Source organism: Shewanella sp. 10N.286.52.B9 (assembly GCF_002873635.1).
Classification (GTDB): Bacteria; Pseudomonadota; Gammaproteobacteria; order Enterobacterales; family Shewanellaceae; genus Shewanella.
The window spans coordinates 1-57,671 of record NZ_MCTY01000217.1 but is presented as its reverse complement, the minus strand read 5'-3'; the positions used below and the strand labels follow the sequence as shown (position 1 = coordinate 57,671).

Below are 57,671 nucleotides of genomic sequence, written 5' to 3'. Positions count from 1 at the left end.
GCAGGTGTCAGCACTTGTTGTTTATCTTCTTCTGAGATTTTTTTAGAAAACAAAAAATAACAGCCAATGGCGAGGATAAGAAATGGTAATACCAGTTCTAATACGGTGACATCAATCATTTGTACAATAATGGTGCCCACTGCAGCGCCAATAAACGCGCACACAATGGATAAGCGTGCTTGTTTTAAGTCAACCATGCCTTTGCGAATAAAGTACAAACTAGCAAAAAAGCTGCCGCCACAAGCTTGCAGCTTATTAGTACCTAAAGCCGCAGCTGGCGGTAAACCCGCCCACATCAATGCAGGAATAGTGAGTAAACCGCCACCACCGGCAATGGCATCAATAAAACCCGCCAATATGGCGACGAAAAATAATATAACAGCAATTTGTAGGGTTAACTCGAACATTAGATAGGTCTATAAATCAAAATAATACGCTATTAGACCTGCTTTAATGGCAAAATTCAAAAGCTATCTGCATTAGATTGTGCCTTAGTTTATCCAAACGTTTACGTCGCTATTTTTAATAACACTGAGCCTGTGAACATTTAATAATTGTTGACAGATATCGGCTAAAAAACGCAAAAAGGTAACCTAAGTTACCTTTTTATTAGTGAGTAAAGTGATTGCGCTTTTTAACTGTGATTAACAGTGCAATTAAAAGCCCCAGAACAAGTTGGTGATTAAAAACAGCACCAACATACTTATGAAGTTAATAATCATACCTGCACGCATCATTTCAGATTGCTTGATATAACCTGAGCCAAAGACAATGGCATTAGGCGGGGTGGCGACAGGCAACATAAAGGCGCAAGAAGCTGCAATACCAATCACTACTGAAATCATCACTGGCGATAAACCTAAGGGCTCAGCAATTGCAGCAAAAACTGGCACCAGCAATGCTGCACTAGCCGTGTTACTGGCAAACTCAGTTAATAACACCACAAAGGTAATCACTGCAATCATAAATAGCGCCATGTGGGCATCGCCAAAAATATCTGTCACAAAGTGGGCTAGAAACACACTGGTGCCTGTGGCTTTTAACACTGCACTTAACGTGAGGCCACCGCCGAACAGGATAAGTACTCCCCAGTCCGTAGTCGATTCGATTTTTTTCCAGTCCACTAATTTAAGGCTGGCAAGCACAACTACCGCACCTAAAGCAACAATGGTATCAAACTTACTGATCCCACCAAGTGCTTGGGCTAATGGTTTACTGAATATCCAACCACAAACTGTAGCTAAAAATATAATCAGGGTTAATTTTGCACTAACGGTCATTTTTACATTTTCTGTTTTTATCTCACACACAGTCGATAAATCAGGTTTTAAAAATAGATAAAGCGCGATTAACATGCTTGGTAACATAATAGCCACAGTGATTAAACCAAACTCGAGCCAATCACTAAAGCTTAAGCCCACTTGTGCCGCAGCAATGGCATTAGGCGGACTACCCACTAGGGTACCAATTCCACCAATGTTGGCAGAATACGCGATTCCCAGTAGCACGAACAAATAGGTTTTACGGTACTGTTTAAAATCCAGTTGATGCAAAATACCCAAGGCTAGTGGCAGCATCATTGCGGCTGTTGCCGTATTACTGATCCACATCGACAGCACTGCGGTCACTAAAAACAGTAACATACAAGCAATACTCAACTTACCTTGAGACAGCAGCAACACCTTTTGCGCAATTAAGCGGTCAATGCCCTGATGATTTAGCGCCGCCGCCAACACAAAACCACCAAAGAATAAGAAGATAATCGGGTTAGCAAAATTACTCATGGCGGTGGAAGTATCAAACACCCCCAAAAACACCGCTAATATCGGAATTAAAATGGCGGTAATACTGATATGAATCGCTTCGGTTAACCATAGAATAGCTGCAAAAATAAGTAGCGATAGACCGGTATTGACCCCTTGTTCAAAGGGTAATAAATGATATAGCAAGGCAAACAAGGCAATGTTGCCAAACAAGATGATGAAGTCAGTTTTATTGTTTTTGGTTGTCGTCGACTTTGTTGGGCAGTTTTCCATTAAAGCGTTCTCCCTTATTTTTTAATGACAACAATGTAAACAGAGTAATAGGTAAGATAAAGCATTGTTTTTGGTTGCTTGATTACATAGTCAAGCCTGCGCGGCGTGAGATGAATCCCATTACCAGCCACTGTTGTGACGCGCAACAATAGTAACACTAGATGTATTGTGGTTATTAAGTTTCAAATTGACGGAATTCGCCATTTAGTACTCTCAAACTGAATGTTTATTAGCGTTTAAATAATGTGACATAGATCTAACTGGCCCAGGATAAACTTGTAATAAGACAAAGTTAATTAGCGTTTCGTGATCTGTAATAAGCATAAGTGGTTTTAAATGCCGTTTAGAGAAATGATAAAATAGTGATGGGTGATGGGTGATGGGTGACGGGCTATTAATAGTAAAACTAGCTTAGCAAAAAAGATCCTTTAGCAGCAGGAATGCTCAATAGGGGCGTTAAAAAAGTAAAATAAAAACTCAGTAAGGCACATCCGCCTTACTGAGTATTAGTCGTTATGCGATTATACGATGCAATAACGCGAGCTTAGATTTCACCCGTCACAATGCAGTAACCAGTAACGGCCTCTTCACCGTGCACTTGAACCTTGGCATATAACTTATGATCAGCTAGCGGGTAATGATTGTATAAAAGGTAAGTGGGTGTTTCGCTGATGTCCTGGCCATCAACTGCATCGATGCGATAAATATTACTTAAGATCGGCGATTTATAGCCATCAATGTTAACCACAGGTTCATTTGAACGTAAAATATCAATATTAGCCATGGTGATATCATCACCACCAGCAACAGTGCATGATAGATCACTTGCATGCGCCATACCTGTCAGCGCGGCGATGCTCAAAGTTGAAACGAGTAGTGTTTTTTTAAAAGAGCTCATCAGGTGTTACCTCAATATCGTAAGTTATAGCTATTTTAATCAACTTACAGCAATTGAATAAATCCCATATGAAGGATATGACCCTACCACAAGCTAATTTGCATGACTCAAGTGTAGTATAAGAATACTGGCGATGATTCACCCTTCAAATAGGCCGCTTAAATGGGCTTTATATTGGCCAACATCGCTATCGATATTCGTTTTTTAATCACATCATTACTCATAAAGGCCTTTAGTGGTGTCATGCCTAAAAACTGATGGGCTTTATAGGGGCGCTGTATTTTTCGAGTTTATCAGCCAAGAAGTGCCGTTCTAGTTAAAGTAACCAACAAGAAAATTATAAAGTCACGCTAAGCTACACATCACTTGTGCCTATTCATTTAGCAAAGGATGATCTTTAACCGACAAGCTATACGAAAAAAAGCGGCTATCTTTTACAAAGCCAATTTTCTCATAGACAGATTGAGCAGGAAAATTCACTTTCGCGGTGCTTAAATCAACCCTTACGGCTTGAATACCGCGAGCCAATTCAATAGAGCATCGGATAAGTAAATTAGCGGCGCCTTGATTTCGATAGTCTGGCTCAACAAATAGATCATTTAACACTAATACTTTACCTAGCTCTGTGGATGAAAAACTTTGATAATTAAGCACGAAACCAATCGCTTTATCCGCTTCAGTGTAAGCCCCAAAAATAAACGCTTCTTGATTATTTAACCGTTCCAGCAAATAGGTAGCATACTCAGTCACGGCTTGCTCAACCCCGTAAAAATGCATATATTGGCTAAACAGAGGCAAAACATCATCAAGTCGTTCAGCAGTAATGCGTTTAATAATCATGGGATCCCTCTTACATTATCCTCGAATCATATAAGCCAATACGGCTTGTACCGGCTTTTGGGGCAGACATCCTTAACATAAGCCTGAAGGGCTATAAATCAAGATAACTACAAGCCAGAGTTTTGATACTCAACTTCATCGAGCCCTAACTGCTCGGCATAACTGCGGTTAGGAACGATACGAAATTCAAATTTCAAAATACTTAAGCAAGCCTCAAAAAAGCCTTCGCCAAGCCACTGCTTATCAAAGCTCATTAAGGCGTTAATCATGGCATCTGCGCCACTGCCTTGTTTAATCGACTCTGGAGAAATCGCATCGACAACACTTGCGACCAAGCCATATAAATCTTTTTCAGCATCGCCTTCTACAGACCACATAGTCGGATCGGCATATTGCGCAGCGTAATGGCTGGCAGCTATATCAGAACCTATACCAAAGTTTACTAAGGTAGCCTTACCGTCTCGGCAAATGATATTTTTAGGACAAATGGCCCCATGGTGAATATCTAAACTGTGCAAGTATTGTAGTGCTGTTAATAGTTGAATAAACCACAACCTGGGTTGACCCACTTGTATTGTGGCCACTTCATCAAGCGCGACCCCTTGTACCCAATCTCTGGCAATGAATAAATCATCCGACTGTGGCAATTGCCCAAATGCCAGCACACGCTCAACATGTGGATGATAAATTTTAGCCAGGCTGCGATACATGTTACTCAGGGTGTGCCATTGGTTATCCACATCTTGATAAACACTGACGCAGCATGGGAAGTTCCCTTGTAAATGCAATGCCCGCCATAGCTGGCTGCGAGGCGTTGCTGAAATAAAGTGATCGAGGCGGTAATGATGATCAACCACCGCGCCCTGCTCGATAACGATTTTGTGCGGTAAAGTGTCACACACACCTAAATCGATAACTGCAGATAAATCACAACGAATCGCGTCAAGGTCAATGGTGCTGCCTTTGGCTGCAGCGCGATACCATTGGTAAATACGTGGTTGTACGGTTTTTTCAGCTAATTCTAAAAAGGCCGTGGCATAAGCTTGTATATCTTCACTGGTATTAAGTGAATCTTTAATATCAATAAATTCAACGTCAGCGTCATCTGAGATAAATATACAATTATCTTCCCAGCCACCTATGGTGTAACCGCGGCGATGGATTTGCTGTAAGCCGGTGACACTGCGGCGCAGAATTTCTAACAGCTGATAAGTGGTTTGCTGTCCAATATCAAAAATATTCAGTGGCACACCACGGGGCATTCTGATGGGCAAGACCACCTGTTCACCATCTTGAATAAGTGGCGCGCAAAAAGGCACGCAGCTACAACCTGAAAGTGACTGAATCCGTTTAAATTCATCACGCAATTTTTGCTCGTGATAATTGGCATCAATACTGTCGTCAAACTCACTGGTCACCAGTATTTTCAACAGCCATGGCGCGGTCCAGCCACCCGGATTATATTCTGATTGCCAAACTTCCAAGCCTTGCTGCAGGAATAAACATTTGAGCTTAATGAAATCTTGAATTTTGTTGTTACGTTGCTCAACCAGTGCCACCTGGCCTATGGTGTCTAATACCATTTCTTTTTGAGTGTCGGTCACAGGATGAATATGCGGCGCCGTTAAGCCCCACTCTTTGGTTAACGCGGCGATGATTTTTGCAGGGGTATAAATACTCAGTTTACCGGTATCTTTTTCAACCAGAATTTCTTCGCCTTTACGCCCTGTAACAAACACCATGCCCTGACACCAAGGAGCATAAACGCCCACAGGAATTTTGTTCTTTAATTTACCCGCTAATACTCGGGCGACATAATTGGCTTTTGATAAACTATTGTCCACATGACGACCATCCAGTGACCAAGCATGTAAACCAGCGTTTAAGCGACCAATGTAGCCTTTTACGTCAACCACATACACACCAAACTCACCGACAACTAAGGCGTCAACCTCCATTGCTTGGCCTGTTTGAGTAGGAATTTCTACATTGGTTAAAAGGAGATAATCTTCAGGAAGTTCGTCAGATAAAAGAGAAAATGCCCAACGTTCGGCATCATTGACTGGGGTACCAAAGCTAATGTGTCTTGCCATTTAAAATGCGACTCCATAAATACTGCGGGATATTAACTTCCCTTAACTGCATATGGCTCCATCCTATAATATAAAGACACAAAAAAACCACCTAATTGGTGGTTTTTGTTTTCAATATTTTAACAGGCTAACTAGTGGGTGTGTGAGCAGTTGTCGTCACATTGATGCTCATCATCAGCAAACTCGTCATCACCTTCTTGATGTTGCATTACGCCCCATCCATCTGTCATGCCGTCAAACTCTTGGGCAAAGGTGTTTAACTCAAGTTCTTTAGCCACCAAGTCATCATAAGTTGGCACCATGTTTAAACAAACAATCAGCTCCCACTTTTCGATTTCTTCGCTAAAGTTAAGCTCTAACTCACCATTTGAGCCCATTGCTGCGAGTGCTTCTAATGCTGATTCTGCATCGCGTTGATCATCAAAAATCAAAAAGAAATCAACATCAAGTGCTACAGTTAAGTCAATACCAGACTCAGCCATTGCGGCTAACATTTTACCATTGTCATCATCAGGGAATTGCATGCTTGTATCCTTATGCTGTGGCAACAATTTGAATTTTATCGCCATTAAATTCAATGACATCACCAACGACACACTTTTTACGCTTACGTGTGTCAACTTCGTTGTTTACTGTGACTAAGCCTTCAGAGATGACATGCTTAGCTGCACCGCCACCATCGACTAAACCTTGTACTTTTAATACTTTATATAACTCAACAAACTCATCGCCACTCAAAAGTGCGAATTGTGCAACTTGGCTGCTCATTCAATTTTGGCCTTTAATCATAAATATGGGTTGCATTATACCTGATCACTGCTTAATACCAACCATCTCGCCGCTAACGAGTTATCAATTAACAAGCTGCTAGCATTTTTAGCGGATCGGGATGAATATAGTTGAAATTAAGCTGTTGGCAAATCAAATTACCATTTATTACTTTACTGGCTAATTGGGTTTGATTAAATTGCGGCGCTGCTAAGCCCAAGTCAGCAGTCGCTGCTTGGTAAAACTCAACGCGAGTAGGATGACTCGGCGCAGTTAAATTGTAATAGCTCGACACATTTTTCCCTGAGCTCGTCGCCGCCAATATGGCCTCTATTGCCTGAATGCAATCATCAAGATGAACCAAATTAACCGCGACATTTGCGCCGCTAACATCGGTTTTACCAGCAAAAAACTTACCCGGATGGCGCTTAGGGCCAATTAAGCCTGCAAAGCGCACGATACAAGCATTATCCATTGCAGCAATTAACGACTCCGCAGCCAATAATATTGCACTTTTATCATCATATGCCGCAGCATCCGCTTCGGTCATTATGCGATTTTTAGCAGGATAAACCCCTGTGGTACTGATAAAAATCACCCGCTGATATTGGCGCGGTGCAATCAAGTTGACCAAGGTTTGAATATGCTCAAGATAATGACTTTCACCTCGGCGCAGGCCCGGCGGAATATTAATGATTAACGCATCGGCTTCAAGTAAGCCTTCAAGCTGTGTTGCTTCAATATTTTGCTCACTTAAATCTAGCTTATAAGCATCAATACCCAGTGAGGATAACTGCTCACAACCAGCTTGGGTTCGCTTAGTGCCGCTAACCTGATAACCTTGTTTAACTAATCTTGTCGCTAATGGCAGGCCAAACCAACCACAGCCGATAATTGCAATACAGTTCATGAAAATCCTACGGGTTAAAAAACGCTAAAATTAATCATTAATATGGCAAACATAAAAACATACAGGGGCGTGAACTTCTAGCAAGTTAGCTAGTTTTTTTGATAAATCTTCTAGTTTTACCGTCTCAACAATCGTTACCCCTTCATCAATTAAGCATCTAAAACTGGCCTGAGTACCATGAGCTGAACAACTAACTACATGGGGCTGCTTAGATGCGGTTGATGTCATCATTACCTTGGCGATACTACCATCGGACAATTTAACAATGGAGCCCGGAGGAAAAACGCCTAACGTTTTCACTAGTATGCTAATCAAGGCTTTATCATGTTTATCAGCACGGCTTTTAAATAAGGTGCCTAATGCCAATTGTGCTGAGCCTGTGCTTTCTAACAATACCGTATAGTCATTCGCTAGAATCACGATTTGGGTCAATAAAGGAATGTGATTTTTGGTGAGTTTATTGGGGTAACCACTACCATCGATATACTCATGATGATGTAGCACAATATCCAACATGGCTTTAGGGAATAAACCACTTCTATCTAGCATTTCATAGCCGATATTGGGATGGGTCTTTATATAGTTTCGCTCGTGACTAGTTAAATCAATGCGTTTGCGACGTATGGCATCAGGTATTTTTAATTTGCCAATATCATGAAACACACAGCCTAACGCAAGATCTCGCATTTGCGCAGGGGCTAACTCAAGGCTGTGCCCCATTAAAATGGATAACACAGCAACCGAGATCCCATGCTGAGCCATGTTTATTTCTTTATCAGCACAGTTAACTAATCCAATTTGTGGCTGTTTGGTTTCATGTAAATGGGTTAATAGTAACTCCACGACTGTCACTGCTTCTCGATGTGATACCGGCGGATCACTAATGACTTTACTATATGCGGGGCGAAGATTACTGCAGGCTTTACTGAAGCGAACTCGACTTGTATTTACTGACTTTTTGATTATGGCGTTAATATCAAACGCGGGGGCCACTTCCGCAGCAACCACAGGTTGACTGATAACGGGCTCAACAAATAAATGCTGACCGTCAATCACAGTCACATAGTTAATGCCTAAGCTATTAATCAGTTCAATTTCTGCTTGGGAGCTAATCAGTACTTTATTACGAAAAAACGGATTATTAAACCACGATAACGGCAGTTTTACCGTCATACCGACCACCAGTTGTGATAACGGTATATTGATAGGCTCAGTTTTAGCCACTACTTTAGCCAAGATAAGATCCTTTTTAACCGCCATAGCAGCCGCTGGTATTGGTTTTTATTTCTGTCAGCTACTATGACTTAACATGTTTTACTTATTCACCTTTATCGAGTCGGTTATTTCTGTTGCAATAACTTTATTAGACACGCCTCGATTATGTTTGGCTGACTCGACAATCTTTTGAGTATGCTGCGCGGCTTGTGACTGTTCATCTGGCTCATAAAGTTGAGCATCTTGTTGTTCTTTCGCCATGGCAAGTTCAGCTTCTACTGCCATATAATCGGCTTCATTTTGCCAATCTTTAAAATAATGCTGCAATCGTTTTGATTTTAATAAATAAATAGCTGACCAAAAGATAAATAATGCATCAAGTGCAAAGCTGACTTTGAAAACAAAATGATCGTGAACCAGGCGTTGGCTAAGTAATAAAGCATCAACAATCAGTAGTAGCCATAGAATGTACTTAATCTGATTAAATAGCGGCCTTAATACCTGTGGGCTGCGTTTTCGCTCCGCAATCACTAATCCATAAATCAATACCGCACCAACCCCGCTCGCTAATGCCAGTAAAAAATCGCTTTTTTCAGGATAAAATAGTCTCACGAGCCCAGTGCGATCGTTAAATTGGGTTAACGATGCAATAAAGACACACCAACCACGGGCGAGAAAGATCAGCATTAAATACAAAAATATCGGCGGTTTTATATGGCCCTTGTCATCAAGCCAAGTGATATTGCTAAAATTCACAGGGTATCCAGTTTATTAGGTAAAGGCTTACTTGCTTAGTTCGAAGCTAGGTAAGCCTTAACTTATACTATTAATAAATTGCCAGTAGCTACTTTTTAAGATTATTTAAAGCGACTAATTGTTAGTGATTAGTGTTTATTAATTAATAATTAGTGACTTAGCAAATCTAATAAGCCTTGTTCATCAATCACTTTCACGCCTAAGTCTTGGGCTTTGGTTAACTTAGAACCTGCAGCCTCCCCCGCGACTAAACAGTCGGTGTTTTTAGAAACACTGCCGGCCACTTTTGCCCCCAGCGCTTGTAACTGCGCTTTAGCATCGTTGCGATTTAACTGAGTTAAGGTACCTGTTAATACCCAGGTTTGGCCTTTAAGGCTTAAGGCTGACTCATCAACGGCTTCAAGAGCAGGCCAATTTACACCCGCAGCGACTAACTTATCAATCACTTCAAGGTTATGGGGCTGAGCAAAAAAATGCGCTATATGTTTGGCAACAATCACGCCGACATCATCCACTTCAATTAACTCATCAATGCTGGCCGCTTTAATGGCATCAAGGGTTTTATAATGGCTGGCTAAATTGGCTGCGGTGGCTTCACCAACTTCACGAATACCTAAGCCATAAATAAATCTTGATAAGGTAGTGGTTTTGGCATCATCAATGGCGGCAACAAGCTTAGTCGCCGACTTCATTGCCATACGTTCTAGCATGGTGATCATCGATGCTGTAAGGGTAAACAGCTCAGCAGGGCTTTGTACTAATTCTTTATCAATCAGTTGCTCAACCACTTTGTCGCCCATGCCATCGATGTTTAATGCTTTGCGAGAGGCAAAATGTTTAATGGCTTCTTTACGCTGGGCTTCACAAAATAAGCCACCACTGCAACGTGCTACCGCTTCACCTTCAAGCCGCTCGACTAAACTGTCACACACTGGGCATGCTGTCGGGAAGGTAATCTCTTTAGCATCATCAGGGCGCTTTTCAGCCACAATGGCAACAATTTGCGGGATAACATCACCCGCGCGGCGAATAATCACCGTATCGCCGACTTTTACGCCTAAACGCGCAATTTCATCAGCATTGTGAAGCGTGGCATTTGATACGGTAACACCGCCAACAAACACCGGTTTTAAACGCGCAACCGGCGTCACCGCACCGGTGCGGCCAACTTGAAAATCAACCTCTTCAAGTAGCGTCATCTCTTCTTGCGCGGGAAACTTATAGGCTATTGCCCAGCGCGGCGCTCTAGCGACAAAGCCTAACGTTGTTTGTTTGGCAATATCATTTACTTTAATTACCACTCCGTCTATTTCATAAGATAAACTGCTGCGGCGCGTCATAATATCGCTATAGTAAGCAAACACTTCAGGTAAGCTGTCACAGACTTTAACTTCTTGACTAACAGGTAAGCCCCATTGTCTTAATTGGGTAAGCTGGCCAAAGTGACTCTGTGCCATTGGCGAGCTTTCACCTTCGACCACACCTAGAGCATAAGCGTAAAAGCCTAATGCGCGGGTGGCGGTGATTTTGCTGTCTAATTGACGAATACTGCCAGCGGCGGCATTACGTGGGTTAACAAAAGTCTTCTCGCCTTTGGCCTGTTGACGCTGATTAAGCGCATCAAATGCTGCTTTAGGCATGATCACTTCCCCACGCACCTCCATCAGTTCAGGGAAATCATCACCCCGAAGCTTTAACGGAATCGAGTTAATGGTGCGCACATTATCTGTGATGTCTTCACCTACGCTGCCATCGCCTCGCGTTGCTGCGCGCTCTAATACGCCATTACGATATAAAATACTCACCGCTAGACCATCAAGCTTTGGCTCACAGCAGTAACTGACCGTATCTACTTTATCACTAATACGTTTATTAAAGGCTTCAAAGTCTGCTTGCTCAAAGGCATTATCTAAACTGAGCATCGGCTTTAAATGGGTAATTTGATCAAACTTGGCCAGTGGCGCGCCGCCAACTCTTTGGGTGGGAGAATCAATGCTAATCAACTCAGGATGAGCCGTTTCAAGCGCGATAAGGCGCTGCATTAAACGGTCATACTCAGCATCAGGAATACTCGGCGCATCATCCACATAATAAAGAATATTATGACGGTGTAGTTCACTGCTAATTTGCTGTATTTCTGTTTTAATGTCTTGCATAAAATCACTCATCTAAAAAGCAAACAAGGCCGCAAGTGCGGCCTCATTGTAAAATATAATAAAATTTAAGAAACGGCTCGAATTCGGCTTAAGTATGCTTGTTTATTAGTATCAGTCCAGGCGTTACGCTTGTCGTCTAACACTTCAGCGCCTAAGTCATCAGCCAGTTGCTGGGCTGAATTAAGCATAATTGAGAAATTTCTTAACGCATCGCCATGGCAAGGCAATGTCATAAATAACACCACACCTTGAGTGGCAAACTGTTCCATATTGTCAGGGTCAAATACCCCAGGCTTTAACATGTTAGCCATGGAGAATAGCACTTTTCCATTACCGGCATTATCTTGATGACGATGGAAAATATCCATATCGCCGAATTTAAAGTTAAGCGATAACAAACAAGGTAATAGCTCGGCGCCTTGTAATTGTTCACCGTCACGGGCAACCACATGCAGTACTAATACATCTTGCGGCTCGCCAAGTGGCTCTTCTACTGGCTCAGCCTTTGGCACAGTTTCGACAACAGGAGTGAGCGGCTCTTGTGCTAAGGTTTGATGTTCTGGCGAATGAACACTTGCAGAGCTCACATTAGATTCAGCTTTGGTTACTGAGGCTTTTTCAATAGGGTCGTCAATCAAAGGTTCATTAGAGTCATCATTAAACTCTTCACCAAACAGCGCTTGCTGGGTTGGTATATGCTCTGGTTCTTTGGCAGCGGTAGTCATTACGGGATCTTTTCTACCCGGATGGTAACTTGGCGCTTGCACATTCACTGCTGATTGGTTTTGTAGGCCAATGCCCTTTTTTGAACCCGCTGCAGTAATTTCTAGCTCTGCACTATCAAGTTGACTGCTGCTTACATTAGGCTTTAAATGTGGGCTAACCTTCGACTGTCTCATAACAGGCTCAACTGAGACCTCGTCAGCTTTAACCCGTCTCACTTCACCAATACCATCAGCGTCAAACCCCTGTGAGTCACGCTGCTCTGCTTGGCCTTTATAAAACCCCGTCATTGGGTTGTCTTTTAACGTTTTAGGTTGTTGTTTACGAATAGACCAAAACCCATGTACCAATACTGCGATAATCGCTATTGCGCCTAGTATTGACAAAACCAGTTGAAAATCTTCCATTGGTGACCCTGTAATCCTATTTATTCTATTTATTCAGCGTCGGCAAGTGCCACCGCTTCTTCGATATCGACTGCGACTATACGTGAAACGCCCGGTTCATGCATAGTGACACCTATTAATTGATCAGCCATTTCCATGGTGATTTTATTATGGCTAATATAAACAAACTGCACACTCTGTGACATCTCTTTTAATAAGCGGCAAAAACGCTCAACGTTGGCATCATCTAAGGGTGCATCAACTTCATCAAGCATACAAAATGGTGCTGGATTTAGTCTAAATATGGCAAATACTAATGATAAAGCGGTTAAGGCTTTTTCTCCACCACTAAGAAGGTGAATAGTACTATTCTTCTTGCCGGGTGGTTGCGCCATAATGGTCACACCCGTTTCAAGTAAATCATCATCCGTTAAGGCTAAATAGGCTTTACCACCGCCAAAAACCTTAGGGAATAACTTTGATAAGTCCGCATTGACCGCATCATAAGTGGTTTTAAATCGAGTGCGAGTTTCCTTATCGATTTTACGAATGGCCTCTTCAAGTGTGGCTAAGCCTTTATTTAAATCATTATCTTGATTATCTAAATAAGCCTTACGTTCACTTTGCTGCTCAAACTCTTCGATTGCCGCGAGGTTAATGGCCCCTAAATGACTGATTTGAGCTCTTACTTTATCAAGGTTTCGCTGCCATACAATGACTTTAGCTGTTTCAGGAATATGCGCTATCACATCTTGAATCTTTATCTGTTGTTCTTCAAGTAACTGAAATTGGCCATCGGCCTGACCTTTTAATCCTTCACGACGTAACTTTAACCCGCTGAGAGACTGAGTCAAGTTTTGCAGTGCACCAAGCTGTTGTTTTTGAATCAATACCGCACTATCGAGCCGAGTTTGTAACTCTGCCTGCTGTGTACGATTTGAATTCAGTAATTGTTGTTTAGCTTGCTGAATGTCGAGTTGCGCGTTTAATTGTGTTTGCAGCTGTTGTAATTGCTGCTCACCTAAACTGGCATTAGTTTGCTGCGAAGATTCCCGCAGCTGCTTGATTTGCGCTGTGGTGGACTCGCTCTGCTGGGTTTGCTGGCTAATATTGGCTTGTAATACTGCTACTTGAGTGTGCAATTGTTGCATTTTTTGCCGGCAACTATTGCTATCACGCTCTTGCTGACTGCGGTTAGCTTTATAATCTCGTAGCTGCTGACTGGCAGTTTGCCAATCTTGATTTACTTGCTGCTGGGTTGCCAACTGCTGTTGATGCGTTTGCTGGGATAACTCAAGCTCGGCAGTTAATCGCTCTATCGCTTGTTGACCTGCGCCAATTTGTCCTTGCAGCTGAGCCACTTGTTCATCAAGGCTTTTTTGTCGGCGTAATCTGTCTTGTTGCTGCAGCACCAAACTGTGGCTCTGAGCATCAAGCTTACTGCAATCTAATTGCAACTGGTGATGTTTAAGTTGAGATTGACTCAATTGCGCGTGAGCATCGCCAACTTGCTGAGTTTGTAAGCTCACTTGCTGCTGCAACTGCAACAATTGCTCATTTAATTGGCTAATTTGTATTTGTAATTGCTGGTACTCATTTTTAAGTGCCAGCTGTGATTGCTTAGAGTCGGCTTTTTTAAAGACAAAGCCATGACCCACTAAATAACCATCTTGGGTGGCAATAATGCCATCTGAGCTTAACTGCTTAAGCTGCGCTTTTGCCTCATCAACACTGGCGCACCAGCTTACATGGTGAAGCCAAGGGGATAAATTAACCGCAGCGCTAATTTGGTGATTCAGCGCGCTCACCTCACCTGTGGCAATAAAACCACTCACTGATGGGCCAATTGCACCACCAGCATCAATCACTTTGGTGGCTAAAATGCCTTGCAGTAATACATCAACAGCCTTTTCCCAGCCTGGCGTTACCTCAATGGTTTGCCATAAAGCTTGCTGATCATCGTCATTGCTGGTTAGCCATTGCTCAATCAGCTCACTTCTGGCGCTTAGTGACGATAACTGCTGTTTTTGCTGCTGATAATCTTCACTTGCCTGAGCTAGCTGTTGTTGCTTATCTTCAAGTTCATCAGTGAGTTGATGCTTGATTTCATCTTCTAATTCAAGTTGCTCTTTAAGGGCGGTTAACTTGAGGTCAAGTGCGGTTAATTCAGCTTGTGAGTCAGACTCAGTATTTCGCTGCTGCTCAGCACTAAGTTCGATTAACTGCTTTTGTTGCTGCGACAGCATTTGTTGTTGATGCTGCAATTTGCTCTGGGTTAGTGCCGCTGCCATTTTGGCATTCGCCGCGCCATCAGATAACACCGATAAATGCTGCTGTAAGTCTGCCGCTTTTTGCTCAACATCTTGCAGCTGAGCATCAATAACGCCCAGCGCTTGTTCTGCTGCAACAAGTTCAGGTTTGCCCTCAGCTAACTGCGCCGTTAATTGTTGCTCTTGCAGCATCAAGGTTTGCAACGCATTACTAGCAACTTGCTGCTGCGAAATGAGATCTGCTAATTGTTTTTCCAGCTGATTATCTTGTAGCTGTTGATGTTTAAGCTGTTGTTCAAGCTTAGCGATTTCTGTGCCTGCTTGATAATACTCGGCCACCAGCTGTTGCTCAGCAGCGGTTAATTCTGCAATTTGGGTTTTAAGCTGAGTAAGGGTTAATTCAGTGGTTTCACCATCAGCATTGGCAGCAGCTAAATTAACTTCAAGTTGTAAAATCTCTTGGGCAATATTGTCACTTTGGCTTTTAAGCTCTTGATAGCGCATCACCAACAATTGCGCATGTAAGTCGCGTTCTTGTTGCTTAAATTCACGATATTGCCTGGCCGCCTGCGCTTGTTGTTCAAGCTTGTCGATTTGGCTACCGAGCTCTAAGCGAATATCACCCAGTCGCTCAAGGTTTTCACGGGTATGACGAATACGGTTTTCTGTTTCACGGCGACGTTCTTTATAACGGGAAATCCCTGCGGCTTCTTCAATAAAAACCCGCAGTTCTTGGGGTTTAGATTCAATAAGACGCGAAATCGTCCCCTGCTCGATAATGGCATAGCTGCGAGGACCCAAACCTGTGCCCATAAATAAATCAGTAATATCTTTACGGCGACACTTTTGACCATTCAAAAAGTAATTTGAGTCACCATCGCGACTGACTTGTCTTTTTACCGATATTTCTTGATAACTGGCATATTGGCCTGCTAATCGACCATCGAGATTTTCAAAGCTCAACTCAATGCTGGCAACTGACACGGGTTTTCTGGCGCTAGAGCCATTAAAAATCACATCCATCATCGAGTCGCCACGCAAATGCTTAGCAGAGCTTTCGCCTAGCACCCAGCGCACGGCATCAATGACATTGGATTTACCACACCCATTTGGACCTATAATGGCCGTTAAAGGTTGGTTGAAGGGGATTTTGGTGGAGTCAACGAACGACTTAAAGCCAGCAAGTTTTATTTGTTTTAATCGCATTATGCTTGTGAAGTTGTTCCAGTGAGATTGATTAAGAAGCGTCGATGAATAATCATGTCGTCTGCGTAACACAGATAAAGTACAACTTTACCAATCGCGCTGCATTTTGTAACGATTTTTATGACTTAAACACACTTTAAGGCTTGTTTTCCGCTCAATGCATCACCACAATCGTAATAACTAGTTTTTTCAAGGATGTAATCGATGCCAATTAAACCAACGAAAAGTGGTGTTAATTATTTTATGGATGGGTTTAAGCTCATAAAACAACCTGGGCTAAGAACCTTTGTCTTCATTCCATTAATGGTTAACTTAGTTTTATTCTCAACGGTCATTTATTTTGCAATTGGTAAATTAGATGAAATGTTTGCTTGGATGAACGGCCAAATTCCCGAATACCTCACATGGTTAAATTTTTTCCTGTGGCCACTGGCGGTTGTTAGCTTATTAGTGGTGATGTCTTTTATCTTTAGCTCAGTGATGAACTGGATAGCCGCGCCCTTTAATGGTCTGCTGGCTGAAAAAGTTGAGATGCATTTAACCGGTAAGTCACTTAACTCTGGCACTACGGTGGATTTAATTAAAGATTTACCGCGAATAATGGGTCGAGAGTGGACTAAATTAAAGTACTACCTGCCTAGAGCATTACTGTTTCTATTGTTATTTATCGTGCCTGTCGTCGGCCAAACCGCCGCCCCTGTCTTATGGTTTTTATTCAGTGCATGGATGATGGCAATTCAGTATTGCGACTTCCCATTCGATAACCATAAAGTCCCCTTTGACGATATGAAGTTTGCCCTCAATCAAACTAAAGGCACTAGCTATACCTTTGGCGCAACAGTGACGCTGTTTTCAATGATCCCGATAGTGAACTTTATCGTCATGCCGGTAGCAATTTGCGGCGCCACTGCCATGTGGGTTGATAAATACCGTGATGCTTATAAGCATCCAGAAATAGCACCTGAATAGTTTCGCAATGAGAATATCGTTGTTGATTCTGCGGTATTGATATCAAGAGGCCTCGACATTTTGTTGAGGCTTTTTATTGCATATCTGTCTCTTACTGAGGTTTGTGACTAATACTTTGATTATTTGCTGTTGCCTTTAAGTATGCATATGAGGCTAACGTTAGGAAGCCGCCTATCGAGCATGCGTCATCCTAGTTTTTAACAAGTAAATATTTATCAATTGTTAATTCCAAGCCCTCAAACGCAAGTAACAATTAAAAACATTTTAATCACATAAAATTAACGACTTTAGTATGACTTTCTGCGACAATCTCGCAAACTAACAATAAGTTACAGATTCATCATGAGAAGTATTGTGAAAAAATACCTGACAACACCTTTGTTTCTATCAAATTCCACCATTAGAAGCGCAGCTATTTTAAGCGTTTTTTTTAGCACTTTTCTGCTCCCTGCTTCTGTTATCGCTGGTGATGCAAGTCAATTTAATATCGCCATTCCAACCTTATCCGAGGCTGTAGAAATCGATGGCGAGTTGAATGAGCCACAGTGGCAACAAGCTGCCACTATGCAGCTTAAATATGAAACCTCACCGGGTGAAAACATTGCCGCCCCCGTTAGCACTGAAGCGAAAATATTTGCCACAGAAACCAGTTTGTTTGTTGCCTTTTTGGCTAATGACCCAAACCCTGAACAGATCCGCAGTAATTTACGTGACCGCGATAGCTCATGGGGTGATGATCAAGTTGGTATTAAGCTCGACACCTTTAATAATGCCCGCCTTGCCTATCAGTTTTTTATCAACCCTTATGGGGTTCAAAATGACTCTATTGAAAATGAGTTAACAGGTGAAGAAAGTGATGCCTGGGACGGTATTTGGTATGCTAGTGGTCAGATCACAGCCCAAGGTTATCAAGTTGAACTAGAGCTACCATTAAGACTATTTAACTTTGATGACAATAAAGACCTGCAAACTTGGGGCATTGAATTAATTCGCTTTTACCCAAGAAATGAAACCCATCGTATATCAAGCCATAAAATTGATCGTAATGTGTCATGTCAATTATGCCAACTCGGCACCGCAACAGGCCTTGAAGGCGCTAAGCAAGGTAAAGATATTCAAATTACGCCATCAGTGGTGGCAACCAGTAATAATCAACGTAATCTTAATCCTAACCAGCCTTGGGAAGATGATAATCATGTTGAAGCTGGGCTCGATTTACGTTGGGGCATCACCCCTACAACGTTATTAAATGCCACCATTAATCCTGACTTTTCCCAAGTAGAAGCCGATTCTGGTCAGCTAGATGTTAACAATACTTTTGCGTTATTTTACCCTGAAAAACGTGCTTTCTTTTTAGATAATAAAGATTATTTCGATACCCAATTAAGCCTATTACACACTCGTAATATTGCCTCACCTGACTATGGGGTAAAGCTTACCAGTAAAACTGATGATCACACTTTAGCTGTGTTGGCGGCTAATGACGAAAATACCCAGTTTTTAATCCCGGGTAACTTAAGCTCAGATATCGCCACCATTAACGAAGAAAGCTATAACCTTGCAGCAAGGTACCGCTTTGATCCCAACAAGAAGCTATCTTTTGGTGGTCTGGTTACCGCTAAAACCTCAGAGAATTACCATAACTATGTTGCCAGTGTTGATATCAAGTATCAGCCCACTGAGCAAGATACTTTTACCGGGCAATATGTATTTTCAGACACGCAATATCCTGATGATTTGTTTCAACAGTTTTGCCAAGGCGAGGATTGCAGCGCACCGCCACAAAGCTGTGAGTTGGGTAATTGTGAATACAATGAACGCGTGCTACGCACTAACAAGCAAGATAACTTTTCCGACAGTATGTACCGGGTAAGCTACGACCATATTCGTCGTAACTGGCGCGCCTTTAGCCGTTATGAATCCATTGGTGAAGACTTTAGAGCTGACTTAGGTTTTATTGACCGAATTGATGCCAGTAAGTTTGTCGTCGGCGGTAATTATGTTTGGTACCCAATGGAAAACTTTTTCAACAAAGTGGTATTTGGCGGCGATTGGGACATTACCCACAATCAAAATAATGAAAAAATTGAACAAGAAGCTGAGGTGTATATTGAGTTTAACGGCGGCTTACAAAGTTACATCTCAACCGGTTTTGTTCACAAAGACCGCGTAGGTAGACGCCATGATGGCTCATCACTGGCCATTGATGGCAATGCCACCATGTACGATATTAATTTCAATTGGTTGTACGCCAACTTTACCCCGATACAGTCACTGAAATTAGAAATTGATATGAACTACGGTGATGATATTGATTACGCCAACGACCGTGCGGCTACTGTGACTATGTTTAACCCAGCGGTGGAGTGGAAGGTGACTGAGTCAATCATCTTAGATGTGAATCATCGCTACCAAACCCTTGATGTTGATGAAGGTACTTTGTTTACCGCTAACCTGACTGATTTACGTCTCAATTGGCAAATCAGCTTAAATAGTTTTTTACGTTTAAGCAGTGTCTATACTGATATTGAGCGCGATCCAAGTTTATATCAATACCAATCGCCGAATAAGCAAAGTCAGAATTTAGGCAATGAAATTTTATATGGCTATAAGCTAAATCCACAAAGTGTATTTTATCTGGGTTATTCCGACGGCTTGGTTGCTACCGATGAAATCGATTCATTAACCCAAAAAGATAAAACCTACTTTATGAAAGTAAGTTATGCCTGGTTACTGTAGTTATTAGTCGTTAGTTGTTTAAGATTTTACCCATTGATGATCAAAAAGACTGCCTTGGCAGTCTTTTTGATTTAGTTGAAAGTACACACAGTTAAAATTAAGTCTTCTCTAAAATAATACTGCCAACAGAGTAGCCTGCTCCAAACGAGCAAAGCAGACCTAAATCACCAGTTTTAAAGTCCTGATTATATTTATTAAAAGCAATAATCGAGCCCGCTGAAGCCGTGTTTGCGTATTCATCTAATACCACTGGTGCCTGCGCTGCATCCACATTGTCACCAAGCAGTTTACGCACCACAAACTGATTCATATTGATATTGGCTTGATGTAACCACAAGCGTTTAAATTCATTAGCTTGTATCTGCTCTTGTTCGAGTTGCTTGTCTAAATGCTGATAAATCATTGGCAACAACTCTTTAAATACCTTGCGCCCTTGTTGATGAAACAACTTATCACTGCTGTTAGCATTGAGCGGATCACAGCGATTCATATGGCCAAAATTACTGCGGATATTATTAGAGTAATCAGTAACGCATTTGCTCGACAGCACATTAAAAGCAAACTCAGTGTGAGCATTGTTCGCTTTTTCAACCACAACTGCGGTTGCGACATCGCCAAAAATAAAGTGGCTATCGCGATCGCGATAATTAACCTGCGGCGAACATATTTCAGGATTAATCACCAATACCCTAGATGCTGTACCTGACTGCACGGCATTGATCGCATTGACTATGGCAAATGTAGCTGACGAACACGCCACCAACATGTCGTAGGCAAAGCCCTTTGTGCCCATGGCTTGCTGAATTTCGATAGCAATTGCAGGGTATGAGCGCTGAGTATAAGCACAGGCAACAATCACTAAGTCAATGTCACTGGCGAGCAGTTTAGCCTGTTCTAAGGCTTTATTCGCCGCCGCGATACCCATTTCAGCCTGCATAGATAATTCGGTACTTGGGCGATCTTTTATCAAAGGCATCATGATGTCAGGCTCTAAAATGCCCTCTTTGACCATCACATAACGCTGCTTAATTCCTGAGGCTTTTTCGATAAATTCAGCCGATGAGTGGGCTAATGCGTTTAATTCACCATTCGCGATTAAGCTAGCATGCTGGCTGTTATATTGGTCGACGTAACGATTAAGGCTTGTTACTAGCTCTTCATTACTAATGCTATGGGGTGGGGTGTAAAGTCCACTTCCTGAAATCACCACTTTGTTCATATTATATCTGCCATTAAGGTATTGGGGAGTAACAAGTTTCCCACCTCGACATTGCCATACTGATAACTTTTGGCCATCTGGTTAATACAGGGAAAATTTTACAATTAAAACAAGTCTATTGGGTTCTGGCATTTTCGCTAAGCACTAATTGACGATTTGCTAAAGGTCTGACCATCTAAGCGAGTAATAATGTGCTTAACTGTTGCAGCAAAAGTAAATGATTGTTAATTAAGAAGATGCTTTATTATTATAGTAGAGTTTGCTTTAATAACTAAAAGGAATAACGAATAACTAACTGTCACTGTTAAAGCCACCTAAACCGATTATCATTAGACAATGCAAACAAGGAGCTAAACCATGAGCAACATTTACGAAGACAATTCATATACGCTAGGTAATACCCCACTAGTGCGCCTTAATCGAGTAAGCAATGGTAATGTGCTAGCAAAAATAGAAGCACGCAATCCAAGTTTCAGTGTTAAGTGTCGTATCGGTGCCAACATGATTTGGGATGCCGAAAAGAAAGGTACCCTCAAAGCTGGTATCGAATTAGTTGAGCCAACCTCAGGTAATACTGGTATTGCACTAGCTTATGTTGCTGCCGCGCGCGGTTACCAGCTAACACTTACTATGCCAAACACCATGAGCCTTGAGCGCCGCAAATTATTAAAAGCATTAGGTGCTAACCTTGTGTTAACTGAAGGCGCTAAGGGCATGAAAGGCGCGATTGATAAAGCAGAAGAAATTCGTTTATCTGATCCTTCAAAGTACCTTATTCTCGGTCAATTCAGTAACCCTGCGAACCCAGAAATTCATGAAAAAACCACAGGCCCAGAAATCTGGAATGACACCGATGGTAAAGTCGATGTATTCGTAGCAGGTGTTGGTACTGGCGGTACTATTACGGGTGTGAGCCGTTACTTAAAAAGTCAGAATAAAGATATTGTGTCAGTGGCGGTTGAGCCAGTTGATTCTCAAGTTATTGCTCAAGCTAAAGCAGGTGAGCCTCTGCAACCTGGACCGCACAAAATTCAAGGTATTGGCGCAGGTTTCATCCCTGGCAACTTAGATTTAGATTTGGTTGATCTTGTGCAAGCTGTTAGCAATGAAGATGCAATTGATATGGCGCGCCGCTTAATGAAAGAAGAAGGTATCTTAGTGGGTATTTCTTCAGGTGCTGCTGTAGTTGCAGCGAATCGTATTGCTGAACTGCCAGAGTATGCAGGCAAAAATATTGTTGTTATTTTGCCTTCAGCTGCAGAGCGTTACTTATCATCAGCACTATTTGCTGGCGAATTTAGCGATAGCGAAAACGTACAGTAACCATATTTAGTGACTGATTACTAAAAAGTCGCTAAACACTTTAAAAGCTCTGCATTTGCAGAGCTTTTTATTGGTTTAAACAAACGTAACTACCTGCACATAAGTAAGTTTCAATTCAACTATCTGCAACTTCTAAGGCGTGTGTCCCAAAAATGCATTATCCCGCCCTAGCATGTCGTTAACAAGCTCAACATCTAGAGCTAGATCAAGCTCCTATTTAATAGTGTTTGCTAATATCGCAGCACTTTTTCTCCTGCTGCTAGAGCAATCTTCATTTTATGTCTTTTTATCAATCACCGAAAAAATATCCGCCTACATGCTAAATTCGAAGCACAAAAAATAGCCTTCGCACCTGTAAGCTTTCAAGTGGCCCGTTGCCTTAGCCAATTCGGCCTACTGGCACAAATTGATGCAGCAGGCGATCAAGGTATTAGCTTAGCGCAGTTAGTAAATGATGCTGACGTATCTAAGTATGCTATTCATGTTTTGCTAGATATGGGTCTAAGTATGGGTCTACTTTGGTGCAAAGATGAGCTTTACCGCTTAGATAAAACAGGACATTTCTTATTACATGATGATATGGCTGCAAAGAATCTTAACTTTATTCACGATGTCTGTTACCAAGGTTTGTTTGAATTAGAAGCATCTCTTCGTAATGGCAAAGCTGAAGGCTTAAAATACCTTGGCGATTGGGACACCATTTACCCGGGATTAAGCCAATTACCTGAGCAGGTTAAACGCAGCTGGTTTGAGTTTGACCATTACTATTCCGATCATGCGTTTGATAGTCTTTTACCGTTAATTTTTCGATCTAAGCCACAACATATTGTTGATGTGGGCGGCAATACAGGTAAGTGGGCGATTGCTTGCACAGGCTATGATGACCAAGTCAACATCACCATTATGGACTTGCCGGGGCAGTTAACTGTAGCGATGGAAAATGCCAAGATAAATAAGGTTGCCGATCGAGTGCATCCACTTGAAACCGATTTGCTTGATAGTGATAAACCTTTCTATCAACATGCTGATTTATATTGGATGAGCCAATTCTTGGATTGTTTCTCAAAACAGCAAATTGTCACTATTTTAAAACGCGCCGCTGCTGCTATGCGCTCTGATAGTGAGTTGTGTATCTTAGAGACTTACTGGGACAGACAACCATACGAAGCGGGTGCCTACTGTGTTAACGCCACCTCACTATATTTTACTGCAATAGCGAATGGTAATAGCCGCATGTATCACAGTAAAGATATGCTAAAAATGATCAGTGAAGCAGGCCTTTATGTGGATGAAGATATAGATAACATTGGCATAGGTCATACTTTGTTACGCTGTAAGAAAAAGCCTTGTTAAGCTCATTTTTAAGTTAATGACTTATTTAGTCGTTATCACAATAAAAAAACGGCATCAATTCATTGATGCCGTTTTTAATAAATGCCATTTATAATAAATAATATCGCGCCTTGTTTAACTGAAGCCTAAATAATGGGCCGTAATCACTGCAATGCTCGAAAGCACCATTAGCGCTACCATAAAGCGCCAAATAAACTTAACCCAATCACCCCAATCCACTCGGCATACGCCTAAAGTCGCCATCAGCGACGCTGAAGTAGGCACTAACACATTGGTAAAGCCGTCGCCTAACTGAAACGCCAGTACTGATACTTGACGAGTCACACCCACAAGATCTGCCAGTGGCGCCATCAATGGCATGGTTAACGCCGCTTGGCCTGAGCCTGAGGTGACGAAGAAATTAAATACCGACTGGAATAACAACATAAACCAAGCAGATAAGGCATTCGGTAGCTGGCCAATCACGCTACCTGCACTGTGCAAAATACTGTTTAGCACGCTCGGTTCTGTTGCCCCGCCACTGCCAATTAATAATAAAATGCCAGAAGCTAAACCCACTAATAGTGCAGGCTCGAGCATGGTGCCTGCACCTTGCTTAAAGCTTTGAGCTACTTTATTCATGGTTAAGCCGTTTAGGTTGAACAATATGCCAATAATACCGACTACAATGCCCATGGTAAAAAACTGGCTGGCAATTTCAGGAATAAACCACGCATGAGCAATCACGCCCCAGATAACCCAGCCTATGGTTGCTGCAATGGTTAGTAATACCAATATGTCACCCATATTAAAGCGACTGTCTTTTACTGTTCCTTGCTGGTTATCTCTAAAATGCTGATCACTATGAAAACTAAACGACAAGCTGGGTTGCTTTTGAATTTTACTGGCGTAGCGCATGGTAAAAATAATCCCAATTAAGGTAAAGCCAACCCAAAGCCCAAAGCGTACCCCTGCCCCAGATAATACCGGCACCCCTGAAATGCCTTGAGCAATCGCCACACTAAATGGGTTCATCCACGAACTGGCAAAACCAATTTGTGTCGCAACGTAAGTCACCATCACGGTACATATGCCGTCGTAACCAAGGCGGATCATTAACGGGCAAATGATAATTGCAAAGGCGATTGCCTCTTCGCCCATACCAAAAACCGCCCCGCCTAAAGAAAATAAACTAAAGATAACCGGAATAAATAACTGCTCGTTACCCTTGGTTTTATCGATTAAGCGTAAAATACCGTTATCAATGGTGCCAGTGGCCATCACCACTCCAAATGAGCCGCCGATCACTAACATGAACATAATCACGCCAATGGCACTGCCCCACTTAGAACCAGAAACTAAGCCTTCAAAGACGAAGTTAAAAAAGCCCATGCCACCATCACCTTTAAATAGCCCCATTGGGCTAAGTAGTGGCTCACCTTGTTCATCAGTTGCATAGCTAAACGAATTAGGGTCGACAACACTGCGTGTCTTTTCCACACCATCGACAACATAATGTGCCTCTTGGGTAGTAAAGGAGCCAATGGGCACCACATAGGTCAACAGTGCTGCAGCAAAGGCAACAAAGAATATGATCACTAAGGTATCAGGCATTACTTTGGTTGTTTGGGGGGGATTACTGGCTATTTGTTGCTCTAACATTTCATTACCACTGTTATTGTTATTATCAGGTAGGTTTTATTTATAAAATACTAGCATTTAAATAGTCTTAAATATTGCAGACTTTTAGTTAAAATATCTAAAAATGGCAGGTTAACAATATATTAGCGCCTAAAAAGTAGCCTTAACGCATATTCGTTTGTTATTGAAAAAGTTTAATCGAATAAAAACCAGTCAACAATAAAAGCCTGATGATATTATTGCTTGATATCAAATGCTGCTGAGTTTGAAATTGCTTTGGTAAAAAAGGCTAGCTACAAAAATGCCCAGCAAAGGCTGGGCATTCAAATTAAGACTGACAGTAGTTCTATGCAGACTTCATACTCTAAGGGGCTTAATCGTTTTTAGGCTCAACACGGCTTGTAATAGTGCCGTGACTTGCGCCGTCAGTGCCAAGGGTTAATTTACCTTGTTCAACTAACCAAAAGCCGATGCCAACAAACACCCCACCACCCACTATATTACCTAAGGTTACAGGGATCAGGTTATGAAACACGAAGTTACTCACAGTAAGATCGGCAAATTGTTGCGGGTCTAGGTTAAGTGCTACATAAAAACTATCCGGTGCAAATGAATGGATAGCAATACCAATTGGCACCATAAACATGTTGGCAATACTATGCTCAAAACCGCTGCTCACAAACATGGCTACAGGCAGGATCATCAGTAAGGATTTCGTCAGGAGATCTTTGGTGGCAAAGGTCATCCACACAGCTAAGCACACTAACATGTTACATAAAATACCTAAGGTAAATGCTTGTGACCAAGTGTGATGAATTTTGTGCTGTGCAAGCTTCATTGCACTTAACCCCCATTGACCATCATTGAGTTCAAACATGCGCGCACTCATGATCAGAAACACCATCAATAGTGCGCCGACTAAATTGCCCGCATAAACTCTGGCCCAACAACGTAATTGGGTCGCTGTTTTGACTTTTTTCTGCGCCCAAGGGATCGAGGTTAACACTGTACTAGTAAATAACTCTGTGCCGCACACCACAACTAAAATTAATCCTAAGCTAAACGCAATACCGCCAATAAAGCGTGTCATGCCCCAGCCCATAGTACTGCCGTTAGTCACTGTAATGTAAAACACAAATGCAATCGCAATAAATGCACCGGCAAATATCGATAACATAAATGATTGCCAAGGGCTTTTAGCAACTTTAGCTAAACCAAATGCTTCAGCATTTTGGAAGGTGGTTGGCGTCGCAGCAATTTGCTGTTGATCGCCAGATGCATTTTTCATAAAAACCCCGAGTAAAACTATAAGTTAAATTGGTATGACCAAGAACAAAGATTAAAAAATCTACCAGCACCATGACCCAATTAGATTAACAGCCACTAATTAAGTATCAGTTTTGCTAAAAGGTGCTATAAATCAGTATAGCAAGCAATATAGGGCTAAGCAGCCTTAGCAGCACGCTTACAAAAGGTTAGCAAGAATAGACCCAATTGATTAAATAAAAAACTTTTTGCTCAGAAACTGTTAAGCACTTAACAGTTTCACTGTTCGCATAGCCAAATTTTATTTTTTTAAGTGAAGTTAACCCAAAGCTATGTTAATCTTTGCAGGGTAAATTGGTCTTACCAATTTAGATAAATGGGAAATTTAGCTTAATCGCTATTACGATAACGGTTAAGCCAACGGATTAGATGCCCTTGCGATCATCCATCAATAGGGATCTCAATTTTTGTTCTGCTAACTTGTTTGTAATAGACATCAACTAACATCAAGTCGCAGTTCAGCAGCAGTTAATTGACGAGAAGGTAAATTACCATGACCGATAAAACAGAGTTATTTGCAAATGCGTGGCAAGGTTTTGAAGCTGGCGACTGGAAAACAGAAGTCAACGTTCGTGACTTTATTCAGAAAAACTACAACCCATATGAAGGTGATGAATCTTTCCTAGCTGGCGCTACCGCAGCTACTGAATCACTTTGGGAAAAAGTGATGGTTGGCATCAAGCAAGAAAATGCAACCCACGCACCTGTTGATTTCGACACAGAAATGGTTTCGACCATTACTTCTCATGATGCTGGTTACATCAATAAAGATTTAGAAACTATCGTTGGTTTGCAAACTGATGCGCCGCTTAAGCGTTCAATGCTGCCAAATGGTGGTATTCGTATGGTTGAAGGCTCTTGTAAAGCTTATGGCCGCGAATTAAACGCAGACGTTAAATACACTTATTCTGAATTACGTAAAACCCATAACCAAGGTGTATTCGATATTTATACTCCTGAAATTATGGCTTGTCGTAAATCTGGTATTTTAACCGGTTTACCTGATGCATATGGCCGTGGCCGTATCATTGGTGATTACCGTCGTATCGCGCTTTACGGTATTGACTACCTAATGCAAGATAAATACGCTCAGTTCTCTTCACTTCAAGCAGGTTTTGAAGCTGGCGAAGATTTAACTTACACAATGCAACTGCGTGAAGAAATTGCAGAGCAACATCGTGCATTGGGTCAAATCAAGAAAATGGCAGCAAAATACGGCTGTGATATTTCTCTTCCTGCGACGAATGCAAAAGAAGCAATCCAATGGACTTACTTTGGTTACCTTGCAGCTGTTAAGAGCCAAAATGGCGCAGCAATGTCATTGGGCCGTACTTCTACTTTCATCGATATCTTCGTTGAACGTGACATCGCTAACGGTGTTATCACTGAAGAACAAGCACAAGAAATGGTTGACCATTTCGTAATGAAACTTCGTATGGTGCGTTTCTTACGTACTCCTGAATACGATGAATTGTTCTCAGGCGACCCAATCTGGGCAACTGAATCAATTGCTGGTATGGGTTTAGACGGTCGTACTTTGGTAACTAAATCAAGCTTCCGTTTCTTACACACGCTTTACAACATGGGCCCAAGCCCTGAGCCAAACATTACCGTATTATGGTCAAATGAGCTGCCACAAGGTTTCAAAAACTACTGTGCAAAAGTATCAATCGATACGAGCTCAATCCAGTACGAAAATGATGACTTAATGCGTCCTGATTTCGAATCAGATGATTACGCAATTGCCTGTTGTGTTAGCCCAATGATTGTGGGTAAACATATGCAGTTCTTCGGTGCCCGTGCCAACTTAGCGAAAACCATGCTTTACGCTATCAACGGCGGTGTTGATGAAAAACTAAAAATCCAAGTTGCACCTAAAGCAGATGCAATCACATCAGAAGTATTAGAATTTGATGATGTAATGGGTCGTTTAGACGGCTTAATGGATTGGTTAGCGACACAATACGTGACAGCACTTAACTCTATCCATTACATGCATGATAAGTATTCATACGAAGCTTCATTAATGGCATTACATGACCGTGATGTACGTCGCACCATGGCATGTGGTATCGCAGGTCTTTCAATTGCAGCCGATTCACTATCTGCAATTAAATACGGTACTGTTAAGCCAATCCGTGACGAAGACGGCATTGCAATTGATTTTGATATTTCTGGTGAATATCCAAAATTTGGTAACAATGACCCACGTGTAGATGACATCGCTTGTGACTTAGTTGAACGTTTCATGGCTAAGATCCGTACCATGAAAATGTACCGTAATGCGATTCCAACACAGTCTATTCTTACTATTACTTCTAACGTTGTATACGGTAAGAAAACGGGTACTACACCTGATGGGCGTCCAGCTGGCGCACCATTTGCTCCGGGTGCTAACCCAATGCATGGTCGTGATGAAAATGGCGCAATCGCTTCATTAACATCAGTAGCTAAACTGCCATTTGCTCACGCACAAGACGGTATTTCTTACACATTCTCTATCGTGCCAAATGCACTAGGTAAAGATGAAGTTGGACGTCGTGCTAACCTTGCATCATTGATGGATGGTTACTTCATGAGCAACGCTAACAGTGAAGGTGGTCAACACTTAAACGTTAACGTAATGAACCGCGAAATGCTTGAAGACGCGATTGTTAACCCTGAAAAATACCCACAGTTAACCATTCGTGTGTCTGGTTATGCGGTACGTTTCAACGCGTTAACACCTGAACAGCAACAAGATGTTATTACACGTACCTTTACTAAAAGCATGTAATATCAACTAAAATCGGTTGTGCTAATATAAGTGATGTCACTATTGCTAATTAGCACAACCTTTTTTCATTTGTTTGTTCGGAGTTCTCATGACCACAGGTCGCATTCACTCAATCGAGTCTTTTGGCACAGTAGATGGCCCAGGCATTCGTTTCGTTGCCTTTATGCAAGGCTGCTTAATGAAATGCCAATACTGCCATAACCGTGACACTTGGGATTTAGATGGTGGTAAAGAGGTCAGTGTTGATGAACTCATGAGCCAAATCATCAGCTACAAACCTTTCTTAAAATCAGGTGGCGTTACAGCAACTGGTGGAGAAGCGATTCTTCAAGCTGATTTCGTAAACGAGCTCTTTAAAGCCTGTAAACAAAACGATTTGCATACCTGTCTCGATACCAATGGTTTCGTTCGAAAATACACACCGATTATCGATGAACTACTCGATAACACCGACTTAGTATTGCTTGATATCAAGCAAATGAATGATGCCAAACACATTGATTTAACCAAAGTGAGCAACCAACGCACACTGCAATTTGCACAGCACCTTGCTAAACGTCAGCAAAAAACTTGGGTTAGATATGTTGTGGTTAACGGTTTTACTGAAGATATCGACTCAGCCATTGCCTTGGCAGATTTTATCAAGCCGATGACAAACGTTGAGAAAGTTGAATTACTGCCCTACCACCAGCTTGGCACCCATAAGTGGGAAGCTTTCGGTGAAACCTATCCGTTAGAAGGTGTAGAGCCGCCAAGTAAAGAAACGATGGAAGCCATTAAAGCGGTATTCGTCGAGCGTGGAATAAGTGCCAATTATTAAGTTTCGCTAACTTATGATTGACTCAGTCATTTTTAAAGTGTGTAACCCTTGAAGACTATAGCTCTTCCCAGTAACTGCGATCTAAACGGTCAAAGGCCACTTTTAAAATCACTGCCATATCTAAGTAACACGCTTTAGGGCCCAACGGTTTATTGCTAATCCCCATTGCGGTTAGCTTTGCACTGAGTTGGTTAGCCCAATCAAATAAGGTCAGTGGCAACGGGTGTCTTGCACGCCAGCCCAACCACAGCAAGCCTTGAACAGGTAAGCTGATAAAAAATAATAAAATGGCAATGGCTTGGGGCAAAAACGCCCATCCATTGACATACACTTGGCTCATTGCAGCCAAAATAGCAAAAAAAGGCATGAACATGATGCCTAAATGGGTTGCCCTTACAACGCGGTATTCAGGGAAATAACACCCAAGTTGTCGGATCATTGGCCACGTTTTCATATAACGTCGACCATCGCCGATGATTTTGAATACTTTTACGTTCAACGGTATGCCCTAAATCAATTAATAGATACATGCACAATAGCACACAGCCCTATTTAGCCCCAAATTTCAGCTAAATTTATCGGCTAATTTGTAAATCATTAACTATGATTGATTGTTGAAATAACAAGGTTTCACATCAATTTAAATTTTGTTCGATTAGAATGTAAAGGTCTCAACATGTCAGAAAAACTCGTATTGGTTCTCAACTGTGGTAGCTCTTCTTTAAAATTTGCCGTTATTGATGCCGTTTCAGGTGATGATTATATCTCTGGTCTTGCGGAATGTTTCGGTTTAGAAGATTCACGTATTAAATGGAAAGTAAACGGCGCGAAAAATGAAGCTAGTTTAGGTGCATTTACTGCTCACCGTGAAGCGGTTGAATTTATTGTTAAAGATATTCTTGCTGGTCAGCCAGAACTTGCTGCTCAAATCCAAGCTATTGGTCATCGTATTGTTCATGGTGGAGAGAAATACTCTCGTTCAGTGCTTATCACTGAAGATGTGATCAAAGGTATCGAAGACTGTGCATCACTGGCACCACTTCATAACCCTGCACATTTAATTGGTATTCGCGCTGCTATTGCATCATTCCCAAAACTTCCTCAAGTTGCGGTATTTGATACAGCTTTCCACCAAACCATGCCTGAGCGTGCTTATGTTTATGCACTTCCTTACAAACTATACCGTGAACATGGTATTCGTCGTTATGGCATGCACGGTACTAGCCACTTATTTGTTAGCCGCGAAGCCGCTAAAGTATTAAACAAAGACGTTGCTGATACTAATGTTGTCGTTGCCCATCTTGGTAACGGTGCATCTGTTACTGCCATTAAAGGCGGAAAGAGCGTTGATACTTCAATGGGTCTAACACCACTTGAAGGCCTAGTAATGGGTACACGTTGTGGCGATATGGATCCTTCAATCGTGTTCCATTTAGTGAACCAATTAGGTTACACCCTTGATGAAGTTCATAACTTAATCAATAAGCAAAGTGGTTTATTAGGTATTTCAGAGCTGACTAACGACTGCCGCGGTATTGAAGACGGTTATAAAGATGGCCATAAAGGCGCAACCTTAGCATTAGAAATTTTCTGCTACCGTTTAGCTAAGTACATTGCTTCTTACACTGTGCCATTAGGTCGTTTAGATGCTGTTATCTTCACTGGTGGTATCGGTGAAAACTCAGATCTCATCCGTGAAAAAGTACTTAACATGCTGCAAATTTTCAACTTCCAAGTGAATGCAGAAAAGAACACTGCAGCGCGTTTCGGTAATGAAGGTATTATCACTGAAGAAGGCAGCACAGTTGCGATGGTTATCCCAACTAACGAAGAATGGGTTATCGCAGAAGATGCTATCAAGCTGATCACTGCTTAATCGTTAATTGCTTAATTCTTTTTAAAGCCTGTTATTAAACAGGCTTTGTTCAATTTATATTAGAGGTTTTTATGTCTCGTAATATCATGTTAATTCCAATCGGCACAGGTGTAGGTTTAACCTCATTAAGCCTTGGGATGGTACGTGCCTTAGAGCGCAAAGGTGTTAAAGTTCAATTTTTCAAGCCTATCGCGCAAATCCGTAACGGCGATACCGGCCCTGAACGTTCAACCACCATTTTAAGTCACTCTCCAACGGTTAACCCGCTTGAGCCATTTTCAATGGAACATGCTGAGAACCTGATCCGTGCAGAGCAAATTGATGTACTCATGGAGCAAATCATTGCTCGCGCGAGTGAATGTGCATCAAACACTGAGACCATCGTTATTGAAGGTTTAGTGCCAACGCGTAACCACCCTTTCTCAGATGACATTAACTTTGAAATTGCTAAAGCATTAGATGCGGATATCATTTTCATCGCGACTCCGGGTAACGATTCACCTAACGGTCTAATGAACCGCTTAGAAATCGCTTATAACTCTTGGGGCGGCGTTAAAAACAAACGTCTTATTGGTTCTATTATCAATAAAATTGGTGCACCTGTTGATGAAGAAGGCGCAACACGTCCTGACTTATCAGAGATATTTGATCACACCGACATTAACAAAGCTGATTCATCAGCGATGTTCCAACTGCCAGGTAAAAGCCCATTACGCATTTTAGGCAGCGTGCCATATAACCTGGACTTAGTGTCTCCACGTGCATCTGATTTAGCCAAGCATTTACATGCCAAAATCATCAATGCCGGTGAAATGAACACCCGTCGTTTACGTAAAGTGACCTTCTGTGCCCGTAGTATTCCAAACATGGTTACTCATATGCGCACCGACTCATTATTGGTCACCTCAGGGGATCGCTCTGACGTGATTGTCGCAGCCTGTCTTGCCGCCATGAACGGCGTGAAAATTGGTGCGTTATTACTGACTGGTGGTTACGAGCCTGAGCCAGAAGTCATGGCATTGTGTGAACGTGCCTTTGATACCGGTTTACCGGTATTCCTTGTAGACAGTAACACATGGCAGACATCGCTTAATATTCAACGTTTTGACCATGAAGTACCGGTTGATGACGCTGTACGTATTGACTACGTTCAAGAATATGTTGCCAGTCATATTGATCAAAGCTGGATTGAAAGCGTTACTGAAAACTCGCCAAGAGAACATCGTTTATCGCCACCAGCATTTAGATACAAGTTAACTGAACTTGCTCGCGCTGCGAAAAAGACCATTGTCCTGCCTGAAGGTGAAGAGCCAAGAACCATTAAAGCTGCCGCTATTTGTGCTGAACGTGGCATTGCCCGTTGTGTACTTTTAGGTAATGCAGAAGAAATTCAACGTATTGCTGCATCACAAGATGTGGTTTTAGGTGAAGGCGTACAAATCATCGATCCACTGCAAGCACGTGAGCGCTATGTAGAAGGTATGCTTGATTTACGTCGTCACAAAGGCCTTACTGAAGTTGTCGCTAAAGAGCAGTTAGAAGATAACATGGTGTTAGGCACCATGATGCTGGCGCAAGATGAAGTTGACGGTATCGTTTCAGGCGCAGTAAATACCACTGCCAATACCATTCGCCCACCGCTGCAGTTAATTAAAACAGCGCCAGGCTCAAGCTTAGTGTCATCTATCTTCTTTATGTTGATGCCTGATCAAGTACTTGTTTATGGTGACTGTGCGATTAACCCAGATCCAAACCCTGATCAATTAGCAGATATTGCCATTCAATCAGCTGAATCTGCTGCTGCATTTGGTATTGAGCCGCGCGTTGCGATGATCAGCTACTCAACGGGTACTTCAGGTACCGGTTCTGATGTTGATAAAGTACGTGAAGCAACCCGTATCGCGAAAGAAAAACGCCCTGACTTAGTCATTGACGGTCCATTACAATATGATGCGGCAGTGATGGAAAATGTGGCCCGTTCTAAAGCGCCTAACAGCCCTGTAGCTGGTAAAGCGACGGTATTCGTATTCCCAGACTTAAATACTGGTAATACGACTTACAAAGCGGTACAGCGTAGTGCTGATCTGATCAGTATTGGTCCAATGCTGCAAGGTATGCGCAAACCAGTAAACGATTTATCACGCGGCGCATTGGTCGATGATATTGTTTACACCATCGCATTGACTGCGATTCAAGCTAAACAAAACGAACAAGCTTAATGACTTTAAGTAGCGCGATGTAAGCTGCGCTAAGTTTTAAGCCGAAAAGCACTAACGTCTAACGCTAGTGCTTTTTTTTGGGGCCAAATTCATTTAAAACTAAGCCGTAATTACAAAAGCTGAACAATGACAGCACTGTTATTAGGCTGTAAAACCAAAATTTAAGCTAACAAGCAGGCGACTTTACAACTTGCTACTCTCACTTCCCCTACTTAAAATACCCTGCCATTAACCGCTACCACCTTAAAAATACCTCAGTAACCTTCTATGGTAAAAAACCTATGCCATTATCAGTAAATTGCTCATCCATGCACGTCATACGTCATCGAGTAATAAAAATCTGTTGTGGTCTGTAAGCCACTAAATATCCCCAGCAAGAACGCCGCTATTCACACTGCATTTATGACATGAATCTGCATAGGGTTTCAGCATTAAACAAGGGTTGAATTTTCAACGACCTAAAAGGATTTATAACCCAAATGCAAGGATAAAATGATAAAAAAGCAAGTGAAAAGTAAAAAGATTCGAGGGGGAAATTATGATGTTATTTTTTAACCAGCATTGATAACTGTTAATTTTCATGACGTTACGCAGGCAGAATATAGTCTTCAACATAGTTGTCCACAGATTTTGTGGATAACATGAAGTTATACATAGCAGTCGAAGTATTGAGTTACTAAGATATGCCACGGCTGAGTTTTTCAGTCAAGAGCTATTTAATATTTTCTGGAATATTTGCGTTATTCTTGTGTCTGAGCCTTTAAATAGCGATACTCAATCATCTTATTTTACCTTATCAACTCATCATGCATAAAATCGTTGTTATTATCTGTTTATTACTTTTAAGTGCCTGCAGTCCTTCTGAACAAAACCCTCAAGGCCGATTAGAAAAACCACTCTCCCCTGAAGAAGTATCATTGGGATTCTTTAATGCTATTTATGTTGATAGAGATATCAATCAAGCCATGATTTATGTCAATCAAGAATTAAAAGATATCATCTCCCATTACCATATTGCCTCAGCAGTACAGCGCCATGTGTTGGGGCTATCCATGACAGAGGTTAATATGAGTGTTGACGATATCAATATCGACTTTTTCCGCAAATTTACCGATGAAGTTGATGTAAAAGTTAAAATGGAAGGCTTAAAAGGCGGCAACCCTTGGGTTGATGACCGTACCATTAAACTCATTAAAAACGGTAACCGTTGGACCATCACTGGCGTAATAACTGAAAAGGGCCGCATTGACCTGTAAGCGGTCTTTAGCCAACGTGAGTTAAGCTAGCTCGACTCGCGAATTTTAAGCATAAAAAAAGCAGCTGAGGCTGCTTTTTTTATGCTTGTGAAAGAGCTAATACTATTAGTTCGATCCGCTTATTCTTCTTCAGTAGGTAACGACTCTAAAACATCGTCTTTTACTTGGTAATAAGCATTATCATATTCATGAACTTCCATAATAACTCCTATCAATCTTAGGTCGTTTGTAAGGTGCATGGCATGTCTATAATTAGGGGTGACATTTACCAATACAGAGAAGCGCAACCATCGGTCTTCTTAAGGCTAATTGTAGCAAGCCAACACTTTTAATGATACCAATAATTACGAAAAACTTACCAAATCGTATGTTCAATATACAAGATATTCGTTTATATACGATTTTTACGCTCCTAAAACTGAAAGTCTTTCATAAAAGATCACGAATTAGCATTAAATTGTTAGAATTTTAACTTCAACAACAGATTTCACTGTCAGGGCATTTAAACACTTGTCACTCGCGGCGGCGCAAAATTTACCCATAAAAAAACGCGTAAATTACGCGTTTTTATTGGTATTTAAACTTAACAAACAGGATTAGTCACCCATCATGCCTGCTTTATATGCATGACGACCCGTTTTTCAGAAATAGGATAAGCTGTACCAAGTACCTGCGCAAAGCAAGACACTCGGTATTCTTCTATCATCCAGCGGGCTTCAAGCAGTGCTTCTGGCACTGGTTGAGTTTTAGGTACCTTGGCTAATTGCGCTGAAAGTAAGTCCTGAAGTTTACTAATGCTCACCATATGTAAGCGATCACGGGTTGGGTCAACAGGCAGCTTTTCAAGGCGATTCTCTATCGCTTTAAGGTAACGGCCGACATCAGCGAGCCGTTTCCAACCGCAATGCTCAACAAAACCTCTAAACACTAACTTATCAAGCTGGTTGTTGATGTCACTCATCGCAAAGGCAATATCTAAGCTGATCTTGCCTTTTAAGCGTTTTTTGATGCGTTGATAGATAGTCAGCACTTGCTCCACTTGCAGTGAGATTTGTTCAGCATAGCCATTAAGCTCTTGTCTAACCCAATCTTTAGCTTGCTCAAATTGCTGTTCATTGCGCACATCTAATTGTTTTTCATCAAGTAGTTGCTGCACTGATGCCGAAATTATATCGTCAATTAACAACTGTACTTGTCCAAACGGATTAAAATACATCGCAAGCTTGGCTTTGTTAGGCAATGCTTTTTGTAAATGCTTAACCGGTGACGGAATGTTAATCAGCAATAAGCGTCTTAAACCTGCTCTATGATGTCGCTCTGCCTCAAATTCATCATCAAACAGTTTAATCGACACCTGACTTTTCTCGTCAATTAGCGCTGGATATGCTTTAACTTCATAGTTGCCCCTGCGTTTTTGATATTGCTTAGGTAAGTCGCCAAATGACCAAGTAGTAATATCTTTCTTTTCAATGCCATCTTCAGCGACATTGCGAATGGCTTTAGCCACCACACCTTGCAGTTTATCTTTCAAGGCATCGAGATCTTTACCTTGATCTACCAAGCGATGTTTATCATCTTCAATTTTAAAATTCATTGTCAGATGCGCGCTTAACTGGCTTAAATCAAAATCATCAGCGCTAATACGGGTCCCTGTCATTCTTAATAACTGTTTGCACATAGAATCAAGCATTGGCATTGCAAACGGCTCCATCGCTTGTACACAAGCTCGGCCATAATCAGGTGCGGGGACAAAATTACGACGCAGGGTTTTAGGTAATGATTTAATCAGCGCCACTACTTTTTCTTCGCGTAACCCCGGCACTAACCAATCAAAGTCTGCAGTATCAATTTGGTTAATTAACGCCACAGGAATATGAATAGACACGCCATCATCAACCGCCGCGGGCTCAAAGTGATAACTCACTTTTAAGCCCAAGTTGGCTTTATGCCAAATCTCAGGAAAATCCAATGCTGAAACATGGTCAGCACTGCGCTGCATTAACAGCTCTTGGTTAAAATCAAGTAACTCAGGTGAGGCTTTACGGGCTTCTTTCCACCATTTAAAAAACAGTGGCGCGTTATAAATCCCTTGCGGAATTATCGGTTCGTAAAAATCCACCAGCACTTGTTCATCAACTAAAATATCGCGGCGACGTGATTTGTGCTCTAGGGATTCAATATCATTAAGTAGCTGCTGGTTTTTAACAAAAAACGGTTCTTTGGTTTGTAACTGCCCTTCTGCTAATGCGCTGCGAATAAATATCTCCCGCGCTTCCACAGGTTCTATCGGGCCATATTGCACTCGGCGGCGATTAACCACGGTTAAGCCGTAAAGCACTTGGTTTTCAAAAGCGATAACACTGGCGGGTTTGGCTTCAAAGTGCGGCTCGATATGATTTTTCTTAATCAAATGCGCAGCAAGAGGCTCTAACCATTCAGGCTGAATTTTGGCGCAGCAGCGAGCAAATAAACGCGAGGTTTCAGTTAGCTCTGCTGCCATGATCCACTTAGGGCCTTTTTTAGCCAGTGGTGACCCCGGGAACACAAAAAACTTACGGTTACGGGCACCAAGGTACTCGTTATTGGCATCTTTAAAACCAATATGACTCAACAAACCTGACAATAAGGCTTTATGCAGGTTGTCATAACTTGCAGGGGTATCATTTAAACGCCACTTTAAGTCATGCACGGCTTGTTTAAGCTGGGTGTATAAATCTTGCCATTCACGTACCCGTAAATAGGCTAAATATTCTTCACGGCACTGCTTTCTAAATTGGCTTGCCGATAACTCGTTTTTTTGATCTTTAATGTAATTCCACAAATTAACCCAACTGGCAAAGTCAGAGTCTTTATCGCTATAGCGTTTATGACACTCGTCCGCCGCTTGCTTCTTATCTATGGGTCTTTCGCGTGGGTCTTGAATCGACAAACCAGCAGCAATAACCATCACTTCATGTAGACAATTCATATCTTTTGCTTCAAGCACCATACGGGCTAAGCGAGGATCTAACGGGATTTTAGCGAGATTTCGACCCAAGTTTGTCAACACCAGATCTTTGCGCTGCTTTTTAACCGCCTGTAGCTCTTCAAGCAATAAGAAACCATCACGGATGTGTTTCTCTTCTGGCGGCTGAATAAACGGGAATCCAGCGATATCGCCTAAACCAATGGCTAACATCTGCAAAATAACCGATGCTAAGTTAGTACGCAGGATTTCAGGGTCGGTAAATTCCGGACGCTGCATAAAATCCATTTCATCGTATAAACGAATACAAATACCCGCCGCAACACGACCACAACGACCTTGGCGCTGATTAGCACTGGCTTGTGATATTGGTTCAATAGGTAAACGCTGCACCTTAGTGCGGTAACTGTAGCGGCTAATACGCGCTGTGCCGGGATCAATAACATAGCGAATCCCAGGTACCGTTAATGATGTTTCAGCGACATTGGTTGCCAATACAATTCTGCGGCCTACATGACTTTTAAAGACTTTTGATTGCTCGCCATAGGATAAACGCGCATATAGCGGCAGCACTTCTGTATCGCGATAGTTTTGCTTACGCAGCATTTCGGTGGTATCACGAATTTCTCGCTCACCGTTCATGAAAATCAAGATATCACCAGGGCCTTCTGCCATTAACTCATCAACAGCAGAAAAAATACCGTCACTGACATCTAGGTCTGCATCGGTATCACGGACTAATGGCCTGTAGCGAGTCTCAACCGGGAAAGTACGTCCTGATACTTCAATGACAGGGGCTTGATTGAAATGCTTCGAGAAGCGCTCAACATCAATGGTTGCTGAGGTAATAATAACTTTTAAATCAGGACGCTTTTTAAGCACTTGTTTTAAGTAGCCTAAAATGAAATCGATATTGAGGCTACGCTCATGAGCTTCATCAATGATGATGGCATCGTATTGATTCAAGAACTTATCAGAGGTCAATTCCGCTAATAAAATACCGTCGGTCATTAGCTTGATGTAACTATCTGGACTAATGGCATCAGCAAAACGGACTTTAAAGCCAACAACCTCGCCTAGCGGGCTGTTTATCTCTTCAGCGACGCGATTTGCCACACTTCTTGCGGCTAATCGTCTTGGCTGGGTATGACCAATTAAGCCACGGGTACCAAGGCCTAACTCTAAACAAATTTTTGGTAACTGAGTGGTTTTACCTGAGCCGGTTTCACCCGCCACTATCACCACCTGGTTATTGGCAATGGCAGAGGCAATATCATGACGTTTTTGCGATACAGGTAGCGAGTCAGGGTAACTCACTTTAGGAATGTTATTAAGCCTATATTGGGCTTTATCAAACGCTTTAACGGCTTGCTCTGATAACTTAGCCAGGAGTTGATCTTTCTTTTCAGATTGCGGCTCTTTTTTTAACTGAAACAACCGACGACGAATTTTAGCCGCATCGGTTTGATAACATGAGTTTAGGTATGCTTTAGAGAGCGGGTGTTGATCTGAATTCAAATCTAATTCCTAGCAAGTATTTCAAAAAATGCGATCCTAGCAAGGAACTAGACTGAATGGTATTAGTTTAGACTTTTCCTGCCTATGCTGGGGTTAAATAACATTGCTGCATGTACAAATTCATCGCACTTAGTACATTGGTTCGGTTAATGGTGCCAATCACTTTACCGCCTTCTACTACCGGATAAATTTTAGGTTTCGCCCCCAGCATTTGCTCTGCAAGTTGTAAAATACTGCCATCGGGCGATGCGGTTAGTACCTCTGTTTGCATGCAATCTTTCACAGTTTCTGTCATATCGCAGTGATAACTACTTTTAAGCATTACCGACATACAATCTTGCTGAGATAAAAAGCCTACCAATGCGCCGCTATTATCAATAACGGCGGCGCCCGCTTTTTTGTTGCTTAATAAATGCTCCACAGCTGTAGCCAGTGACATATCGGCTTTTAAAAGTACGGGTTGTCGATCCATATAATCAGATATTTTTATTGAATCCATAATATTTACCCCTTAAATCGTTTTTATGCGCTTACGCTTGACCGAACCACTGAAGCTTAATTCATTAAATTCAACAGGCTAAAATGAGATCGTCAGTGACTGCTATTTGTCGGTTCACTTATTTAGTGTAGTCAAATTTAACAACATCAGCAGATTGAATAATTAGATTGCTGTAATAGGGCTTTTAAATTAATTGGCAATAGCATGGAGCAGTTAATGGATCAGGTCAATTAAGCGCTGAGTTAAGCGATGGCAGGCTATAACAGTCATAGCATGAGTTGCTGATATAGAGACTTCATATAAAAATCACAGCGACTTTAGTTCCTGCGTTGCATTTTTGCCACATTAACCCAGCAAGGCACAAGGTAGGACTAGCCAATGACTTTACCGTCCCATTAGTTATCATTTGAAGTAAAGACGATTTGAGGTGAAAACACTGTTCGATTTTTTCCTAATTTCTTAGCTTCATACATCAAATCATCTGCAACTTTTATTAAACCTTCTGTATTTTCTGCATCTGTTGGGAATTTGGCTACCCCAATACTGCATGACAGATTAAAAGTAGTTTGTTCGTATGTAATTGTTTCACTGTTGAGTTCATGAATTTTGCGAGCTAAAGTTTGGATGCCTAAACTATCATTTTCGGTCACCAATATTAAAAATTCATCACCGCCATATCGTGCAATACAATCTGATTTTCGACATGAAAGCTGTAAGCGACTCGCTATCTCTTTTAAAATAGCATCGCCACATGGGTGACCATAGGTGTCATTAATGCCTTTAAACCTATCTACATCAATAAAGAATAAATAAGCATGGCTCCCGCTACGCTGAGCAAGGTTGAGTGTATATCTTGACTGCTGTAAAAAGCTGTTACGGTTGCATAATCCGGTTAAATTATCAGTTTGGGCAAGCTTGGTTGTTTCCGCTTCTAATTCTTTTATTCGGGTGATATCTCGGCTAATCCCAAACATGCCTATTATTTCGTTAGAATCATTAAAAATCGGGGTTTTGCTGGTGCTTATCCAGCACAGCTTCCCATGTTGATCAAAATAAGTTTCTTGCAATGAATCAATAACTTTACCCGCTAATATGTCTTTATCAACCTGTCGATAATGAGCGGCATGATCCTCATCAAAAAGATCAAAGTCTGATTTTCCGATAATATCTTCAAGGTTTTTTATTTGCAGAAGATCCAGAAAAGGTCTGCTGGCATAGGTAAATCGAAAATCCCTGTCTTTAAAATAAATAAAATCTGAGCTGCTTTCTAAAAAGAAAAGAAAATAGTCATTCCCTGACATTTTATTGTGTTTACCTATCATTATTAGCTTAATCCTTTAGTTAAATATAAGCTATAAAACGTCGAAGCAAGATGTCTTCTCAGCCTTTATCCATTTTAAACAAAGCTCGAATTATCACAATTCAAGCTATGATCCATACCAATCAAAGATTTAAAAATAACATTAACACCTAGATTAGGAATTGCAACTTTAGCTGCAGTTTGTTGAATCGTGTCAAGGCAGTTTAATACTACGCTAAGTTAAATATAGTAGCGATGGCCAACTCACTTAAAGCAAGTTGATAGAATTGCTTTAAGTGACTGCGTTAAACTCTTTTAAGGCTAAAAGAGCCAACTCGGCCTTAGCTGATGGAACAAAGATATGATCGTGATAATAAGCCGCAATGACGTTAGCACTAATACCATAAGCCGTTAATTTGGCAGATACCGCCGCGGTTAACCCTACAGCTTCAAGACTTGAATGCACTGTTAAGGTTATTTGGCGAAATGAGCCTTCAAACCCTAAACCTGCTTGTTGGGCGGCAGTTTTTTCCAACACTAACGTTAATCCTTCTGCTTCACAAAATGTGGCGACAGGATTAAGGGAAATATAATCAACTAACGTACCTGAAACCTTACAGAACACAAATTCTGCTGGCAGCAGTTGTGGCTCCATCGACTTTAATAGTGCATTTAATTCTGTAATACCTGACATGATGACCGCTCTATTGCTGACACGCTATTATTAAACCTAAAGCTTGGCACTATATCACGGGGCAAGTTAATACTTACTTATTACTGCGGTTTTTAAACATGTTTTTTAGTTTTAATTTTAATGGTTTTAGCTTCATTAGATAATCACGAATAGTGTCAGTTTTTGCAAGAAAAGCATATTCTTGTTCAGTTAATTGTTGCGGCTGATAAGTTCGTATTAAACGATATAAATGGTAATGACTGACCTTTTTGGCAATCAACCAAATTGGCGACCATTCAAAGCTTCGAAATGTAATTCTTTCGAAATCAACCATGCCCAGGTTCTCATCACTGTCTGCTAATAAATCTCGCACAGGCATTGCATGGCGCGCGACACCTTGAGCGAGCATATTGGCAACCATTTCCCGTAACAGGATAATTTGTTTCACTGATAAGGTTTCTGGTGCAGTACCTTTTAAACGACTCATGGTCAGCGTGGTATTTTCATCGTCAAAATGGAGTAATTTAGGGAAATTATCGAGCCCGATTAATCTTTGTAAGGCTATTTTTTCTCTGAAGTAGCGCTTCTTGTAATCCTTCACCTTTTTGAATGTTTTAATGACAGAGCTAGCTTCAATCACAACGTTCATTTTTTCCGTCTCGTAAACACCATCTGTAACCACTTTCATAACTAGCCTTAATAATACTTAATCTTAAAGAAATTCCTAAATACTACATATCGTCTTTGCATTACTGGTTAGCAGCGCCGTTTAGGTATTTGTAGCCTGCGTGTATTCATTCAAATTCAATGTAAAAAATGACTTTCCCATTAATCGCCTACCTTCAATATTCATTTACTTAGCTTGTGTCTCACAACCTATGTTTAGTGTTGTGCTTAGCTAGCTTGTTATTGAGGCTGGTACATAATCATAATTCAGTATAACTATACGGTTTTGTGTATCTAACTCACGGATAATTTAGAGGCTTAGCTCATATAAACTCGACTTTTATACTTATGTACAACAGCCATAAAGCAGCAACAAAACAAGCTGTAAACTTTGCAACAAAAACACAAAGCAACGACCATTTTATTTCAAAAATAGAATTATTAACTATAGTCCAACAACAGCTAACGAGTTACCATCAGTCACTTTCTATTTGCACTATAGAAACTTTAATCGCTTACCGCTGACTCACGCTTATGTAATACCTATTAGCATTGATCTTGCTAATACAATTCACCACAAGCTCAACATTTGAATAACCCTATTAAGATAAAGGGAATATTTGCCCGCATCAAGTGATTAATAATCAAGCACAATCACATTAAACAGTTTTAAACAAGGCTTAAAAGAAAAAAGGCACCAAGTGAATACTTGATGCCTTTTTAGCTAGTGCTTAATACTTGTATTAAAAAACGCACTAAAGGGCTTACTTATCTCGCCAAATCATCACTTGGGCTTGTTCACCCTTTTTACGGGTCGCACGGTACATACCTTCGGTATTAAATGGTGTGGCAATATTGCCGCGATGATCAATAGCGATAACCCCGCCGGTGCCACCCGCAGTGATAAGGCGCTGATTAATCACTTCATCGGCAGCTTGAATAATGGATTTACCTTGGTATTTCACTTTGGCGCAAATATCCCCAGCCACATGGTAGCGAATAAAATATTCACCATGGCCAGTTGCTGATACTGCACAGACACCGTTTTCAGCATAAGTGCCTGCGCCAATAACGGGTGCGTCACCAATACGACCATAACGCTTATTGGTCATGCCTCCTGTTGATGTACCCGCACTAATATTGCCACTTTTATCCAGAGCTACCGCGCCCACTGTGCCCACTTTAAATTCGACATCGAGTGCATTATGGGAAGCTATATAGTCTTTATTATCTAATTTTGCTTGCTCCATTTTAGCTTTAGCCCGTTGCAATGATTCATAGCGGTGTTGAGTATTAAAAGTCTCATTGGCAACCAGCGGCACCCCTTGGGTTAAGGCAAACTCTTCAGCGCCTTCGCCATAGAGCATCACATGTACTGATTTATCCATCACCAAACGCGCCAAATCAATGGGATTTTTAACGTGCTTAACCCCCGATACAGCGCCTGCATTCATGGTTTTTCCATCCATAATAGAGGCGTCCATTTCATGCTGTTCATTGTGGGTATAAACCGCCCCTTTGCCTGCATTAAAGTATGGCGAATCCTCTAAAACATTAATAGCTTGAGTTACTGCTTCAAGGCTTGAACCGCCCTTTTCTAACACCACATAACCCGTATCAACGGCCTCTTTTAATTTAGCGCGATAGGCTTGTTCTTGCTCAGGAGTAAAACTACTGGGGTTTATCGTGCCTGCTCCGCCATGGATCGCAATGGCAAACGGCTTGTCATTGGCAACACTGCCAAAAGACGAAACCAGCAAGGTGATACATGACAACATGGTTAATTTATTCATTGTTATTCTCATATTTATCAAGGGGCTTACAGTCTAAGTTATAGCCCTAAATTATACTCTAAGTGAATTGATTCTATGGGAAAAGTAATATTAATCAAAGCTGCAACTTATCACTTTGAGATAGTGATAGTGATAGTGACGAAGCCATGATAATAAGCCCTGCCAGCACAAATGCGCCATATTCCACCCTACGGGGTAATTTTGAACCCACAGAAATCCTTAAATCGTTTTAGATTAATGAAGGCATTATTTACTTTAAATTAAGCCGCTTCATTAATCGATGTAATTTACCTGCACTCAAGCCCAGCGGTTTGACGATCGCGGTCAGTTTTTCACTATTAGCTAAATAACTTGCCAAGCTTGAGGTTAACCGCGGCATATGTGTTAACGAGTTCATGCAAACGTCTAATGCTAATATTTACGCTTTAGGGGATTGCGCTGAATTTGAAGGGCAAGTAAAAGCGTATTTACAACCGACCTTAATCAGTGCGTCTGCATTAGCAAAAACCTTATTGGGTGAAGTGACTAGCGTGAAACTGCCCAATATGATGGTCAAGGTTCCCCCCCTAATTACCCGATTCAAATTGGTGGTAAAACTGATGCAGCCTCAGTATCACGTTGGAATATTGATGTTCAATCACAAGGGATTGTCGCTAAAGGCTATGACAGCGCCGATAACATGGTGGGATTTGTGGTGACTCGAGATTGTACTCAACAAGCATTCTCTTTGTTAAGACAACTCTAAAAACCTTAATTTAATAGCTTCACCAACACTAAACAACAAAGCAGAACAGTAATTAGTTCTGCTTTTTATTTGGACGATTAAATCACTCCAACATTAAGGTAAAATCAAGGTAGCTTTGACCTTGCATGGCCACAACCTGTCTTAAGCCGAGCACTGGAATGACTGGTTTTTATATTAATGCTTTAATCGGACGATTCTTTCTATGCATTTCAAAGGTTAATTTCAATCCACAACTTGCCTGATTCACATATTCTAGCGACAATACAGTATGAGTTTATGGCCTTTATAAGCATCCTATAATTGTTATTTAAATCTTTTCAATATTGCGTTGTCGCCTTTGCTGCCATTGTCATGATGGTACCTAATTTCGCTTGGGCAAAAGATAACTGGTTAACGGTCAAGGTAACGGGCGCATCAGGACGGTTAACCAAAAATATCCAAGCGCATTTAGGCAATAACCCTGATTCTGAAGTACAACGCAGAGCCTATTTATTTACTGTAGAAGACAATGTTAACGCCGCGCTGGAATCCATCGGCCATTATCACGCAAAAGTATCGATTAACGTTGAAGAAGCGACCAAGGGCCCCTGGAAACTTAACATCGATATCGATGAAGGTGCGCCTACCATTGTTCAGTGGATAGACATTAAATTCAGTGAGCAAATGATTGAAGATAACAGCTTTAATCGTTGGCTTGATCAGTTAACTATCAAACCTGGTGATGTGTTAGATCACGGCGTATACCAAGAGTTAAAAAATCAGCTGGTTACATTAGCTATGGCCAGAGGCTACTTCGATGGAAAATTCTCACGGGCTGAAGTGGTGGTTAATCGGGATGTGAATACCGCTAAAATCCACTTGCATTATGACTCAGGTAGACGCTATCAACTGGGTAACGTCGAGTTTCATGGTCATACTCTCAATGATGAGTTCATGAAAAAACTCATCCCGTTTAAACCCAATTCAAATTATTCAACCCGGCGGTTAAATCGATTGAACCGCAACCTTATCGATACTGGCTACTTTAGTAATATCAAAGTGTTACCACAAGTTGATGCCATGACCGACGTCGATGTCCCCATCAGAGTTGACTTAAGCCCAAGACCAACACACTCATTTGAATTAGGTTTGGGCGCCGATATTGGTACCAATGCCGAAAAAACCATTGAGCCAAGGGTCAGGCTCACTTGGCGGATGCCGCAAATTAACAGCTATGGCCATACTCAAGAAACTACTATGGAATGGTCACCTGACAGGCCTAAGTTTTTAACCACCTATACTATTCCGTTAAAGCACCCGTTAGATGATCAGCTACAATTTAAGATTGGATTACTGCGAGATAAATATGGCGTTACCCAAGATTATAATGAAGAAGATAGAAGCTACGATTACACTGGCCAGCTAGAGTCAGAGAAACGTTTACTCGGGGTGATCAGACAACAAACCCTAGCCGACCAATGGCTATTTGGTTATTCACTTGAATATAGCCAAGAGCTTTATAATCAATCCAATATTGATTACGATTCAAAATTCCTTCTTGCAGGCTTTGGTATTGGCAAAACCGTTCGCGGCGATAACACCTTAGACCCCAAGTCGGGCTACCGTCATATTTACAGTATGCAATATGGTGACCCTAATTTAGGCTCTGAAATTCGACTGTTAAAATTTGAAGCTAACTTTAAATGGATTGATACCTTTTTCGATCGGCATCGTTTTGTAGCCCGACTCGACTTAGGCGCCAACATTGCTGATAGTGACGATATCGCCCAAATATCACCTTCGCTACGTTATTTTACCGGTGGCGATCAGAGTATTCGCGGTTATGGCTACCAAGAGCTAGGGCCATTCATTGAATACACCAACGAAGACGGTAGCACGTCACGTCAGGTTGTCGGCGGTCGTTATTTGATGGTGGGCAGTTTAGAGTATCAATTTTATTTAACTGACACATGGCGACTTGCCAGCTTTGTGGATGCGGGTAACGCTTTTGATACAGAAACATTTGAACCTATTGCCTCCGTCGGCGGCGGCGTTCACTGGATCTCTCCTATCGGACCCATTAGATTCGATTTAGGTGTCGGCTTGAAAGAAACAGAAACGGTCGATAGATCTTGGCGAATTCATTTAACCATGGGGACGGATTTGTAATGACAGAAAAATCCAAGCTACCCCAGCATCATAACGACCATGAAGCCCATGACGCTACACCACTAGATAAAGTGCCAGCAAAGCCGCCATTAACGCTTTGGGCGCGATTATGGAAATACTTCAAACATACCACTCGAGTGATTATCTATATTCCACTGCTGATTTTAATTTTGCTAGCAGTGCTCATTGGCACGCCTTTCGGCGCACGTATGTCAGTGATGTTAGCCAATCAATTTGTGCCCAATCTCGCATTAGACTTACGCTCTGGCACCATCAATAAGCAACTCGAATTTAACCATGCAAGCTGGTCAATGGATGGCGTAGCGGTAGAGGTTGATGACTTAAGCTTATCTTGGCTGCCAACCTGTTTGTTTAACAAGCAAATTTGTGTCGATAAGTTACACGCAAGTGGCGTGCGGGTACGAGTAGCTACTGATGAGTTTGCCGATGATGTGCCTAGTGAAAGTACCGTTGCAAACGCTCGAACAACTCAAGCTGCATTAGCAGATAATCAGCCAGCTAACACTGATAAAACTAATGAAAGTAAAGATGAATTACCTGAACCGCTGATTTTACCTGTAGTTATTGGCCTTAACGAATTAGACTTAAACTCAGTTGAGGTCAGCGTAAATGACATGCGCTATAACGCCAGCCGCTTGCAAGGCAAAGCACTATGGAATAGCAAAGGCTTAAGAGTTAATTACCTTTATAGTGACGGTTTGCTGGTTGATATTCCTCTTGCCAGTGATGATGTTGCAGCGCCGAACAATACCACTGAGGTAAATGACGACTGGGCTATGGCAGCATTACCAGTGGTTTATATGTCATTCCCTATTTACCTTGAACAACTGATTAGTAATAACAGCGTGATGGTCTTGGGAGCAAGAACCGATGATTTCGCAAAAATAACCTTAGCAGGCAGCTATGTTGATGACTTAATTGATGTGCAGCAATTAGCCATCACTCATGATTACGGTGAGGCAACATTAGAAGGCGATATCCGTTTAAATCACGATTACCCAATGAATATTAACGCCGATTTTAGCCTTAACAATGTGGCCGAAATTCCTGAATTAACCCAGCAAAAAATCAAACTCAGTGCACACAACGGCTTTGATGATTTAGCCGTTACCCTTGCCGCTGAAGGTGACTTTACCATTAATTTTGACTCAAATATCACTTTGAGTAAGCCCGAAATGCCTTATCGAATTGATATAAGCAAAGCCCAAATTCAGTGGCCTTTGATTAAGCCTGACTATGTCACTGATATCAAAACATTATCAAGTACCGGTGACTTCAACCAACAACATGTTGTCCTTGATGGGCAATTCCTCAGCCCCTATCACCCGCAGCTTGAAGTTAATAGCGCAATGCAGCTATCACATACCAATGTGGATATTGCAGATATTGTCATTAGCTCAGATGCGGGGGATATCGCAGGTCAAGCGAGTCTTGATTGGGGCAATGATTTTAGCTGGCAAGCCAAACTCGACACCACTGATTTACAGCTAGAAAAAATCGATTATCTTTATGAACTCACCGAGCTTAGCAGCCACATCAGTGGGATATTAACCACCACAGGTAAGGTTTCTGATACTAGCTGGGAAGTAAATATTGTAGACAGTGATTTAAGCGGCAGTTTAAATCAGTACCCTCTTAGCGTTAAAGGTCAGGTACAATTTGATAATAACTTCGCCATCAATGCCAAAGACCTACAAGCACAAGCCCTCGGCACAACCCTACTTATCAATGGTCAAGCAGATACAGTATGGGATGTAGATGCATTACTTGATGTACCTGACATCAGCCAGTGGCTACCAGATAGTAAAGGGTCAATTACCGCAAAAATCGATGTCACTGGCGATGCCAAACAACCTATCGTTGATATTAACGGCCAAGTGGCCGATTTTGATTTTGCCGATATGAAGCTCGACAGACTGACATTAACGGGTCACTACTTACCGTTAAATGAGCATCAATTTAGCGTGAATCTCGCCAGTACTGCTTTTAGCTGGAGCGAACTGGACTTAACTGACGTAGAGCTAATCGCCTCAGGAGATCTTGGCCAGCAAACATTGCAACTGTCTACGGGTGGAGAGCTAGCCATTAACACCCAATTGAGCAATATATACACGGCAGATAAACAACGCTTTGATACTGAAGTTAACGCCTTATCCTTAACCAATATGCTCGGAGATTGGCAGTTAGATAAGCCCATCACGATCGTTTGGGATCAACTCAATCAACTTGGCAGCGCCAGTCCTTTTTGCATTAATCACCCCAGCAATAGCCTGTGCCTGATTGAACCTGCAAATTTTGGTACCCAAGGGGATATTCATATTCTTGCACAAGGCACACCTGGCCGCCTACTGCAGCCAATATTACCCGAACGCTTGGTATGGATTGGTGACTCTAGCCTTGATGCCAAACTGAATTGGTCTGAGGTTGAAAAGTTACAAGCAGATGTTGATTTAACCTTATCTGAGGGCAAATTAGAATTAAAGCGCTCAGAGAATGATCGCATCGATATCATTTACGACTTAGTTAACTTACATGTCACATTAGATGAGCAGCAACTAACGGGTCAATTATCAGTGCAAGCAGATAGCATCTCAGATATCAGCAGCCAAGTTAACATCAGCACCCAGCCTTCAAGAGAGCTATCAGGGCATATCAATATTGACGAGTTAGATTTAACTGGCTTACAGGGCTTCTTCCCTGAGCTGGCGACATTACAAGGACTGTTTTCCACTGATTTAACCTTATTAGGCACTTTAAATGAGCCTGAAGTCGGTGGCAAAATGACACTATCAAAAGCAGCTATTGCCACTACAAACAACCCGACTTTGATTGAAAATATCAATTTAATAATGGAGCTCGCTGGCCAACAAGGTAATGTAACAGGCGATTTAACCATGGGGAAAGGCCAGGCAAATATCAATGGTAAGTTGGCTTGGCCAGAGGGTAACTTTAATGGTGAAATTGATATAAAAGGTAAAAAGCTCGCCTTTATTCAGCCCCCTATCGCAATATTGGATATTACTCCTGATGTAAAAATTAACTTTAGTAAAAATCAGCTGGCGATCACGGGCACTGTCGATATTCCTAGCGGGGAAATTACATTAGTTCAACTAGCTGAGGGTGGTGTAGCGATATCTAGCGATGTGGTATTTAAAGACTCGATTTCAGAACAAGAAGAAAAAGTCAGCCCTTACGCTATCGTCGCCGATCTCAATATTAATGTGGGCAAGAACCTTAACATTGATGGCATGGGCTTAAACGGCAAGTTAGAAGGAACATTATTGCTACAGCAACAAGCCTTCAAACCACCGCTGTTATTTGGTGATATTAAAGTGAATAATGGCAGTTATAAATTTATGGGGCAAACCCTAACCATCAGTACTGGTGAAGTGCAGTTTGTTGGCCCAAGCTCAGTACCCAACTTAAATATTGAAGCAGTAAAAGAAATCAAAGATGAAGATCTCACCGCAGGCGTGAGAGTCACAGGCACAGCCATGCAGCCAGTAGTGACCTTGTTTTCAAACCCAGCCAAAGAGCAAGCCGAAATTCTATCCTACATAGTCACCGGCACAGGCTTTGCGAACTCTGGTAATGATCAAAATAATGCTTTAATGATGAGCGCGGCGTTAAGCTTAGGCTCACAGTTTGGCGGCGGCGCAATGAACAACATTGGCTCAACAGCGACGGGCTTAATTGAAAAAATGGGCTTTTCTAATGTACAACTTGATGCCAACGATGAAGGACGCTTTGCCATTAGCGGTTATATTGGCGAAGACTTGATGGTGAAATACGGTATTGGTGTTTTTAACCCCGGCTATGAAATGACGGTAAGGTATTATATTTTTTCACAGCTTTACCTAGAAACCGTATCAGGCAACTTAAATCAATCCTTAGATATTTACTATAGCTTTGATATTGATTAAGCGTTATAAACCAAATTTTAGTCACAAAAAAAGCGCCTTAAGGCGCTTTTTTCATTCAAATTAGCAATTAAGCAAATTTGAAATCGATGTGTTCGATAAGCATTTTGTACGCATGACGCTGTACAGCTTGTGCACGAACTTTAATTTCTTTGCCATCGATTACGATAGTTAACTCGCTTGTGTAGAAATCTTCATTCAACTGTTGGTTGATGATATCTTTTTGAGCGAATTTGATAGAAATAGGCTCTTTACCTGGACCGTAGATTACAGCAGGAACTAAATTCGCATGACGTAGGCGGCGGCTCGAACCTTTCCCGATTTCAGTACGGATTTCAGCATTGATAGTATAAGACATGTAATTCTCACTTATATAAAATAATTTTTGTTGTTATTTTCGACCAATAACAACTCGTGCTCGTTATAAAACTAAGCGCGCGGATTCTAACACAGCTAAATAGCGTCAACAAGCATCACGCCGGTATTTTATCCACATGAACTAACTATATAGCCTTTAAATCATGCTAAATATCAGGCCGTGGGTTTTACCAGCTTCTTACCGGGCCAGTATCAAGGTGAATAAAACCAGAACGAGGGTAATAACCAACCCCGCCCATTTTTAACGACATTGCTGCATCACGTAAGGTTTTAAGAGCAATGCCGGGTATGGCTAAATCCATTGCCATTCCCTTCATATGATAACTTTTCTTGGCAACACCATTACTGTTGGCCGCTAACATATTATTGGTGATCGGAGAGCGATAACCAGAAATCACATGAATTTCATCTGAGTTATTCAGTGTCTGTTGAAGCTTATACAGGATTTCATATAAACGCTTATCCATCGGCGCCGCTTGGTTTTGTCTATGGTCACGTAATACATTGCTAAAAAGCGTTAAGGTATCACTGCGATATTCACCATCAACCCAAAAACTGCCTTGCCCGCGCTCACCAGTATGACGGTTGTAAAAGCTCAGATCACGCTGCCCTATTGTAGATCGGCTTGCTTGAGCGGAATTAGAAAACATTGAAGCGACAGCCACCCCACTAATTCCAAGGATTAACTGCCTACGCGAAGGACAAACTAACGACATTAACTCACCACTTTTTAAAAATTCAAACTGTGCACTTTTTGCACAAACGAGGATGAATTTAAAGCTTATGGCAAACAATAGCAACTCTAAAAGCACATAAGTTATGTATAAATCATGTGCAGTTTAGCAACTTCTAATAAGGTCAGGCACTTAACGTGACGTCAACTGTAATGGGCTTGTTGCATTATTTGCCACCACTGTTTTATCTGTGTTATTTAAATGATAAATATCATTTCGATATTGGGCCAAGTTATCTTCACCAACCCAAGCATTCCAATACACTATATGCACAGGAATGGTCTGTGACAGCGAAAACCATTGAGTATTTTTTTGATTAGACTGCATACGCGCCCAAGTGCGTTTATCTATTACCACATTATCCGCGAACCACTCAGCCAATTGCTGCACTTTTTCAATGCGAATACAGCCCGATGAAAGCGCTCGATTTGCCTTATTAAAAAGCCATTTATCTGGTGTGTCATGTAAGTATATATTCAGATCATTTTTAAAATGAAATTTATAACGCCCCAACGCATTAATTTCCCCGGGTCGCTGCACCAAACGATATGGAAAGGCTGCAGTTGCGGCCATTTGCCATTCATCAGCGGTTTTATCAATTTTAATCCCAGCTCGATCAAAAACATCAAATTGTCGATCGCGAAAATAATCACCATCTTTAGCCACTTTAGGCAAGATATCCCGTCGTAACAGCTTTTTAGGTACTGTCCAAGTAGGATTAATGACCACATTGGATATTTGTCCTGACATCACAGGGGTTCTTCGATAGGCCTTGCCGACAATTACTCGAGAGGTCATGGCGATTTGACTATCATTGACTAGCACCATTTCAAAGGCGGGAATATTTACCAATAAATAACGCTCTGACAGTTGATGTTGATAACTGGTTTTAGCCACAAAATTACTGGCAAGTAATATGGCGCGCTGTTTAGGTGTTTGGTTTAACCAATGTAAGGTATTGGGACCAATAACAGCATCGGCTTTTAAGCCATGACGCTGCTGAAATGACACCACCGCGTTCGCTATAGTGTCATCATAAATATGTTGCGCTTCTGAACGAGATGATAAGTCCCCAAGTAACCATAAACGCTGTGAAATAGCACTGATAGTCTGATGGCTATCGCCAGGCCGTAAAAAACCGCCGGGGACAATTGGCTGCCATTCATGGCGGTTATCAAGCCACATTAATCGTCTAATATGGTTAAGAACTCTCAAGTAATCATCTACCGGAGGCTCTAAAGAAAAAACTTTGTTTTGAAGTGAAGCGTTGGAAGCCAGATTGTGATACTGCAGTTCAACAGACTTATCAGCCCAAAACCTATCAACTTCATTTTGTATTGTGTCGATATATTCAAGCTTTTCAGCCTCTGTACCCTGGCGCAGAATCGTTAAATATGCTTGCCATTGAACACTGGAGTCAGTCAACGAAATCAATAATACATGTTGCGCAAGGGTGTTATAAACCGCATCCGAAGCCGCAATCTTAGTCATTGGCGTAAAATACAAGAATAATATCACTGCAAAAGATAACGCAACTCGATGAAAACAGCATCTCACCATGAATTATCCTCCTAAATACTGACTACGAGCTTTTGAGTATGGCAAAGAAATACCATCCTTGTGTTACATAAAATATGACACTGTTAAAAGATAATACGAAAGTTGGAGATAGATAGCGGATTTAGCGCAGCAATTCGACAGTGGTAGAGCTGTGATAAGTCGAGTTCTGTTAAACGATGGGCATAACTGCTATAAACAAACTCCGCAATACTTATTACGTTAATTTCACAGCAGTTAATATGAATAAAAAACAACTCATGCAAGTGATGGCCTCGGACATCGGTATCTCACAATCTCAAGCGAAAATTCAAATCGATCAAATTGTTTCTCAGATCCATAAAGCACTTACCGAAGGTGAAAAAGTTTACATTCCGCAATTTGGCACATTTGAATTACGCTACCATTTAGCGAAAAATGGCTACAACCCACAAACCGGTGAAGCAATGGAAATCCCAGGATTTAACCAACCAAGCTTTAAAGCTGCGCCTGGATTGAAAAAACTCATCAATCAGTAATAAAGCCATAATCCCATTTCAAAGGCCTTGTTTTACTAGTAATAGCAGCAAGGCTTTTACCAATAATTATACCATTTCATAATCATCTTCTAAACTTAAAGTCAAAGTCACCTTACCCAGCGCTCAACCATGAACCTTAACCATGCTGTGATATGTGTTGTTCTACTGCTATGCACTTTTATTCCATTACAGGAAACCTCAGCCTCCTACGAGAGCTTTGAGCTATCAACAACAGCAAAAATTATTGTTGTTGGTGACATCCATGGCGACTATGGTGAATTTGAAACATTAATTCGTGCAGCAGGCATTATCGATGACCAACTGAATTGGCAAGCTGGCGACACTCAGCTAGTCAGTGTCGGCGATCTGCTGGATAGAGGCCCTGACTCCCGCAAAGTAATGGACTTGTTTATGCGTTTAGAGCAACAGGCCACCGCAGCAGGAGGCGCAGTACATCTTGTGTTGGGTAATCATGAATTGATGAACCTTATCCGTGAACTTAACTACGTACCCACTGATGAATATAAACACTACCTGGATGATGAATCTGCGGACGTACGCGAAAATTACTGGCAGCAATACCTTTCATATGCAACTGAAACCAGTGCCGGAATGAGTCAGCAATCGCTATTATCGACCTTTAACACTGAATACCCTCCCGGCTACTTTGGCCATATGCAGCTCTTTTCTACCAAGGGTAAATATGGCCGTTGGCTGTTGAGCAAGCCCAGTATATTAAAGATCAATGAGGTGCTATTTCTCCATGGTGGACTTTCTGCCAAGTTCCCTCTGTCAACCTTAGCCGAAGTAAACAACGAATCAGCAAAAGTAATACATGATTACATGGAAGCTTTTGAGCAATTAAAACTCCAAGGCGCATTAAGTCACCTTGATGATTTCTTTAGTCGCCAAGAAAAAATAGCACGGCGGTTACTATCTGCAGGCTCTGACGAACATAAATCCTTGTACCAAAGCTTTGTTAATCTCAGCCAGTCTTTTTACCTCGATGGAGAAAGTCAATTCTGGTATAGAGGCTCAGCTCTTTGCCATCCAATCTTTGAGGAAGAGATACTTGATCGCGTTTTGCAACACTATAAGGCCAAACAATTGGTGATTGGTCACACAACCACGAGTAGCCGCGTTTTTGAAAGCAGAATGAAGGGCAAGGTGATCAATACTGACACTGGACTGTACCGAAAATATTATCAGGGCAATCCAATGTTATTAGCCATTAACAAAGATGAACTTCAACAATTTGATGGTAATCAATGGCGTCCTTTTGAGGTTGACGATGGTCAATACCGTGAGATTTACCAAGGCCACAGCTATCAGGACTGGGAACAGTTATTAACACAGGCAATTATCACTAAACTTGAGCCTATAGGGACTGGTGTGACACAGTCGAAAAAAGCTTATTTGGAACATAACGGACTGCGTTTCAAAGCTATTTTTAAAACTGAAAATATCATCCCCAGAAATGCCTCTAAAGATAAATATCGCAATACCGACAGTTATAAATACGAAATAGCAGCGTACAGGATAGCCCGTCACCTTGGATTGAATATGATCCCGCCAACGGTACTTCGAACCATCAAAAATAAACAGGGCTCGCTACAATTGTGGATAGATGACACTTTTAACGAAAAAAATCGCATCGAGGATGAACGTTATCCAAGCGAGTATTGCGTTCTGTCATACCAAGCCAGCCTGATGAATATGTTTGATATTTTAATTTTCAATGTAGATAGAACCCAAAGCAATATTATCTATACAGAAGCGGATTGGATGATGTGGATGATAGACCACTCTCGAAGCTTTAGAACTGGCAAACACGCACCAAAATATTTAAAGGCGGCACGTTTGCGTCACTCGCTAAAAATTGAACATCAATTAAAAAACTTAGACTATCAAAGCCTAGATAAACTCACTAATGGCCTACTCAAGAGAAAACAAATCAAGGCGTTACTCAAACGTCGTGATCTGTTATTAAAAAAGCTGGCAGAACATGAGTAAAAATCCTCATTAACCACGCTCGCTACCTTAAGCCGCTTAAGTGATTTATGCCATACCTGTCAGTAATTCCGTGTTTATTGTCAATATAAGAGCTTAAGCAAAAGCGCTGTACTAGCTCATAAACGCCAAATACTCTAATTAAGATAAAGAGTTAACCAAACTCATAGAGAGGATAACAGGCAAGATACTGATATTGACTTAAATGATTGTAGATTTACTGAGGCTGTAACCAAGAGATTGTAAGCCCCTGTAAATAGCGCTATATTACAGCGGGTTTGACATGTCATCTTTTAAGCCGTCTTCGAACTTAATCGCTGAGACTGTAACTAATTTTGTGTAACTGCTTATCAACACGTACTCTATAGAGAGTCAAGGATAGGCAGATACTCATGAACAAAAAAGATATTGAAGCTTTTGCTAAAGAAGCTGCTAAAAGCATTAAAACACCAGAAGACTTAAATCAATTCAGT

General features: G+C 41.5%; 39 protein-coding genes and 2 pseudogenes (1 of these 41 running past the window's edge). 14 read left to right on the top strand and 27 right to left on the bottom strand.

Features of this window, described 5'->3' with window-relative positions; all coding sequences use genetic code 11:
* The 13 genes and pseudogenes from BCU91_RS18530 to BCU91_RS18470 all read right to left on the bottom strand — a co-directional run.
* Positions 1–407 carry the 5' portion of a TSUP family transporter gene (locus tag BCU91_RS18530; RefSeq protein ID WP_102440410.1) on the bottom strand. Its footprint begins 355 nt before the window's first position, so the window shows 407 of its 762 coding nt (coding positions 1–407); its start codon is at positions 405–407; its stop codon lies off the left edge, out of view.
* 249 nt (positions 408–656) lie between these two features.
* Positions 657–2,036 carry a DASS family sodium-coupled anion symporter gene (locus BCU91_RS18525; protein ID WP_102440411.1) on the bottom strand — a complete coding sequence of 460 codons (1,380 nt, stop codon included), beginning with the start codon at positions 2,034–2,036 and terminating at the stop codon, positions 657–659.
* Between the two features lie 544 nt (positions 2,037–2,580).
* Positions 2,581–2,934: a hypothetical protein gene (locus BCU91_RS18520; RefSeq protein ID WP_102440412.1), complete on the bottom strand. Its 354-nt coding sequence runs from the start codon at positions 2,932–2,934 to the stop codon at positions 2,581–2,583.
* A gap of 372 nt (positions 2,935–3,306) precedes the next feature.
* On the bottom strand, positions 3,307–3,774 hold the full coding sequence (locus BCU91_RS18515; protein ID WP_102532116.1) for a GNAT family N-acetyltransferase: 468 nt from the start codon (positions 3,772–3,774) through the stop codon (positions 3,307–3,309).
* Positions 3,775–3,881: 107 nt separating this feature from the next.
* Positions 3,882–5,867 (bottom strand): NERD domain-containing protein kinase family protein, encoded by a 1,986-nt coding sequence (locus BCU91_RS18510; protein ID WP_102440414.1) that lies wholly within the window; start codon positions 5,865–5,867, stop codon positions 3,882–3,884.
* A 131-nt stretch (positions 5,868–5,998) separates the two neighbouring features.
* Positions 5,999–6,391 (bottom strand): ribonuclease E inhibitor RraB, encoded by a 393-nt coding sequence (locus tag BCU91_RS18505; RefSeq protein ID WP_102440415.1) that lies wholly within the window; start codon positions 6,389–6,391, stop codon positions 5,999–6,001.
* Between the two features lie 10 nt (positions 6,392–6,401).
* Positions 6,402–6,635 carry an RNA-binding S4 domain-containing protein gene (locus tag BCU91_RS18500; RefSeq protein ID WP_102440416.1) on the bottom strand — a complete coding sequence of 78 codons (234 nt, stop codon included), beginning with the start codon at positions 6,633–6,635 and terminating at the stop codon, positions 6,402–6,404.
* 88 nt (positions 6,636–6,723) lie between these two features.
* A complete protein-coding gene (locus BCU91_RS18495) occupies positions 6,724–7,545 on the bottom strand; it encodes an SDR family oxidoreductase (protein WP_102440417.1) in 822 nt (273 codons plus the stop codon).
* A 30-nt stretch (positions 7,546–7,575) separates the two neighbouring features.
* Entirely contained in the window at positions 7,576–8,781 is a 1,206-nt protein-coding gene (locus BCU91_RS18490) for an HD-GYP domain-containing protein (protein WP_198589271.1), read from the bottom strand.
* Between the two features lie 282 nt (positions 8,782–9,063).
* Positions 9,064–9,516: pseudogene (locus tag BCU91_RS18485) on the bottom strand (DUF2919 domain-containing protein); the annotation flags it as partial.
* A gap of 149 nt (positions 9,517–9,665) precedes the next feature.
* Positions 9,666–11,672 carry an NAD-dependent DNA ligase LigA gene (gene ligA / locus BCU91_RS18480; protein ID WP_102440426.1) on the bottom strand — a complete coding sequence of 669 codons (2,007 nt, stop codon included), beginning with the start codon at positions 11,670–11,672 and terminating at the stop codon, positions 9,666–9,668.
* 65 nt (positions 11,673–11,737) lie between these two features.
* Positions 11,738–12,802, bottom strand: a complete 1,065-nt coding sequence (zipA, locus tag BCU91_RS18475) for a cell division protein ZipA (protein WP_102532114.1) — start codon at positions 12,800–12,802, stop codon at positions 11,738–11,740.
* Between the two features lie 29 nt (positions 12,803–12,831).
* Complete coding sequence (locus tag BCU91_RS18470) at positions 12,832–16,257, bottom strand: chromosome segregation protein SMC (protein ID WP_102532113.1); 3,426 nt, start codon at positions 16,255–16,257, stop codon at positions 12,832–12,834.
* A gap of 204 nt (positions 16,258–16,461) precedes the next feature.
* Between BCU91_RS18470 and cysZ the strand changes: the two genes are divergently transcribed.
* Positions 16,462–17,226 (top strand): sulfate transporter CysZ, encoded by a 765-nt coding sequence (gene cysZ / locus BCU91_RS18465; RefSeq protein WP_102532112.1) that lies wholly within the window; start codon positions 16,462–16,464, stop codon positions 17,224–17,226.
* A 342-nt stretch (positions 17,227–17,568) separates the two neighbouring features.
* Positions 17,569–19,965, top strand: coding sequence for a carbohydrate binding family 9 domain-containing protein (locus BCU91_RS18460; RefSeq protein ID WP_102532111.1), 2,397 nt, complete (start codon positions 17,569–17,571; stop codon positions 19,963–19,965).
* 97 nt (positions 19,966–20,062) lie between these two features.
* Here the strand turns inward: BCU91_RS18460 and BCU91_RS18455 are convergent, their stop codons facing one another.
* Positions 20,063–21,184, bottom strand: a complete 1,122-nt coding sequence (locus BCU91_RS18455) for a beta-ketoacyl-ACP synthase III (RefSeq protein WP_102439868.1) — start codon at positions 21,182–21,184, stop codon at positions 20,063–20,065.
* Positions 21,185–21,541: 357 nt separating this feature from the next.
* Between BCU91_RS18455 and cysK the strand changes: the two genes are divergently transcribed.
* Positions 21,542–22,507: a cysteine synthase A gene (gene cysK / locus BCU91_RS18450; protein ID WP_102439869.1), complete on the top strand. Its 966-nt coding sequence runs from the start codon at positions 21,542–21,544 to the stop codon at positions 22,505–22,507.
* Between the two features lie 278 nt (positions 22,508–22,785).
* Positions 22,786–23,860 (top strand): annotated as a pseudogene (locus BCU91_RS18445) (methyltransferase).
* Between the two features lie 114 nt (positions 23,861–23,974).
* On the opposite strand, the gene yfcC reads toward BCU91_RS18445, so the two are convergent.
* Both yfcC and focA read right to left on the bottom strand, forming a co-directional pair.
* The gene (gene yfcC / locus BCU91_RS18440) at positions 23,975–25,501 is read right to left on the bottom strand and encodes a putative basic amino acid antiporter YfcC (RefSeq protein ID WP_102532110.1); all 1,527 of its coding nucleotides are present in this window, start codon (positions 25,499–25,501) and stop codon (positions 23,975–23,977) included.
* A 352-nt stretch (positions 25,502–25,853) separates the two neighbouring features.
* A complete protein-coding gene (gene focA / locus BCU91_RS18435) occupies positions 25,854–26,768 on the bottom strand; it encodes a formate transporter FocA (RefSeq protein ID WP_102439872.1) in 915 nt (304 codons plus the stop codon).
* Between the two features lie 531 nt (positions 26,769–27,299).
* On the opposite strand from focA, the gene pflB reads away from it, so the two are divergent.
* Positions 27,300–29,582, top strand: a complete 2,283-nt coding sequence (gene pflB, locus BCU91_RS18430) for a formate C-acetyltransferase (protein ID WP_102439873.1) — start codon at positions 27,300–27,302, stop codon at positions 29,580–29,582.
* An 88-nt stretch (positions 29,583–29,670) separates the two neighbouring features.
* The gene (pflA, locus tag BCU91_RS18425) at positions 29,671–30,402 is read left to right on the top strand and encodes a pyruvate formate lyase 1-activating protein (RefSeq protein ID WP_102519459.1); all 732 of its coding nucleotides are present in this window, start codon (positions 29,671–29,673) and stop codon (positions 30,400–30,402) included.
* A gap of 55 nt (positions 30,403–30,457) precedes the next feature.
* Here pflA and yfbV read toward each other — a convergent pair whose 3' ends face one another.
* The gene (gene yfbV, locus BCU91_RS18420) at positions 30,458–30,901 is read right to left on the bottom strand and encodes a terminus macrodomain insulation protein YfbV (RefSeq protein ID WP_102532109.1); all 444 of its coding nucleotides are present in this window, start codon (positions 30,899–30,901) and stop codon (positions 30,458–30,460) included.
* Between the two features lie 177 nt (positions 30,902–31,078).
* Here yfbV and ackA point away from each other — a divergent pair, with 177 nt between their 5' ends.
* The 3 genes from ackA (at position 31,079) to BCU91_RS18405 (ending at position 35,753) form a co-directional block, all read left to right on the top strand.
* Positions 31,079–32,278, top strand: a complete 1,200-nt coding sequence (gene ackA, locus BCU91_RS18415) for an acetate kinase (RefSeq protein ID WP_102439876.1) — start codon at positions 31,079–31,081, stop codon at positions 32,276–32,278.
* A gap of 71 nt (positions 32,279–32,349) precedes the next feature.
* Entirely contained in the window at positions 32,350–34,497 is a 2,148-nt protein-coding gene (gene pta / locus BCU91_RS18410) for a phosphate acetyltransferase (protein WP_102439877.1), read from the top strand.
* Between the two features lie 806 nt (positions 34,498–35,303).
* Complete coding sequence (locus tag BCU91_RS18405; protein WP_102439878.1) at positions 35,304–35,753, top strand: hypothetical protein; 450 nt, start codon at positions 35,304–35,306, stop codon at positions 35,751–35,753.
* Positions 35,754–36,360: 607 nt separating this feature from the next.
* Here BCU91_RS18405 and hrpA read toward each other — a convergent pair.
* From hrpA to BCU91_RS20305, 7 genes are all read right to left on the bottom strand, one after another.
* Positions 36,361–40,236, bottom strand: coding sequence for an ATP-dependent RNA helicase HrpA (gene hrpA / locus BCU91_RS18395; RefSeq protein WP_102532108.1), 3,876 nt, complete (start codon positions 40,234–40,236; stop codon positions 36,361–36,363).
* Positions 40,237–40,318: 82 nt separating this feature from the next.
* Positions 40,319–40,735, bottom strand: a complete 417-nt coding sequence (locus BCU91_RS18390) for a CBS domain-containing protein (protein ID WP_076539977.1) — start codon at positions 40,733–40,735, stop codon at positions 40,319–40,321.
* Positions 40,736–41,130: 395 nt separating this feature from the next.
* Positions 41,131–42,057, bottom strand: coding sequence for a GGDEF domain-containing protein (locus tag BCU91_RS18385; protein ID WP_102532107.1), 927 nt, complete (start codon positions 42,055–42,057; stop codon positions 41,131–41,133).
* Positions 42,058–42,327: 270 nt separating this feature from the next.
* Positions 42,328–42,729: an ACT domain-containing protein gene (locus BCU91_RS18380; protein WP_102532106.1), complete on the bottom strand. Its 402-nt coding sequence runs from the start codon at positions 42,727–42,729 to the stop codon at positions 42,328–42,330.
* Positions 42,730–42,802: 73 nt separating this feature from the next.
* Positions 42,803–43,396, bottom strand: coding sequence for a hypothetical protein (locus tag BCU91_RS18375; protein WP_102532105.1), 594 nt, complete (start codon positions 43,394–43,396; stop codon positions 42,803–42,805).
* 742 nt (positions 43,397–44,138) lie between these two features.
* The gene (locus BCU91_RS18370; RefSeq protein ID WP_102476067.1) at positions 44,139–45,179 is read right to left on the bottom strand and encodes an isoaspartyl peptidase/L-asparaginase; all 1,041 of its coding nucleotides are present in this window, start codon (positions 45,177–45,179) and stop codon (positions 44,139–44,141) included.
* Between the two features lie 238 nt (positions 45,180–45,417).
* A complete protein-coding gene (locus BCU91_RS20305) occupies positions 45,418–45,564 on the bottom strand; it encodes a hypothetical protein (RefSeq protein ID WP_157936300.1) in 147 nt (48 codons plus the stop codon).
* Here BCU91_RS20305 and BCU91_RS20630 point away from each other — a divergent pair.
* The 3 genes from BCU91_RS20630 (at position 45,563) to BCU91_RS18355 (ending at position 52,004) form a co-directional block, all read left to right on the top strand.
* A complete protein-coding gene (locus BCU91_RS20630; protein ID WP_241904117.1) occupies positions 45,563–45,865 on the top strand; it encodes a hypothetical protein in 303 nt (100 codons plus the stop codon). The genes BCU91_RS20305 and BCU91_RS20630 overlap by 2 nt on opposite strands.
* Before the next feature lie 398 nt (positions 45,866–46,263).
* Positions 46,264–48,060: an autotransporter assembly complex family protein gene (locus BCU91_RS18360; protein WP_102439895.1), complete on the top strand. Its 1,797-nt coding sequence runs from the start codon at positions 46,264–46,266 to the stop codon at positions 48,058–48,060.
* Positions 48,060–52,004 carry a translocation/assembly module TamB domain-containing protein gene (locus BCU91_RS18355; RefSeq protein ID WP_102532104.1) on the top strand — a complete coding sequence of 1,315 codons (3,945 nt, stop codon included), beginning with the start codon at positions 48,060–48,062 and terminating at the stop codon, positions 52,002–52,004. The genes BCU91_RS18360 and BCU91_RS18355 overlap by 1 nt, the downstream gene beginning before the upstream one ends.
* 67 nt (positions 52,005–52,071) lie before the next feature.
* On the opposite strand, the gene rplY is transcribed toward BCU91_RS18355, so the two are convergent.
* The 3 genes from rplY to BCU91_RS18340 all read right to left on the bottom strand — a co-directional run bounded on the left by rplY (position 52,072) and on the right by BCU91_RS18340 (position 54,673).
* Positions 52,072–52,359 carry a 50S ribosomal protein L25 gene (gene rplY / locus BCU91_RS18350; RefSeq protein WP_076539958.1) on the bottom strand — a complete coding sequence of 96 codons (288 nt, stop codon included), beginning with the start codon at positions 52,357–52,359 and terminating at the stop codon, positions 52,072–52,074.
* 187 nt (positions 52,360–52,546) lie between these two features.
* A complete protein-coding gene (locus BCU91_RS18345) occupies positions 52,547–53,095 on the bottom strand; it encodes a DUF882 domain-containing protein (protein ID WP_102439896.1) in 549 nt (182 codons plus the stop codon).
* A 150-nt stretch (positions 53,096–53,245) separates the two neighbouring features.
* The gene (locus BCU91_RS18340; protein ID WP_102532103.1) at positions 53,246–54,673 is read right to left on the bottom strand and encodes a L,D-transpeptidase family protein; all 1,428 of its coding nucleotides are present in this window, start codon (positions 54,671–54,673) and stop codon (positions 53,246–53,248) included.
* A gap of 239 nt (positions 54,674–54,912) precedes the next feature.
* On the opposite strand from BCU91_RS18340, the gene BCU91_RS18335 reads away from it, so the two are divergent.
* On the top strand, positions 54,913–55,188 hold the full coding sequence (locus BCU91_RS18335; protein ID WP_076539954.1) for an HU family DNA-binding protein: 276 nt from the start codon (positions 54,913–54,915) through the stop codon (positions 55,186–55,188).
* A gap of 129 nt (positions 55,189–55,317) precedes the next feature.
* Positions 55,318–57,201 (top strand): metallophosphoesterase, encoded by a 1,884-nt coding sequence (locus BCU91_RS18330; RefSeq protein WP_102532102.1) that lies wholly within the window; start codon positions 55,318–55,320, stop codon positions 57,199–57,201.
* Positions 57,202–57,671 lie beyond the last annotated feature (470 nt).

Excerpts from the sequence above, each read along its gene's own strand:
- BCU91_RS18525 (WP_102440411.1), bottom strand. The coding sequence starts at position 2,036 with ATGGAAAACTGCCCAACAAAGTCGACGACAACCAAAAACAATAAAACT.
- BCU91_RS18520 (WP_102440412.1), bottom strand. The coding sequence starts at position 2,934 with ATGAGCTCTTTTAAAAAAACACTACTCGTTTCAACTTTGAGCATCGCC.
- BCU91_RS18515 (WP_102532116.1), bottom strand. The coding sequence starts at position 3,774 with ATGATTATTAAACGCATTACTGCTGAACGACTTGATGATGTTTTGCCT.
- BCU91_RS18510 (WP_102440414.1), bottom strand. The coding sequence starts at position 5,867 with ATGGCAAGACACATTAGCTTTGGTACCCCAGTCAATGATGCCGAACGT.
- BCU91_RS18505 (WP_102440415.1), bottom strand. The coding sequence starts at position 6,391 with ATGCAATTCCCTGATGATGACAATGGTAAAATGTTAGCCGCAATGGCT.
- BCU91_RS18500 (WP_102440416.1), bottom strand. The coding sequence starts at position 6,635 with ATGAGCAGCCAAGTTGCACAATTCGCACTTTTGAGTGGCGATGAGTTT.
- BCU91_RS18495 (WP_102440417.1), bottom strand. The coding sequence starts at position 7,545 with ATGAACTGTATTGCAATTATCGGCTGTGGTTGGTTTGGCCTGCCATTA.
- ligA (WP_102440426.1), bottom strand. The coding sequence starts at position 11,672 with ATGCAAGACATTAAAACAGAAATACAGCAAATTAGCAGTGAACTACAC.
- zipA (WP_102532114.1), bottom strand. The coding sequence starts at position 12,802 with ATGGAAGATTTTCAACTGGTTTTGTCAATACTAGGCGCAATAGCGATT.
- BCU91_RS18470 (WP_102532113.1), bottom strand. The coding sequence starts at position 16,257 with ATGCGATTAAAACAAATAAAACTTGCTGGCTTTAAGTCGTTCGTTGAC.
- cysZ (WP_102532112.1), top strand. The coding sequence starts at position 16,462 with ATGCCAATTAAACCAACGAAAAGTGGTGTTAATTATTTTATGGATGGG.
- BCU91_RS18460 (WP_102532111.1), top strand. The coding sequence starts at position 17,569 with ATGAGAAGTATTGTGAAAAAATACCTGACAACACCTTTGTTTCTATCA.
- BCU91_RS18455 (WP_102439868.1), bottom strand. The coding sequence starts at position 21,184 with ATGAACAAAGTGGTGATTTCAGGAAGTGGACTTTACACCCCACCCCAT.
- cysK (WP_102439869.1), top strand. The coding sequence starts at position 21,542 with ATGAGCAACATTTACGAAGACAATTCATATACGCTAGGTAATACCCCA.
- yfcC (WP_102532110.1), bottom strand. The coding sequence starts at position 25,501 with ATGTTAGAGCAACAAATAGCCAGTAATCCCCCCCAAACAACCAAAGTA.
- focA (WP_102439872.1), bottom strand. The coding sequence starts at position 26,768 with ATGAAAAATGCATCTGGCGATCAACAGCAAATTGCTGCGACGCCAACC.
- pflB (WP_102439873.1), top strand. The coding sequence starts at position 27,300 with ATGACCGATAAAACAGAGTTATTTGCAAATGCGTGGCAAGGTTTTGAA.
- pflA (WP_102519459.1), top strand. The coding sequence starts at position 29,671 with ATGACCACAGGTCGCATTCACTCAATCGAGTCTTTTGGCACAGTAGAT.
- ackA (WP_102439876.1), top strand. The coding sequence starts at position 31,079 with ATGTCAGAAAAACTCGTATTGGTTCTCAACTGTGGTAGCTCTTCTTTA.
- pta (WP_102439877.1), top strand. The coding sequence starts at position 32,350 with ATGTCTCGTAATATCATGTTAATTCCAATCGGCACAGGTGTAGGTTTA.
- BCU91_RS18405 (WP_102439878.1), top strand. The coding sequence starts at position 35,304 with ATGCATAAAATCGTTGTTATTATCTGTTTATTACTTTTAAGTGCCTGC.
- BCU91_RS18390 (WP_076539977.1), bottom strand. The coding sequence starts at position 40,735 with ATGGATTCAATAAAAATATCTGATTATATGGATCGACAACCCGTACTT.
- BCU91_RS18385 (WP_102532107.1), bottom strand. The coding sequence starts at position 42,057 with ATGATAGGTAAACACAATAAAATGTCAGGGAATGACTATTTTCTTTTC.
- BCU91_RS18380 (WP_102532106.1), bottom strand. The coding sequence starts at position 42,729 with ATGTCAGGTATTACAGAATTAAATGCACTATTAAAGTCGATGGAGCCA.
- BCU91_RS18375 (WP_102532105.1), bottom strand. The coding sequence starts at position 43,396 with ATGAAAGTGGTTACAGATGGTGTTTACGAGACGGAAAAAATGAACGTT.
- BCU91_RS18370 (WP_102476067.1), bottom strand. The coding sequence starts at position 45,179 with ATGAGAATAACAATGAATAAATTAACCATGTTGTCATGTATCACCTTG.
- BCU91_RS20630 (WP_241904117.1), top strand. The coding sequence starts at position 45,563 with ATGCAAACGTCTAATGCTAATATTTACGCTTTAGGGGATTGCGCTGAA.
- BCU91_RS20305 (WP_157936300.1), bottom strand. The coding sequence starts at position 45,564 with ATGAACTCGTTAACACATATGCCGCGGTTAACCTCAAGCTTGGCAAGT.
- BCU91_RS18360 (WP_102439895.1), top strand. The coding sequence starts at position 46,264 with ATGATGGTACCTAATTTCGCTTGGGCAAAAGATAACTGGTTAACGGTC.
- BCU91_RS18355 (WP_102532104.1), top strand. The coding sequence starts at position 48,060 with ATGACAGAAAAATCCAAGCTACCCCAGCATCATAACGACCATGAAGCC.
- rplY (WP_076539958.1), bottom strand. The coding sequence starts at position 52,359 with ATGTCTTATACTATCAATGCTGAAATCCGTACTGAAATCGGGAAAGGT.
- BCU91_RS18345 (WP_102439896.1), bottom strand. The coding sequence starts at position 53,095 with ATGTCGTTAGTTTGTCCTTCGCGTAGGCAGTTAATCCTTGGAATTAGT.
- BCU91_RS18340 (WP_102532103.1), bottom strand. The coding sequence starts at position 54,673 with ATGGTGAGATGCTGTTTTCATCGAGTTGCGTTATCTTTTGCAGTGATA.
- BCU91_RS18335 (WP_076539954.1), top strand. The coding sequence starts at position 54,913 with ATGAATAAAAAACAACTCATGCAAGTGATGGCCTCGGACATCGGTATC.
- BCU91_RS18330 (WP_102532102.1), top strand. The coding sequence starts at position 55,318 with ATGAACCTTAACCATGCTGTGATATGTGTTGTTCTACTGCTATGCACT.